The organism is Halobacillus halophilus (genome assembly GCF_020171985.1).
Lineage (GTDB): Bacteria > Bacillota > Bacilli > Bacillales > Halobacillaceae > Halobacillus > Halobacillus halophilus_A.
In genome coordinates this window covers 1-56,619 of the sequence record NZ_JAIVAL010000002.1, presented here as the reverse complement: position 1 = coordinate 56,619, position 56,619 = coordinate 1, and the positions used below count along the sequence as shown (strand labels likewise).

Genomic DNA, 56,619 nt, shown 5'->3' with positions numbered 1-56,619 from the left:
TATCACCCGATACGTATGGCCGTGAAGGTTCTTACATTTTCCTTCATAACAGTGAAGGTGGTGGGCAGCGTCGAATGTGAATTCTTTGCTGACCATCACGCGTTTTTTATGGTACTTCAATTCGTGACGTTTAATATCCTGATCAATTTTTTGTAAATTCTCTACGATAGTAAAACCATACATTATCGATTCACCTCTGTGCCTTGCTCCAGATAGGTTTCGAGTCCTTTTTGCCTTAGTTCACAGGCCGGACATTCACCGCATCCATCTCCGCGGACACCGTGATAGCAAGTTAAGGTTTTTTCACGAACATATTCGAAAGCATTGAGCTCATCAGCAAGTGCCCACGTTTGAGCTTTATCGAGCCACATAAGCGGTGTATGGACGACAAACTCATCATCCATTGATAGATTCAGCGTGACATTCAAAGACTTGATAAATACGTCACGACAGTCAGGATACCCGCTGAAGTCCGTTTCACATACCCCGGTCACGACATGCTTCGCCCCAATTTGTTTCGCTAAGATCGAAGCAAAAGACAAGAACAATAGATTTCGGCCTGGAACAAATGTAGAAGGAAGACCGCCGTCTTCTCCATCGGTTACCTCAATGTCATCACGCGTCAGCGCATTTGGAGCAAGCTGATTAAGCAGAGACATATCAAGCACATGATGCTTCACTTTAAGGTCTTCGGCTATTTCTTTGGCAACCTCGATTTCCTCGTTATGGCGCTGGTTATAATCAAACGTGACAACTTGGACTTCGTCATACTTTTTTAATGCCCAGAACAGGCATGTGGTACTATCCTGACCGCCGCTGAATACAACGACCGCTTTATTATTTTTTTCCATAAAAAAATTCCCCTTTCGCAAAGAAAAAGAGAATTCCACTCACCCAAAAACATAAAAAAACCATACCTAAGGCAAGGTATGATTCCATCCTTAGTTTTTTATAGAGGGTGTAGCTAGAACCTCTCCTGTTTATAAACAGACTTTATTAAATTACTTCGATCATTATAACACGGCTGAACCAAAAAAGGGAATATTGGCTTTTTACAATAGACTATCTAAGAATCCGTTGGCGAATATCTTAAAAAATGTATTCCACAATCGGACTGGGTATTATAAGGCTCTGATTCGAGATATTGTTGTATCTTGAGAGTCTCTGAAGGTTGTGCCGCTTTTCCAGTATTGCGTCACGAAGGGAGAGGCAGCCGGGAGGATATTTTAAAAGTCAAGCCTATGATTTAATAATCCCTTATATTATAATAGATATAGATTGTGAAATGTTTCACAATACTTATGCTGCTCTCTATCTAATAGTTTAATATGATGAGAATATTGAAAGGGTGGTTTTCTTGACTTTCTTAGAGATTTTAACAGCCTTGATGCCTGTACTTGCTGTATTTATCTTCCTTGTAATCTTCCGTCTTCCTGCGGTCACAGCTATGCCCATCAGTCTTGGAATCGTCGCTGTGCTGGCTTTTGTGATATGGAAGGTTCCTGCCATTCGAATTGCAGCCGCTTCCATGGAGGGGGCTATGATAGCCATTTCAATTATCTGGATTGTGTTTGGAGCGATTCTACTGCTGAATACATTACGTAACAGTGGAGCCATGGATTCAATTCGAAATGGTTTTTCTGGAATTACAGAGGACCGTCGCGTTCAGGTGATTATTATTGCCTGGCTATTCGGGTCTTTCTTAGAAGGAGCAGCAGGATTTGGAACACCAGCTGCGATTGCAGCCCCGTTGCTTCTAACGCTTGGCTTTCCTCCTTTAGCTGCTGTCGCGGTATCATTGATTGCAGATAGCAGTGCCGTGTCTTTTGGGGCGGTAGGCACGCCGTTGATCGTTGGTGTTGATCAGGGACTGAAGCAAGGAGATGCTGTCGCCGAGCAGGTACAAGCTAGTCTTGGAAACCAGCCGCTCGAAGGATTTATTCAAGAGGTTGCTCAGTCTGCCGTACTTATGGATCTATTTATCGGAAGTTTCATTCCGCTGATTCTGGTTATTATTCTTACAAAATTATTCGGTGAAAATCGTTCTTTCCGCGAAGGACTTGCTATATGGAAGTTTGCTATTTTTGCAGGCTTGAGCTTTACCATCCCTGCCTTCATGGTTGCTACTTTCCTTGGACCTGAATTCCCGTCTATCATAGGAGGGCTGGTTGGTCTTACTATTGTGGTTCCAGCTGCTAAGAAAGGGTTTCTGCTTCCAAAAGAACCCTGGACTTTTAAAGGAGAAGTACCTCTAAGCGAGACGGCTGCTTCTAAGGAGCGGACCATGCCACTTTATAAAGCCTGGCTTCCTTATGTGGCTGTGGCGGTATTACTCGTACTAACACGTGTTAATGTTCTGCCTTTTAAAGCCTGGCTTACATCTGTAGAAGTGAAATGGGAAAATATTCTGGGTACAAATTTATCCACTGCCTTTGAACCACTGTATCTGCCTGGGACGGTCTTTGTGCTGGCTGTCCTGCTTACGATCTTTTACCACCGCATGTCTAAAGAAGCGATTAAAAAAACCGTGCAGGTATCTGCAAGCTCTATGGTTGGCACGATTATTGCCTTACTTACCGCTGTGCCGATGGTAAGAATCTTCATCAATTCCGGTGTGAATGAAGCTGGTCTTCTGAGCATGCCGATGGAGCTCGCTAACCTTGTTGCGGAGGGAGTAGGAGGGGCATGGCCGCTTGTTGCCCCTATCATAGGGGCCCTGGGCTCATTTATCTCAGGGAGTGCTACCTTCAGTAATATGATGTTTTCCCTTTTCCAATTCAGTGTAGCAGATCAAATTGGAGCAAGCGGTCAGCAGGTTGTTGCTTTACAAGTCATCGGATCGAACGCAGGCAACATGATTTGTGTCGTGAACGTTGTAGCGGCAGCCTCCGTTGTCGGTCTGGTTGGGAAAGAAGGAGCGATTATTCGGATTACACTTCTTCCTATGCTGTTTTATGTGGCGATGGCTGGAATGATCGGGTTTATTTTTATAAGTTAATATGCATAAAAAGTGACTGTGCCCATGCAGTCGCTTTTTTTACGGTCAAATAGGGAGTGAAATGTATAGGCTATTTAACTAACTTTCTATAAATTTAAGTTTTTTTAGCATTTTCCTGTTGACTTCCACACTCACTTTTGTATAATTATAAACATCAAATAATAAAAATACATTCGCAGACGAAGAGAGTATGTATAAACGGAAGCAGCAGCGAGCCGGGGGTGGTGGAAGCCCGGTGGTTCATTTATACAGAAGCGCACTTCTGAGAAGATCGGTGAACAAGTAGCCGGTTCCGGGAGCACCCGTTATCAGTTTCGAGTTGGTCTATCTAATAGACAATGAGAGTGGCACCGCGGATGGTTAAAACCAGAATCCGTCTCTTACCAGAAATAAGAGGCGGATTTTTTTATGGAAAATAGACATGTTCTACAATTTTTTAGGAGGTATTTATTATGGCGAAACCAAAAGTAGTATTAGCGTATTCAGGTGGATTGGACACTTCGATCTCAGTAAAATGGATTCAGGAAAAATATGATTATGATGTGATTGCTGTTGGACTGGACGTTGGAGAAGGTAAGGATCTTGAAACCATCCGTCAGAAAGCGCTTGACGTGGGAGCCATTAAAGCAGTCATGATTAACGCGAAAGAAATTCTGGCTGAAGAATATCTAATGCCTGCCCTAAAAGCGAACGCCTTGTATGAAGGGAAATATCCTTTATCGTCCGCTCTGTCTCGTCCGTTAATTTCCAAGCTTCTCGTTGAAGTGGCTGAACAGGAAGGCGCAGTTGCTGTAGCTCATGGATGTACTGGAAAAGGAAACGATCAGGTGCGTTTTGAAGTTTCCATCCAGGCGCTGAATCCAGATCTTGAAGTAATTGCCCCTGTCCGTGAGTGGGGAATGACTCGGGACGAACAGATTAAATATGCTGAAGAAAAAGGAATTCCGGTGCCGGTTAACTTAGAAAATCCGTTCTCAATTGATGCCAACATCTGGGGGCGTGCCTGTGAAGCAGGTGTTCTCGAAGATCCATGGGCTGAAGCTCCGGAAGCGGCATACGAGTGGACGAATCCATTGGAGAAAACACCGGATCAGGCAGAAACCATCGAAATCGATTTTGTTGAAGGAAAGCCTGTCGGCCTGAATGGACAACAGATGGATCTTGTTCCACTGATTGAATATTTGAACGAACTGGGCGGCAAGCACGGGATCGGAAGAATCGACCATACTGAGAACCGTCTCGTTGGTATTAAATCAAGAGAAGTGTATGAGAACCCTGGTGCCATGATTCTGATTAATGCACACAAGGAACTTGAGTTCCTTACGCTCACAAGAGAAGTTTCTCAATATAAAACAAGTGTTGATCAGCAGCTCGCTAAAATTATTTATGATGGACTATGGTATTCACCACTTCAGCCGGCTCTGTCCGCTTTCGTCGACTCCACTCAGCAGGTGGTAACGGGTACGGTGAAGGTGAAGCTATTCAAAGGTCATCACAATGTAATCGGCAAAAAATCGCCGGTCAGTCTTTATAACGAAGAACTTTCCACGTACTCCAAAAATGATGCTTTCGACCATAACGCAGCGGTTGGATTTATCAAACTATGGGGACTTCCAACAAAAGTGCATGCGGATGTTCATAAAGGAAAGAAACTCCTTGATCAGGAACTGGTGACCGTCCATGAGTAAATTATGGGGAGGACGTTTTACCAAACCTACTAATAAACTGGTGGAAGAGTACACCTCTTCCATCGGTTTTGATCAAAAACTGGCATTGCAGGATATCCAGGGAAGCCTGGCTCATGTGGAGATGCTTGGGAAGTGTGACATTATAACGCAGGAAGAAGTGAAAGAGATTCAAGGTGGTTTACAGGCGGTTGAAAAGAAAATCCAGGCTGGAGATGTTAACTACTCTATAGCTGATGAAGATATTCACATGAATATCGAGAAAATGCTGATTGATGAAATCGGCCCGGTCGGGGGAAAACTTCACACCGGCAGAAGCCGTAATGATCAGGTAGCAACGGATATGCATCTGTACTTACGGGAAAAGACCAATGGATTACTTGAGCTTGTCGAGGCTGTGCAGACGGCGCTTGTGAATCAGGCGGAGTCCCATGTGGAGACCATTCTTCCAGGATACACTCACCTGCAGCGGGCGCAGCCAGTATCTTTCGGTCATCATCTTCTCGCCTACTTCTGGATGTTTGAGAGGGATAAAGAACGTCTCCAGGACAGCGTTAAACGCATTAATTGGTCACCACTTGGTGCGGCCGCTCTGGCTGGAACCCCTTATCCAATTGACAGACAGATGACAGCCGATGCGCTCGGTTTTGATAAACCTTATCCTAATTCTCTGGATGCAGTGAGTGACCGGGATTTTATCTTAGAGTTTTTATCTATTTCTTCTATTATGATCACCCATATTTCCCGGTTATCCGAAGAACTGATTTTATGGAGCAGCCAGGAATTTGATTTTATTGAACTAGATGATGAATTTTGCACAGGTTCAAGCATTATGCCTCAAAAAAAGAATCCTGATGTTCCCGAGCTGCTGCGTGGAAAAACCGGACGGATTTATGGAAATCTGATGGGTCTGCTTACGCTATTGAAAGGACTGCCGCTCGCGTATAACAAGGATATGCAGGAAGACAAAGAAGGTATGTTTGATACGGTGGATACGTTAGAAGGAGCTCTGTCTTTACTTGCCCCGATGCTTGATTCAATGGATGTAAAAGCTGACCATATGAAGAAGGCAGTTAAAGAAGATTACTCGAATGCTACAGATATCGCCGATTATCTGACCGTTAAAGGACTTCCGTTCCGTCAGGCTCATGAAGTGATTGGAAAAATTGTGCTTTATGCGATCGATCAAAACAAGTATCTGCTTGATCTGTCGATGAATGAATACAAGCAATTCTCAGAGCTGTTTGAAGAAGATATTTATGATAAATTGGCTCCTGAGCAAGTAGTGGCTGCAAGGGTTAGTGAAGGAGCTACCGGTTTTCAGCAAGTCTACAACCAACTTGATCTGGCAAAAGAGCACCTTTCTTAAAAAAGAAGGCGCTCTTTTTGTCGTTATTCCTCACGTAATAGCTAAACTAAGCGAGCGTCATAAGCGACTTATTAAACAAAAGGGCCGTTTAGTTGAAGACTCCGTTTCGAGATAAATGGGGTCCGTTACGTTAGATGGAGAAGGGGTGGTGGGGAAATAACTCGCTTTCCGGCCTGCACAACGCAGGGTCGTTCGACGTTCCCTTCCGCCCCTTTACGTTCATGGAGAGTTCTAAAATCTCTGCAAAACCTCCTTCTAATGAACAAGGATCATCATCATCCACCCTGATTTTTAATGGTTGTGGACGCGTATGGACAGCCTTTCAGGCCAATGAAGTATGCCTCCTGTCTCCTATAGCAGAGTTCGTTCACTTGATATCGTTGGGGTGGCGGAAGAAACGACGAGACTCCCGCGGGAGAAGGAGCTAGGCGAGACCCCACAGGGAGAGATAACGACTGAGGAGGCTCAGTGTAAAAAAGGAGGATCGACTAAAGTCGCCACGTCCTGTGGCAACGTCGATCGACCCTACGTCTTGTAGGGCCGCAGGAAAGCGAGTTGTTTCTGCAGCCATCCCTTCTCTATATGAAGTAACGAACCAAAAATATCTCGGAACCGAGTCTTCAAGTAACGGGAGATTTAGTTGAATAGTACCGGTAGGATAAGGGAGAAAACGTTTTAAAAGTGCTAGAAAGGATAATATATAAAGTAGAACACTTTTAGAAGGGGATTGAGACGATGACTAAACATGTAGAAGCTTATTTTAAAACGGAAAACGATGCAGAAAGCGCAAAATCATCTTTGCAGAAATATAATATTGAACAAGAAGCCGTTGAGCCTATCCCGGAAGAAGTGGATCTAACTCCAATCGTTCCTGCAAGTGGATCTGCGAATACTGGCGGGGGAACTTTTAACTTCACAGATGTAATCACTCCTAATAAAGATGATGATGCCATGGCTGATAAACGCCATCTTACTCATGTGCTCAATTTCAAAATTCCAGAAGAAAATTATGACGAAGCACTGAAAGTGATCGTTGAGCATGATGGGCATATGGAGCAGTCGAAGCTGTAAACGACAAATTTTAAACGATATCTCAACAAGACTCTCCCTTGCAGGAGGGTCTTTTTTAATCGATTTTCGCAGCTGTGGTAAGCTAGTCGTGCCTGACTGTCTGACATAAGATTCATTAACTAACTCGGCTTATTTAGAAGTAAACCAGCTCTTAACTGTTGATAAAAAACCGGAATTTTCAGCTTTATCTTCTGGTTTTTCATCCTTTTCCGGAACAAAGATATCTTCTATATCCACAGCATAATCGTACGTTAATACCGCACCAAGATCTGAGTCTGCATCCTGATTCATAACATTCGTGTAGGGGATGTTATATTTAGCTGCTAACTTCTTTTCTTCCTTCATAAATCTCGAAGCTACGTGGCCGTTTAGTAAAAGTTTGGTCTCTGGATGCTGCTGCATAGCTTTTTCTAATTCTTTGAGAGAAAGATCCTGCATCAGTTGTCCCTTTGTGAGCGCCAGGACTACGCGCTCCCGAATTGTACCTAAGAAACGTTTACGTTCAGAGGATCTGATTTGTTTTTTACCATATATGCCTTCTTGCAATTTATCTTCAATTTCTTTATTGCTCATGCTGCCACCTTCTTTCCTTATCATTACTATGTCCATTTTAAAACAAACTCTTTCCTCTCGCATCTGCAATGCCCTTAAACGTTGATATCTAAGCATAATGAAAAAGCGATGCCTCAATTGGCATCGCTTTTTTACATATACATACTGGCAAGAAAAATACCGATCGTTTCCTGGTAGATTTCATCGAACTGACTGAGAGGAAGGGGGTTAACACCTTCACCCAGTTCCACAGTAAAGCCAGGCTGCCGGAACACTTTTACAAACCAGTCTTTGTACCCCGCGTAGCTATCCACGTAACGGATGGGTTCATATCCACTAACACGGCCGAATTCATTAACGATCGTCATAGCTCGTGGCGGTTCTAGTCCTTCATAACCCCAGTAAATCACTTCGCCCTGAGTATGGAAGGCTAACATTTTTTCGAATAATCGTTCTCCTGCAAGTTCAGCCATGGCGATTGCTTCTGGCTCTGTTAATGGCTGGTAGCCAGGGAAATCCCTGAAGGCTGGTTCCTTTGGTTTTCTTGCTGCTTCCACCTCCCATTTAGCAGGGTATTGATTGTTTAAATCCACTCCCCGTATGTTCGCTTTCCACCCTGAGAAATCGGTACTCCCCTCGTTGATTCTAAGTGCTTCCTGGCCAAATTCTCCTTCAGGCGGGCCGTTTAGGACGAGGTTAACTCCATCCGGATCTACCATCGGCACAATCGATAAGGTGACTTGATCATAAAAAGGACTGACATCCAGACCGCGAATCGATTCTTTGTTCGTTAAAGCTAATAAATAATCATTTAAAAACTGCATGATGACCGCGGTAGTAATCCATTCGTTTCCATGAAAGGACCCATTCCAGTGAACGACTTTCGATCCTCGGCCAATTTGGAGTTCATCTAAATTCTTTCCCATTACGCTCTGGCCGATGGTTTCATTGCGAATGAAGGGATAAATTTCATTTAGTTCATTTAAGTGTCGAGTTAAAACCTGATAGTCGTAAGCTTGATTTCCATTCACTACCCGGTAGGTAACTTTTACAGGAATTCGTATAGATTGTCCGATTTGCAGCTGTCTCGGATTAACGGTGGGGTTTAGTAAAGCTAATGAGTCGACAGCTATACGTCTTTCGGTAGCAATTTTCCAAAATGTATCATTCGCTTGAATCTTATAAGAACTTACTTGGTACCCTGGGATTTTAATAATCTGTCCGATAACTAAGGCAGAAGGTTTCACTTGGGGATTGGAATCTATAATCAGTTTTAGCGGTACATTAAATAAATTAGAGTAGTACCAGAGCGTATCGCCGCTTCTCACGTTTATATCCATGGTAGGACCTCCTAAGCATGGTAATCTTTTTACTACTATATGGGGAGGAAGTGAGGTGCATGAGGCTATTTAGAAATTATCCTAAGAATTCGAGGGTGCCTGAGCACTAATTAAGCCTTTTGCCCCGTTATTAAAATTCCATGATTAACCACCAGGGGTCTGGTGGTACATATACCCAAGAGGGTTCTTTAATTTAAAAGGAGGTAGAAAAATGGAACAGACAGAAACGAATCAACAAGTACAAATGCCGAGAATTGGAGATGACGCCCCGGCTTTTAATGCGGCAACCAGTCAAGGAAACATCTCTTTGGAAGATTATAAAGGCAAGTGGCTTGTACTATTTTCTCATCCATCAGATTTTACCCCGGTATGCACCACAGAGTTTGTGGGTCTTCAGGAAATCTATCCTGAGTTAAAAGAAATGAACACAGAACTTCTTGGATTAAGTGTTGATAGTGTTCCATCCCACATTGCCTGGATTAGAAGTATCGAAGAAAACTTTAATACGAACATTGAATTTCCCGTAATTGCCGATCTTGATAAACAAGTAGCTATGAAATACGGCATGATTATGCCAGGCGAAAGTCAGGTCGAAACAAGCCGTGCTGTATTTGTCATTGACGATAAACAGAAGATCCGGTCGATCATTTATTATCCACTGACCACTGGAAGAAACATGCAGGAAATCCTTCGTCTTGTGAAAGCTCTTCAGACGACGGATGAACACGGAGTATCCACTCCTGCTGACTGGCAGGAAGGAGATAAAGCCGTAGTGTCCCCTCCAAAATCACAAGAAGAAGCAGCAAAACGGGCCGAGGAAGAAGGCATAGAATATATCGACTGGTATATTTCCAAAAAAGACGTATAATCTTGTGAGCAGGCTGTCCAAGCGGGCAGCCTGTTCTTTTTTGTGGCTTTGCTTTAAAGTAATGGAGCTTAACTGTAATATCAGGAAAGTAGTTTAATCGAGTCTTTTTAAAAGATAATTTCACTAAAAGGGCTCATAAATCATAGGTTTCAGGTACAATAATAGAAGAAGGTTATAATAGGAAGAAGTGATCGTAATGAATCAAACATTTGAACAACTAGGTGTACGGAAAGATTTTATTAATAAATTGACGCAAGAAGGTATTGGCGCTCCCACTCCTATCCAGCAGGAAGCGATTCCCGCTTTAATGGATGGACGCGATGTAATTGCCCAGGCGCAGACAGGAACAGGGAAAACCTTTGCGTTTTTACTACCGATTTTACAGAACATCCGGGTAGAAGACGCATCTGTACAGGCAGTGATTGTCACGCCTACACGGGAACTGGCGCTTCAGATTACAGAAGAAGTACGAAAGTTGAAAACTGAGGAGATGCATGTGCTGGCTGTTTATGGTGGTCAGGACGTAGCCAAACAGGCTCATAAGCTTAATGGACAAGCCCATATTGTCATTGCAACACCAGGGAGAATGCTTGACCATTTACGGAGGGGAACGATTTCTCTTGAAGCAGTGAAATACATGGTTCTGGATGAAGCGGATCAGATGCTTGAAGCAGGATTTCTGCCAGATGTGCAGGATATCTTAAGCCAGACACCTGAAGCTAAACAAACCATGTTATTCTCAGCGACCATCACTACTCAGGTCAATCAGCTGGGCAAGAAAATTCTTAAGGATCCCAGAAGAATTACTGTGCAGGAAAAGACCGTAACGTTAGAAGGAATTAAACAGCTGGTCTATGAAACAACAGATCGTGCCAAACAAGATACATTAATTGAAATTATGCAGGAACACCGCCCATTCCTCGCTTTGATATTCTGCCGGACGAAACGTAGAGCAAGGAAGTTGAACGATGCCTTGTTGAGTCATGGGTTTGAAGCAGATGAGCTTCATGGCGATTTATCACAGGCGAAACGGGAGAAAGTCATGAAGCGGTTCCGTGATGCTAAGATTCAATATTTAGTAGCAACCGATGTAGCCGCCCGCGGTCTTGATGTTGAAGGGATCACGCACGTGTTCAATTACGACATCCCGCAGGATCCTGAAAGTTATATTCACCGGATTGGCCGCACTGGAAGAGCTGGAGGGAAGGGGCTTGCCATTACGTTCGCTGCTCCAAAGGACCGCCAGGCGCTGCAATCGATTGAAAAAAGTATTAAACAGAAAATAGAACGCCGTTCTCTTGCCAATTTATCCCCAGGCAAGGAAAAAGAATCTAAATCACAACCACCAAAGAAAAAAACAAAACGCTCTCAAAGACGAAGATAGCAGGAGATCCGCTCTTTCCACAGGAGGAGCGGATCTTTTTTTGTTAAAAATAGGTCTTAAGACTATTCCGTTGAGCATCCCTCTGAAATATGATACATTAAACATGTAATTCCGAGTTTGTTGATAGGGATTATAAAGATTAAGGGGATGGAAGTAAGATGGGCGTAGAATTTGTCGACCTATTTAACCAATGGGCGAGTTCATATGATGATACAGTGTCTGGAAATGATCCAGAATACAAAGAGGTTTTTGAAGGTTATGAGGATATGCTGGAACTTCTGGCCGGTCTCTCCATTTCTCCGGTTATGGAATTCGGTGTAGGGACAGCTAATTTAACTCGTAAAATGATCGGACAGAATAAAGTTGTAATTGGAATTGAACCATCATCCGAAATGCGGAGGATTGCCAACTTAAAGTGTCCGCAAGCAGCCATTTATGATGGAGATTTTCTTAATTACCCTCAGCTGATTACACCCATTCAGTCCATTGTCAGTTCTTTTGCCTTTCACCATTTAACAACCAGTGAAAAAATAGAAGCCATTCAGAAATTTAATGATAAACTGGAAAGCAAAGGCCAGATAATTTTTATCGATACTCTTTTTAAGGATGAAGCTCATAAACAAGCATTAATTCATAATGCGGAAAAATCCGGTCACTTGAATCTGGCGCAGGATTTGCAGGAAGAGTATTATGGGTATCTCGATGAACTTAAGGAAATGTTTTCCAAACAGGGATTTGAGGTATCATTTAAACAAATGAATAAATACGCCTGGTTAATTCAGGCAAAAAAAGGAGAATGATTTATGACACAGATGAACGTAGAAAGCTTTAACCTGGATCATACGAAAGTGAAAGCTCCTTATATCCGCCTTGTCGGTGTAACCGAAGGAGATAAAGGTGACAAGATCTACAAGTACGATATCCGTGTAAAGCAGCCTAACAAGGAACATATGGATATGCCGGCTCTTCATTCCCTTGAACACCTGATGGCTGAAAACAGCCGTAATCATCACGACCGTATTATCGATATCGGTCCAATGGGCTGCCAGACAGGATTTTATCTTGCTGTACTAAATGATGACAGCTATGAAAATATCCTTCAGGTTGTAGAAAATACGCTGAATGACGTACTGGAAGCTAAAGAAGTTCCGGCCTGCAATGAAGTACAATGCGGGTTTGCGGCGAGTCACAGTTTAGAAGGTGCACAAGAACTTGCCCGTGAACTGCTTAACAAACGTGATGAATGGACGGAAGTTTTTTAATAAACGAAGGGTGAGAGTTTGATGAGTTATGTCAGAAATATTCAATCGTTAATCGGCCACACACCGATGATCGAGCTTACTCACTCGGACATCCCGAATCAAGCCCGTATTTTTGCTAAGCTTGAATTCATGAACCCAGGCGGTAGTATAAAAGACCGTCTGGGTTTAAAACTGATTGAGGACGCCTTGAATAAAGGAATGCTTAAACCGGGAGGCACGATTATTGAAGCCACCGCAGGTAACACAGGTATAGGAGTTGCCCTTGCCGCTGTAGGAAAGGGATACCGTGTGGTGTTTGTCACCCCTCAAAAGTTCAGTCTGGAGAAACAGACCCTTATGAGAGCGCTCGGCGCAGAAGTGATTAATACACCTACTGAAGAAGGGATGAGGGGAGCCATCAAAAAAGCGGATGAATTGGTGGACGAAATTCCTGGTTCATTTAACCTGCAGCAATTTAATAATCAAGCAAATCCGGATGCATACTACGAAACGTTAGGTCCTGAGATCTACACAGATTTGAATGGAGAAATAGACATTTTCCTTGCTGGTGCTGGAACAGGTGGGACTTTTATGGGTACTTCCCGCTATTTAAAAGAGCAGAATCCAGCGATCAAGACAGTAATTGTCGAACCAGAAGGCTCTGTCATTAATGGAGGGAAGGCCGGTCCGCATGATACAGAAGGGATTGGCATGGAATTCTTGCCCTTTTATATGGACACCTCTTATTTTGATGCCATTCATACAATTCCGGATTCCATTGCCTTTCAACGTGTAAAGGAACTGGCATTAAATGAAGGGCTGCTTGTAGCGAGTTCATCCGGAGCAGCTTTTGAAGCGGCTCTGCGTGAAGCGAAACAAGCGGAACCTGGTGCCAGAATTGTAACGGTCTTTCCGGATAGCAGTGAACGATACTTAAGCCAAGGTATATATGAGGAGTGAAGTTATGAGAAAGAAAACGCAATTAATTCACGGTGGTATTACAGGAGATGAAAAAACCGGTGCAGTTTCTGTACCGATTTATCAAGTCAGTACCTATGCGCAGGATGGTGTAGGAAAGCATCGGGGATATGAATATTCCCGTACCGGCAATCCGACTCGTTTTGCCCTTGAAGAATTAATTAAAGAAATTGAGGGCGGCTATGCCGGATTTGCCTTTGGGTCTGGAATGGCGGCCATTACCGCTGTGCTCATGACCTTTAAGCAGGGAGATCATATTATCTTTACGGATGATGTGTATGGAGGAACGTACCGCCTCGTTTCCCAGGTCATTACCCGCTTTGGTCTTGAAGCAAGCTTTGTAGATACTAGTGATCCCAAAAATATTGAAGCAGCGATGACTGAGCGCACGAAAGCGTTATATGTGGAGACGCCGACGAATCCTTTGTTAAAAATAACGGATCTTAAGAAAACTTCTGAGCTTGCTAAAGCTCATAATTTAACCTTCATCGTGGATAACACATTCAGCACGCCTTACTGGCAGAACCCAATTGATTTTGGAGCAGACATCGTTCTGCACAGTGCAACGAAATACCTGGGCGGACATAGTGACGTAGTCGCCGGGCTGGTTGTGGTGAACTCAGCACAATTAGCGGAAGAGGTTCACTTCGTATTAAATTCCTCTGGTGGTATTCTCGGACCACAGGATGCCTGGCTGCTTATGCGTGGTATTAAAACATTAGGCGTCCGTATGGAAGAAATTGAAGAAAACACTCGTGCATTTGTGGAGTTTTTACAAGGACTTCCAGAGGTGACGAACATTTATTATCCAGGTCTTACAGAGCATGTTGGTCATGACATTCATCAGAATCAGGCACGCGGAAACGGCGGAATGATCTCTTTTGACGTAGGAAGCGGGGAAAAAGCAGACAAAGTACTGCAGAATGTCCGCTACTTCACCCTTGCGGAAAGTCTTGGAGCAGTTGAAAGCTTAATTTCCGTACCGGCTAAAATGACCCATGCTTCTATTCCGGAAGTACGCCGGGGTGAGCTTGGTATAACCGAGGGGCTTGTCCGTGTATCCATCGGTCTTGAAGATATTGAAGATTTAAAAGAAGATTTTCTTGAAGCTTTACGTAAATAACTTGGAAAAGCGCATTCCTTTGGGGATGCGCTTTTTTTAAAGTATTAGGATGAGATTAAAGCAGAATGGTTCGAGTAACAAGCTCCGTAATGAGTTGACGACGAACTGAGGCAGCTGTTCCCTTTCCATGACCCAGAGTCGTTCAGTACCCAATAACACAAGCGGGTACTTGAAAAATCTACAAGGGATTTTACCAGTACACTCTTCGTATAGAGACCAGTTCGTAAGCCACACTAAGAAGGACTATGAAGCAGGAGTGGAAAGTATGGATTACGAACACTATAGAAAACAATTAGAAGAAAGACAGATGGAAATAGAGACCCGTTTATTAGAGAAGAACTCATTGGGAATAGAGCGCGGCTTTGCCAGTGATATGGCTTCAGGTGAGCTTTCCCAGTATGATAACCATCCGGCGGATTCTGGAAGCGAATTGTATGAAAGAGAAAAAGATATTGCTCTTTTAGGACATTTAAAAGAGGAGCTCTCGGATATTGAGTACTCCCTTAATCAAATGAAAGCAGGAAAATACGGCATCTGTGAAAAAACAGGGAAGCTGATTCCAAAAGAACGATTGGAAGCACTTCCGACTGCACGCACTGTTTCTCAAGCTTCACCTAATCAGGAAATGTCCAAAGATCGTCCCGTTGAAGAAGAGGTTCTTGGAGATCTGGAGGCGAATTACGGAAGGGAAGCCGATGATCCTGAATATAATGAGCAGAATGCTTATGAACAGGTGGCTTCCTTTAACCAGAGCAGCATGACTTACGATGGTTCATCTTTAATGGACAATGAGGATGGAATTGGATATGTAGAAGAATTTGAGCCTTTTGTATCTACTGATATGCATGGATACACGGGATCTGATCGTGTAACGTTTGAACGCAATGTTCATTATGATAAGTACATGGATGATATGGATGAAGCGGAAGCAGAACGATCAGAGGATTAAGAAAAGGAGGAAAGGCCCCATTGCCTTTCCTCCTTTTATACGCATATTTAGTAGCCGACTTCGATGGAAGTATTGACCAAGTACATTTGATCGTTTTTATCGTCCTTATCTTCAAGCACAATGCCGCTCGTGGTTTTCATGCCGCCATCCATAACTTCAATCGTTACTTCACCATATGGGATTGCCTTCTTAACTTCCTCATGATCCAGCTGATCATGATCGCAAGGCAGAGCAAGTTTCACATTCGTTTTCATATTATCAAGCGATTTTTCGGGCAGAGCCTCACGTATTCCTGGCATAGAATTTGTGTGGATAGCATTCTTAATCGCACGTACGGCGGCTTTAGTAATGTTTTGACCATGAACGTCAATTCCCATTCCTGTTTGAACGAATAACATTTGATCCATGATTGATACCACCTTTCTTATAAAGTGTTTATCACATATACATAATTTGAAACCTTTTCCAATTAATTTGTTTTTAAAATTAGGATGGATAAAGGGCATCCAGCTGAATTAAAAAAACATTCATGAATTTTCCAAATCAAGTTGACACACTATTTCGAATATCTGTATAATCTAATACTATAATTAAAACATAGTAAGTTTATAGGAATTATTGTGTTAGGGGGCCGCCATGTTTCTACAGATCAATGATGTGAGTAAAACGTTTGACGATAAAAACCAGGGAAGCTTTGAAGTATTTTCTGGAATCGATTTAAATATAGAACAAAATCAGTTCGTATCCCTGCTTGGTCCTTCCGGCTGCGGAAAGTCCACCCTTCTTTCCATGGTGGCAGGTTTAGAGAGTGTGTCAGAAGGATCGATTGTATTAGAGGGTCATGAAATCAAAAAGGCAGGAACGGACAGGGGCATGATTTTTCAGCAGGCCTCTCTTTTTCCATGGCTCAATGTCAAAGAGAATGTGATGTTCCCTTTGAAGAGCACGGGGTCTAAAAAAGATGCAGAAGAGAAGGCGGATCGTTTTCTGCAAATGGTTCATTTGAGCCGATTTAAAGATCATTATACACATGAACTGTCTGGAGGCATGCAGCAGCGTGTGGCTATTGCAAGAGCTCTTGCGATGGACCCGAAAGTACTGCTGATGGATGAACCGTTCGGAGCGCTTGATGAGCAGACCCGTCACATTCTTCATGAAGAATTGATGAAAATCTGGGAAGAAACAAAGAAGACCATTCTTTTTGTGACTCACAGTATTCAAGAAGCAATTAAGCTGTCTGACCGGGTAATCGTTATGGGAACACGACCAGGTAAGATCATAGCTGATTTCAATATTGACCTGCCAAGACCAAGGAGACGTGATGATCCTCAAGTCATTGAGCTTGAGAAAAAGGTGATGGGTCTCCTGGAAGTTGAAATTAATAAAGTCCTGAAGGAAGAGCTTAGTTATGAAAGTCATTATTAAAAGAGTTCTATTTTTACTCGCTGTTATAGGAATTTGGCAATTAGTCTATTCATTAGGCGTTTATGAGAAAATCGTCTTTCCCGGCCCCTTACAGGTAGGGCAGGCGCTGATCACAGGGTTCACGACTGGAGATTTTCTAAATGCTCTGGGAGCAAGTTTCAGGCACTTATTCAGCGGTCTTTCCCTCGCTATCCTGTTTGGAACCATCCTTGGCGTGATCCTTGGTAAATCGAAGCAAGCCGATGAAACAGCGGGAATGTATTTGATTGCTTTGCAAAGTATCCCAAGTATTGTTTGGGTGCCGCTTGCGATCATGCTGTTCGGCTTTTCCGAGTTCGCTGTTGTTTTCGTCGTGGTATTGGGCGGAACGTTTGTCATGGCGCTGAATGTCCGTTCTGCAATTCATAGTGTTCCTCCACAGCTGGTAAGAGCAGCGAGAACGATGGGAACCAATGGACTTTCCCTCTTTTTCCGAGTGGAAATTCCATCAAGTATTCCTTATTTCATGTCCGGTCTGAGGCTGGCCTGGGCCTTCAGTTGGCGTGCCTTAATGGCCGGAGAATTATTAAGTAATGGTCCGGGGCTTGGCTATTCATTGCGCTATGCCCAGGATTATGCCCGAATGGATCAAGTTATAGGAATTATTATCATCATTGGCGTTATTGGAGCTGTCGTTGATCAGCTTGTCTTTTCAAAATTAGAGAAAAATGTAATGAAACGCTGGGGTTTATTAAAAACATAGAATGGAGAGGGGTAAAGAAATATGAAGAAATTATTTTCAGTTTTCACGTTACTAACATTAAGTCTGATCCTTGCTGCATGCGGTGGAGGGGAATCATCTAATGCAAGCGGAGAAGGTGATGGCAATGGCAATAAAGAAATCACCATAGGCTACTTCCCGAATATTAATCACGTAGCTGGTATGGTTGCCGAAGAAAAAGATTTATACTCAGAAACACTTCCTGATGGAACAAAAGTGAACTATCAATACTTCCCGGACGGTTCAGCTTTTATGACGGCTCTTGAAACCGGCGATATCCAGGGTGGCCTTGTGGGACCTGGCCCTGCGATGAACCACTTTACAAGCGGCGCTAAAATCAATGTTGTAGCAGCTGGTTCAACCGGAGGTACAGTTATTATGGCTAGAAACGGTGCAGATATTACCACGCCGGAAGATATGCCTGGAAAGACGTTTATCTCTCCTCGTGTAGGATGTACACATGACGTTCAATTCGAAACGATGATGAAAGAAGAGTATGGCATCACTTCCAGCCGTATTGATGGTCAAATGAAGCACGTAACAGGTAAACCGGCCACGTATGCGAGCTTATTTGAAAGCGGCAAAGTCGATGTAGCAACGGTACCGGAACCGTGGGCTTCTTCCATTGAAGAAGAAGGCACTGGAAAAGTTCTTGTAGATACACCAAATGTAGCCTTTGGAGAAACTCTTCCTGCAGCAGTGTTTGTAACTTCTCAAGATCTTGTTAAGAATAACCCGGATATGGTCGATAATCTTGTAGAAGCTCATAAAGAAGCTACGACATTTATTCAAGACAATCCAGATGAAGCGAAATCAATTGCCATTAAAAAAATCAAAGAAATTACCGACCAGGAGTTATCTCAGTCTGTAATAGACAATGCGTGGGAACGTATCGACTTCACGTATGAAGTAGAAGAAAAAACACTTCAGGACTTTGCTAATTCATCCTATGAACTTGGTTTCCTTGAAGAGAAACCAAATCTGGAAGGGCTAGTCGACACAAGTTTTCTTGATTAATGAATCATAAATAAGACCGGAATCCAAGTGGATTCCGGTCTTTTATATGGCTGAAATTGGATCTATCAATTGTATGAAACCGTTAACATGGTAAAATAAACGGTAAATGAACGTTACCGGGAGCGTGAAAGTATGCTTGAAATGTTGGAAAATTATCGGGATGGAATATTAGAGACTATTTTCGGCAATATAAATCACTGTATCGTAGTAGTGGATGACCAGGGAATGGTCTCCTATCTAAATGAGAGTTATGGTGAATTTCTGGAAGTGGATAAAGAGAGCGTGATAGGAAAACACGTGACTGAGGTTATTGAAAATAGTCGTATGCACATTGTGGTAGAAACAGGAGAAGAAGAAATGGCGGATATGCAATTTATTCGCGGCAACTATATGATTGCTCATCGTATTCCGCTTCGTGCTGATGGAAAAATAGTAGGCGCTCTTGGCATGGTTCTGTTTCGAGATACTGAAGACTGGAAGAAGCTGAACAGTCATATCAGAGATCTTTTTCTTGAACTGGAATCGTACCGGAGCCAGATGAAGAAGCTCAATGGAGTCGATTATTCACTTCACGATATGGTTACCAGTTCACCCGAAATGGATAATCTGAAAAATAAGATTAAAAAAGTAGCGCCAGGGGACGTATCGGTTTTACTTCGGGGCGAGAGCGGAACAGGAAAGGAATTAATTGCACACAGCATTCATCATTTAAGCGATCGCCATCGGGAACCTTTCGTTAAAGTAAACTGTGCAGCTATTCCTGACCATCTAATCGAATCAGAATTATTTGGATATCAGGATGGCGCTTTTACAGGTGCTAAAAAAGGTGGGAAGGCCGGAAAGTTTAAGCTTGCTAATGGAGGAACTCTTTTTCTCGATGAAATTGGCGATATGCCGCTCCAGGCACAGGTTAAAATTCTCCGAGCGCTGCAAGAAGGAGAAATTGAATCTCTGGGATCCACCACTCCGCAAAAAATCGATGTCCGTATTATTGCAGCTACTCATCAGCCACTAGAAGAAATGATTGCCGAGCAGCGGTTCCGCGAGGATTTATTTTATAGAATTAATGTGGTTCCTATTTATATTCCTCCTCTTCGAGATCGTCAGGATGATATTCGTTTGCTTGCTAAATTTCTTCTCGAAAAAGTAACGAAGCGGACGGGAAAGAGAGTGATTGATTTTGAGTCGGAAGTGTACGAGAGTTTCCAACAGTACGAGTGGCCAGGAAACGTTCGTGAACTTGAGAATGTGATTGAAGCTGCGGTGTATTTGACGAATGAGGAATCGATCGGCGTTCAGGAGTTACCGGAACGCCTGAAAATGAATCATTCACAATTTGATGATAATAAAAGTTTGAAAGAGATTATGAAAGCCACTGAAAAGCAGACGATTGAAAGAACACTAAAACAGGTGCATGGAGACAAGGAAAAAGCAGCGTCTCTGCTTCACATTGGAAAGTCGAGTCTCTATGAAAAGGTAAAAAAATATGAATTATAAACCATTCCATATTTCTGGAAAGCCATTCCGGAATCCTGGAATGGTTCTTTTTTTATGCGATGAAAGGGTTTACATGAATCATTAGTAAACGTCTCTCTTGTAAGAATTCCAAATATTTGGAATGGTGTCTGGTTTTTAGGGTGGTAAAAGACGATTTTATGAACATTTTCGACAAGTTTTAAAGTTGGCACGATCCTTGCTTGTATTTAGGGGGAAGGGAGCTGGAAGATATGAAAAAAATATATTCGTCATTTGAAGAAGCTGTAGATCAGATTAAGGATCATTCGACCATCATGGTTGGCGGATTTGGGTTAGTAGGCATACCGGAGAATTTAATAATGGCCTTAGTAGAGAAGAATGTTAAACATTTAACCGTCATTTCGAATAATTGCGGAGTAGATGATTGGGGGCTCGGTTTACTCCTGAAAAATAAACAAATTGATAAAATGATCGGTTCGTATGTAGGAGAAAATAAAGAATTTGAACGTCAGGTGCTAGAAGGAGAATTGGAAGTAGAGCTTACACCTCAAGGGACTCTGGCAGAGAGAATTCGTGCAGGAGGAGCTGGTATCCCGGCATTCTATACCCCAGCAGGAGTGGGAACTCCGATTGCGGAAGGGAAGGAAGTACGTACGTTTCAAGGAAAAGAGTATATGCTGGTGACCGGTCTGACCGCTGATTTTACATTAGTGCGCGCAGCGAAAGGAGACCGTTTCGGAAACTTAGTCTATAACAAAACGGCCCGTAATTTTAATCCGGAAATGGCTACAGCAGGTGAAATTACAATTGCTGAGGTTGAAGAACTTGTAGAGACTGGGGAGCTGGATGCCGAACACATTCACACTCCGGGAATTTATGTTCAGGGATTAATACAAGGACAGCAGGAAAAACGAATTGAACGTCTGACATTACGTCAAGAAGCCTAAAAGTTAAAAGGAGGAGTTATTTTGGATAAAGCAACAGTAAGAGAACGAATCGCCCGACGAGCTGAACAGGAAATTGAAAGCGGTTTCTATGTAAACCTGGGGATTGGCATGCCTACGATGGTCGCAAATTATATTCAGCCGAAAAAAGAGGTGGTGCTTCATTCTGAAAACGGTCTGGTCGGCATTGGCCGCTCACCCTATGAAGAAGAAGTAGATCCGGACCTGATCAATGCCGGCAAAGAAACGGTCACAGCTTCGAAAGGGGCGGCTTATTGCAGCAGTGCTGAATCCTTTGCCATGATTCGCGGTGAACATCTTGATTTAGCGATTCTTGGTGGAATGGAAGTTTCGGAAGATGGTAACTTAGCGAACTGGATGATACCAGGAAAGATGATTAAAGGTATGGGAGGAGCTATGGATATTGTCCATGGAGCTAGAAAAGTTGTCATCATTATGGATCATGTGAACAAATATGGCGAGCCGAAGATATTAAAGCAGTGTAAGCTTCCTCTGACCGGTAAAGGCATTGTGAACCGTATTATCACAGATCGAGCCGTGATCGATGTAACAGATGAAGGATTGAGTTTAGTGGAGGTAGCGGAAGGGTGGACTGTGGATGACGTAGTGGCATCGACAGAACCAACACTGAAGCTCAGTGAGCGTTTATCATCAGCTGCATTTTAATTTTTTCTTAAAGGGGACTATTCACAATGGTAAAAAATAAAGTTGTATTTATCACAGGAGCCGCAAGCGGTATCGGCTATGAAATTGGAATGGAATTTGCAAAGAATGGAGCAAAGGTCGCTTTGAGTGACATTAACGAAAAGAAGGTAATGGAAGCAGCGGCTGAAGTGACCGAAGCAGGTTATGAGTCCATCGGGCTGGAGTGCGATGTGACGAAAGAAACGGAGCTTCAGGAAGCAATTGATAAAACTGTGGAGCAATACGGACGATTAGATGTGCTGATCAACAATGCAGGATTACAGCATGTCGCCTCTATAGAAGAATTTCCAACCGAAAAGTTTGAATTCATTACAAAAGTGATGCTGGTCGCTCCGTTTATGGCAACCAAGCATGTATTCCCTATTATGAAAAAACAAGGGTTCGGTCGGATCATCAATATGGCTTCTATCAATGGTCTAATAGGATTTGCAGGCAAGTCAGCTTACAATAGCTCCAAACATGGGGTTATCGGCCTGACGAAAGTAACGGCGCTCGAAGGTGCAGAACATGGAATTACGGTCAACGCAGTCTGTCCAGGTTACGTAGATACGCCGCTTGTACGCAATCAGCTGCAAGATTTAGCAACTAATCGAGGGGTGTCCCTGGAAAAGGTTCTGGAAGAAGTGATTTACCCGCTCGTTCCGCAGAAACGTTTGCTTTCGGTTCAGGAAGTATCCGATTACACATTGTTTTTGGCTAGTGATAAATCAAAAGGTGTAACCGGCCAGGCTGTGGTTATAGATGGCGGTTACACCGCTCAATAATGAAATGGAAGGTGTGAAAAATATGGAGAATGTTTATATTTTAGAAGGTGCTAGAACACCATTTGGAAGCTTTGGAGGTATCTTGAAAGATGTAGATCCGACTGATTTAGGAGTTACTGTCAGTAAAGAGGCTATCAAACGAAGCGGAATCACTCAAGAAGATATTGACTTCACAGTAATGGGGAATGTCATTCATTCAGCTAACAATGCGCCTTACTTAGCAAGACATATGGCCTTAAAAACAGGTATTCCCATTCAAAGTCCGGCTTTCGCCGTAAATCGACTGTGCGGATCGGGCATGCAGTCGGTTATTTCAGCAACTCAGTCCATCCTTTTAGGTGAAGGTTCAGCTGCGCTTGCGGGCGGCACGGAAAGTATGAGCTTAGCACCACATGCGCTGCGGGGCAGCCGTTTTGGGACGAAACTTGGAACTCCTAAAGTAGATGACATGCTCTGGTCTGCTTTAACCGATGAGTATATCGGAGGAGGCATGGGAGTGACCGCTGAAAATCTTGCAGAGAAGCACAACATTTCCAGGGAACAGCAGGATGAATACGCAGCGGAGAGTCATAAACGTGCAGCAGAGGCACGCAACTGTGGTAGATTTTCCGATGAAATTGTACCCGTAGAAGTTCGATCTAAAAAATCTACCGAGATGGTGGATACGGATGAACATATTAGGGAGGATACCAAGCCGGAAATCCTGGCTAAATTAAAACCGGCTTTCAGAAAAAATGGTACCGTTACCGGTGGAAATGCAAGCGGGATCAATGATGGAGCTGGTGCAGTTGTAGTTGCTGGTGAAAAGTTTGTAGAGGAGAAAAATCTGAAACCCGCTGCACGAATTGTTTCCTGGAGTGTAGCTGGAGTTGAACCGGAGTACATGGGGATTGGCCCTGTGCCAGCTATAAATCAGGCACTGAAGAAGGCTGGCCTCACGCTTGATGATATGGCAGTGGTGGAAGTAAACGAAGCATTTGCAGCCCAATACCTTTCAGTAGAGAAAGAATTAGGTTTGGATCGCAGTCGAGTAAACGTAAACGGAGGAGCGATTGCCCTTGGACACCCGATTGGTGCCAGCGGCACGCGTGTCCTATACAGTTTAATTAAAGAATTACAGCTAAGAAATGAAAGATATGGTGTCGCCTCTTTATGTATAGGCGGTGGCCAGGGCATCGCCATGGTGGTTGAAGCCCAATAAAATACAGATATTAGGGAATGAGGAATCTTTATGTTAGGAATTTTTCTAGGTCTCGTTGTATTAATGGTTCTTGCCTATGTGGGATGGTCTATTATCTGGGTAGCTCCAATCGCAGCGGGTATCGTGGCACTCACAGGGGGACTGGATTTACTGGAAGCTTATACGGACACCTATATGGGTGGATTTGTTAACTTTGCCAAAGCATGGTTTCCAGTGTTTATGCTTGGAGCTATCTTCGGCAAATTGATGGAAGACACGGGAATGGCTCGTTCTGTTGCAGTTGCCTTAACCAAAGTAATTGGAACGAAGCGTGCCATCCTTGGAGTGCTGGCCTCAGCAGCTGTTTTAACCTATGGAGGCGTCAGCTTATTTGTTGTCGTCTTTGCTGTGTATCCTCTCGCTTTGTCTTTATTCCGTGAGGCAAATATCAGCAGAAAATTAATTCCAGCTACTGTAGCTCTTGGTGCGTTCACTTTCACCATGACAGCTATTCCAGGAAGTCCGCAAATACAAAACTTGATCCCGATGGATTATTTTAATACAGATCCGACGGCGGCTCCGGTGATGGGGATTATAGCGGCCATTATTATGGCTGGAGGCGGATACTTCTATCTGAGATGGCAGGAGAAGAAATTGACGGACAAAGGTGATGTATTTACTGAACCAAAAGATAAAAAAATAGTGGATGTAGAAGAACAGAGTAATCCTAATTTTTTATTATCGTTATTACCTTTACTTACGGTATTGATTACATTGAACGTTTTTAAATGGGATGTTGTAACCGCTCTCATTACAGGAATTGTGTTAATCATGCTTCTGAATATAACGAAGTTTAAAGGATTTGTTACTTCTATTAATGCGGGAGCAAGCGGTTCAGTTATTGCCATCATTAATACGAGTGCAGCTGTTGGATTCGGGACAGTCGTAAGAGAAGTGCCTGGATTTGAACGATTGACTCAAATCCTTATGGGCGTGAAAGGAAATCCGCTGATTTCTGAAGCCGTTGCAGTAAACGTTCTTGCCGGTGCAACTGGCTCAGCTTCAGGGGGCATGGGAATTGCGCTTGAAGCACTTGGTTCGAAGTACTATGAAATTGCTATGGATACAGGCATTAGTCCAGAAGCTTTTCACCGGATTGCTTCGTTATCATCAGGCGGACTCGATGCACTCCCGCACAACGGAGCCGTCCTCACGTTGTTTGCTATTACGGGCATGACACATAAAGACAGTTATAAAGATATTTTTGTTGTGGCTGTACTCATACCAATTATTTCGGTAGCGGTGGTCATTCTTCTGGCTTCTATAGGGATTCTGTAAAAAAATGCATAAAAAACGGAGCATTAAGCTCCGTTTGTCAGGCTGCCGAAAAAAGTTCGGCAGCTTTTTATAATTTATTGGGGAATGGGAAATGAATACTTACTGTCTCAGCTTACTTGCTCAACAGGATGAAACACATGCATCATCCATTTACCTATATCCACAAATCCAAGCCGTTTATAAATACTTCCAGCCTCTGGATTATCATAAAAGAGACACAGCATTTTTCCTTCTGTTAATAACTCACGGCAGAGCTTAGTCATACATAAACTTGCGTATCCTTGTTTCTTATGGGCAGGATGGGTGCAGACTCCGACTACCATGGCTGACATGGAATTCTCGGCCGTTGTAGAAGCGCAGGAGAGAATGTCGTGGCCATTTTTAATAAAATAAGTTCGGGCAGAACCGTTTTGAAGACCTCTTTTCATGCTGTCCTCCCGGCTATTGTCCAACTCAAATTCAGGGATGAGACTGTGAAGCCGAGTGATTAAGGGAATATCCTCTACTTTGGCACGTTGAACACTTTCTGTAACTGCCTTTTCATCCAAATAAGCTATGGTCTCACACTTGGCATAGTATAATGTTCTCGTTTTTGGTGATGGATGTTGTATGTGAGAAAGGATCCGGCTTGTAATAGCCTCCAGTCCGGATAACTGCATAAAGTCAGGGTCTCCATTGATGATCTCAGCAAATCCAGGGGCATCGAATTCTCCTTCTGCATAGCAGATGTAGTTATTATGGTATTTTAATAAAATGGCGATTAATTGCTGATTTTCATCAAATTCGCCCCATAATTTCTGAAAATCCTGTTCATATCCAAAATTCTCAATATCTCCAATAATAAATAAGTTTTCCGCAGGTCTTTTTGCTAATAACTGCTGACAGGCCTGATCATCAGCTTCATGCAGTCTTCGTACCAATTTGAATCCCCTCCTTTATGTAAATTGTTATTTATTGTACCAAAATTTCCTAAAAAAACAATATTATTATCTAAACAGACCTATGTACTTTAAAAAAATTCTATAGCCGCTGTAATTTTTTCTTATTGGGTCAAACTAAAGAGAACAGGAGGGATTAGCTTGAAACAGGTTTGGATAATTATTATGGCAGCTATGTTTATCGTAAGTTTTTCAAGCATAGGGGAAGCGAAAAGTCACTATAAAATTAAACATAAAGATCAAATTACGCATGAGTGGGAAATACACCTTGATTATCCGTTATTTGATCAACTGGAGGATAAGGATTTACAGCGGGAAGTCAATACAAAGATTGTTCAAAAACTGGAAGATACTTTTCGGGATGTAAAAAGGGGAGCGAGCGACCTGATGGGGATGCCTGTTCTTTACTATGAAGAAACAGGAGTATATAGAGAGAAGGACCTTTATTCGGTTGTCATGACCTCACATATTTCGCGTGGAGAACAATACAACTCCACAGTTACTTCGGTTAACTTTGAAAACAAGGACCATGGCAAAGTTGTACCGCTTAATGAACTGGTCGACATGGAGAAGTTAAATGAACGCGTTCAAAAAGTCATTGCTCAGGAACCCGATACCTATACCAAAGAAAAATTCACCAAAGTAAGAAATAATACGGCTTTTTACGTCGCAGATGATCAGTTGTATTTGATATTTAATAAATATGAAATAGCGGCTGGCGTGCATGGTACACCTGAGATTCAAATTCCTTTAAATGGGATAGCGTTGGAGCAAGCTGATGAAACGAACGCTCCGTTCCCTTCCTTTACACTAAATAATCCACAAACTATACAAGCAGAAAACAGCTGATCAACAAACTTATCCACTTTATCAACATGGGTGTGGGTATTTTTATCCACAAGATGAGAACGAGGAAATAAAAAAGCATAAGCGCTGCTTATGCTTCTAACATTTCCTCATTTTGTTCTTGTTCTCCGTAGTAATGGAACATATATTGTTCTTTCGTAATGACAAATAAGTCATAAATGTCTTCTTTCTTATTCACCCAGGAATGGATATCAGGGTAGGACTCGTTTCCTAAAGTTACATAAGGAATTTTAAGAGCAGCTTTCATGGATCTTACGTTGGTTCTTCTAATCTTCATGAAGATAGCTTCTATGCCCAGTTGAAAGAACACTTCTTCAAAGAAAGCTTCTTTAGCTATCTGGTTGTAGCCTTTTCCAAAATAAGGCCTGCCGAGCCATGTGGCAAGAAAGCCCATCTGCGAATCAATATCAAATAGGTTGATGGTTCCAATCGGCTGTCCCCATTCATCAAGGATGGTACGTGAAATTAATTCACCCCGATCTTCTGCTTCAATGGTTTGCTTCGTCAAAAAGTAAAACTCGTCACTCGACGAAGCTTTATGACGGACATAAGGGAAAACTTCTGGGTGGCTCATCAATTCAAAAAGGACCGGGGCGTCATGTAAATCACGTTTTTTTAGCATAAAAAATCCCTCCTTGATTAAAGGAGGGTGATCTAAACCGCGCGGGAAAATAACGCTGAATAGTAGGCTCAGACCACCCTCGAATTTTTATCAATTGCTCACAAAAATTCGGGGTGGGAATCGAACCCACTAGAACCAGGATATCCCCCTGGTGGCGCACCATTTGCCTTCCCTAGCTAATACAGCATCATCTAAATTTATAATAATCGATTTCCTCAAAAAAGTGAATAAAAATTTTGTAAAATCCATATTAATTTTTTGACTATGAGATGGTCTATTTATGAACTGGACAGAGTGGTATAAACCGCCAGTCTCTCCGTGTATTCCTGCGCTTCATCATCGTAAGGGCCGGTACAGGTAATCAGGTTTAAAGCCTTCTTATTTGTAGGGCCGAACAATTCACGAATAGGAGAATTGTCCAAAGGATGAGCCACAACTCTCTGAACCGTATACGTCAGCTTCTCTCCGTCTTTTCCTTCTACATAGATTGAATCTCCCGCTTTAAGTTCTTTTAAATCATAAAAGACAGCAGGACCGTTCCGCCCATCCACGTGACCAGCTATAACAGAATTTCCGGTAGCTCCCGGCTTCGTACCAGGCTCGAACCAGCCTACTTCTGTCACGCTGTTAGGGACAGCCATTCCGCCTTGCTCCGTGTATCCCTGGGGGGCAACAGGAGCATCCACATCAATGGAAGGAATAGTTAAACGTACAGGAACAATTCCTTCTGCTGCGTCCGACGGAGCCATCACTGCCGGATCATAATTTTTTTCAATAGGAGCCGATTGCAAAACATCCTCCGATTGGGTACTTACTTTCTGATCGATGGTTTCCGCTTGTGTTGTAGTTGGTTCAGGTGAATTAGAAAGAACCCTGGTTTCCTCAGAGGGTTCATCTTTAAGCAGTTGAAAGCTTACGACAAATACGAGGAAACCCAGGGTTATAGGATATACAACTCTTCTCATAATTAGGCTTCAGATCGTTTGCGGAAAACGATGAATCCAGCACCCATAGCCAATACTCCGAATGCAGCAGCAAGCATCATAGCATTAGAACCAGAATCAGCTGTTCCGCCAAATCCTGTTTCTGGCATTTCAGAAGGCATGGCAGCGGAATCTTGAAGGAGTAGAACTTCAGGACTGTCGGCAGTGCCAACTGCAAAAGCACTATACACTTTACCAGCTTCTACTGTTGTTCCAGATAGGTCGATCAGTTGGGTTCCATCTGTTGTACGTACTTCGAGGTCGTATGTTCCAGGTTCTAATTCTTTATAATCAGTTACCATTGGGAATTCAGCTCCGGCAAATAAAGCATCGCCACCAATCGGCCCGACATCAACAGCTGGAGCTCCAGGAATGAAGTGACCTACGCGGACTTTAGCCATTCCTTCTGTTGCTTCCATAGAATCTTCAATAGCTTTTAATTCAAGACTTTCTAAATTATTGATAGCAGCAGCTGTATAAGCTTTACCAGCTTCTACCGTTACATTTGCAGAAATAACAGCGTCCTGGTCACCTTTTGTACCAGCTGCATAAATTTCTACCGTATGTTCTCCCGCAGGAAGTTCCATGTAATCGGTCGCAGCTTTAAATTCGGCGCCTTCTACAACAGCGTTTCCATCTACATAGACGTCAACAGCAGGGGCATCAGGGGAAGCGTGAAGGACACGAACCATAGCCATATCTCCATGATTATCGGCGAATACGGCAGGTGCAAATACTCCCAAAACTAAGACGAAAGCAGCTAAAGAGGATAGTAGTTTTTTCATTTTTCCACTCCTTAAGATTTTTTTATATAAAATTGCCGATTAGCGGCAATTTATATCGAAGAGGGTGTGGTGATATTTATCAAAACTTGTACAATTGTTATACATACATCATATACACCATTTTGCTAATTTTCAAACTAATTGACGTTCTCAATGTGTTTTACTGAAAAGTTTCTATTAAATCTCCGTGTTAATTATTAAACATAAGCTTCCGTCTTACAGTAAACGGAGCCATTGCAGCGAACATAAAAAAACACCGGTATAATCTACCGGTGTTAGCATTTACTGCTATTCTTGAAAATATACCATTTTTCCATCAATCATGGTCCAGACAGGCTGGGATAGATATTCAAAAGGATGGCCGCTCCATAAAACTAAATCAGCGTCCTTGCCTTTTTCTATAGAACCAACACGGTCATCCACTCCCAGGTTCTTAGCAGGGGTGATCGTAATTCCCCTTAGAGCATCCTCAATTTCCATTCCTTCACGAGCAGCAAGAGCTGCGCATATATTCAAGTATTGGATAGGTGTATAAGGGTGGTCGGTAGTAATCGATACTTTTATGCCGTGATCGTGCAATATCTTGTAAGTCTGCCACGTCTTGTTACGCAGTTCGATTTTAGAGGCACGCGTGAAAGTAGGACCTACCGAGACCTGTAAATCTCTAAAGGCAAGCTGGTCTGCGATCAAGTGACCTTCTGTACAATGTTCAATTCTGAGGTCAAGATTGAATTCTTCAGCGAAACGGACGGCTGTCATAATATCATCCGCGCGGTGCGCGTGGATGCGGACTGGGATTTCTCTATTCAGAGCTTGGAGAATGGGCTTGACTCTTAGGTCAGGTTCCGGTTCTTTCATAGCCGCATAAAACGTTTCACGGAGTTTCCCCATTATTCCAAGACGTGTAATCGAGGCATTTTTTGACTGAGAGTGAATCCTCTTCGGGTTTTCGCCGAGCGCCAGCTTTAAACCAGCTATTTCTTTAAGGATCATCCCGTTTATCGTATGCCCGACCGTTTTGATGACCGCTGTCGTACCTCCGATCATATTCGCGCTTCCTGGCATAATATGGGCAGTGGTTACGCCGGCCTTACGAGCAGAGAAGAAGGCAGGATCTAAAGGATGTGCGCCGTCAATCGCCCGCAAATGAGGAGTGATTGCTTCAATGGTTTCATTGGCATCACTGCCTGCCCACCCTGTTCCTTCGTCATACAACCCTAAATGGGTATGAACATCTATGAACCCTGGATATAAGTCCATCCCTTTTCCATCAATATATTCGGCTTGTTCTGGCAGAGGAATATCCTTGCCGTAGTCATAAATTTTTCCATCCACAATGTGCAACTTTCCATCTTTAATGGAAGGGGACGTGACAGGATGGATGGTAACATTCGTAATAACGGTATTCATTCAACATACAGCCTTTCAAATAGTATTACTAGTTATTATACTGGAATTTATTAGTTTAGGGCACAAAAAGAACGAAGCTTTTTCAAACTTCGTCTTTTTGGTCTGCTTATTGTTGCACAATGGACTGAAGGGCGGGCTTTAAATCAGGGTATTTAAAGGTGTATCCATGAGCAAGCGCTTTTTTAGGAATAACCGACTGACCGTCTAATAGTAATATACTCATTTCACCGAGGGCAGCTTTAAGAGCGAAAGAGGGGGCAGTCATCCAGTGAGGGCGATTCATCACTTCACCAAGGGTCTTTCCGAAATCTTTATTTCTTGAAGGGTTCGGAGCCGTGCCGTTCACAGGACCTTGTAGATCAGAATTGTGAATAGCGAAATCAATCAGTCCGGAAACGTCATCCACATGAATCCATGACATCCACTGTTCACCTGTGCCGACATTACCGCCGACCATTAGTTTGTAAGGGATCATCATTTTAGGTAAAGCACCTTCCTCACCCAGGACAATACCAAAGCGTACATAAACGGTTCGCACACCTTTTTCTTTAGCTTGAGAAGCGCGTTCTTCCCATTCGGTAACGACATTAGCCAGGAAGTCATTTCCCGGTGTTGTCGTTTCTTCCGTGAAGGTTTTTGTTTTAGACCGTCCATAGTAACCAACGGCTGAGGCGTTCACAAGTACTTGAGGTTTTTCAGGAAGCTGGTCAATCAAATCAAGTACGCCTTCTGTCGCTTGAATACGGCTGTCGAGAATAGAACGTTTTCTTTCCTCTGTCCAGCGCCCGCTGTTCAGGGATTCTCCCGCTAAATTTACGATGGCATCGATCTTAGGCAGATGTTTTTCGGGATGATGCTCATCTTTTAACCAGCCTACATGGGTGATTTGACTTGTATCCTGATGCTTCTCAGGACTACGGGTCAATATGTAAACGTTGTGTCCTTGTTGAGCCAAGTGATTCGCTAAGTGACTGCCTACAAAACCTGTTCCACCGGTAACGGCTACGTTCATAAATAATTCCTCCTTCAAATACTTTCGTTCCCATTATTTTACTAAATGGTTTCCGTAAAAGCGATTCTTTTTCGCTGAACGGTTCATGCAAATCATGCTAAACTATGAAGAAAAGGGAGAGTTAGAATGGCGAAACTTACAAAGATTACGACTCAAAAGAAAAATAAAGGACGCTACAATATCTTTTTAGATCATGGTCAGGGAGAGGCTTACGGATTCAGTGTCAGTGAAGAAATTCTGATCCAATATCGCCTTCAAAAGAATATGGAACTGGATGAATCAACCATTCAAACGATGATTCAAACAGACACGATCCATAAATCCTATACCCTTGCCATCAACTATTTAAGCTATCGAATGCGTTCAGAGAAGGAAATCAGAGATTATTTAGATGACAAAGAAGTAGATGAGGAGCACATCGATGAGATTGTCTCCAGACTATATAAGGAAAAACTGCTCGATGATCAGGAGTTTGCAAATTCACTGGTGAGGACGCGTGTAATGACCTCAAGCAAGGGGCCGCTTCTTGTGAAAAAGGAATTGATTGAAAAAGGGGTCCAGGCCTCTCAGGCAGATGCTGCTCTTGAACACTATCCTTTCGACGAGCAATATAATAAAGCTATGAAATTCGCAGAAAAGAAGTTAAAAAGCGATAAGAAGAAATCTGCTCGCCAGCAAATTCAAAATGTCCAGCAGACCCTAATGCAAAAAGGCTTTAGCGGAGATGTTGTAAAAGAGGTATTATCTGACCTCCCGGAGGAAGAAAGTGAAGATGAGCAGTGGGAAGCGGTCGTTTACCAGGGAGAGAAGTTACTGCGGAAATTTGCCCACAAAACAGAAGGATATGAATTAAAACAAAAGATCAAGACAGGTTTATACCGTAAAGGATTCTCGTTTGACTTAATTGAACGATTTCTAGATGAATATGTAGAAGAGTAATTAGACTAATTCATTACTGGTTTGGAAGAACCTCATTCTATGAGAGGATTATGTCAGTTCATTAAGGAAGGGGAAAAGTAGAAGGAAATACTGTGCTCTCAGGAATGCGGTTAATAGTATCTAGTCTGGGATTATGACTCTTATAATATATGGTGGCCATGGAGGTCGCCTTTTTATTTTCTATCATGGAAGATGGAATTGTAGAAGGTGTGTGGACCGATTGTCGGCAGTAAGGAGAGTGGTTACATAAACATCAATTGGAAAGAAATTTTTAAGGAACTCATATTTTTTTGGAAGGATCTAGATACAGGTAAATTTAGGTGGATAGGTTTCATAACAGAACTGCCTCTTTTAATCTGCACGGTTTATTTTACAATTTACTTAATCATCTGGATGATCGGTTTGTTGTAAACTAACTAATTATTTACCGTTCGTTTTATAAACTCTAAATTCCTCTTAGCCAAAGGTGATTTATTGGTACTATTATAAATCACGCCAATTTAAATAAATTAATCAACAATAGGGCCGATTAGTTAAAGACTCAGTTTCGAGATAATTTGGTTCCGTTACTCTATGTGGAAGAGTGCTGGTGGGGAAATAACTCGTCTTGTTCCATCACCCAGACACTCGAGACATAAGCCGTTCATCAACGGACGGAAAGACCGCCGTCCTTTTGATGCTCGGCTTATGCTGGTCGTGTCTTTCAGGGTGATGCCACATTTGAACACTTTCCTATGGCCCTACACGACGTAGGGTCGATCGACGTTGCCACAGGACGTGGCGACTTTAGTCGATCCTCCTTTTTTACACCGAGCTTCCTCGCTCGTTTCACTCGCTGCGGGATCTCACCTAGTTCCTTCTCTCATGGGAGTCTCGCCATTTCCCCACCAGCCCAGCCGAGTGAGAATAACGTACGCTTTTTTAGGAAAGATAGTACTCCTGCTTATCGGTCTCAAATGCTTTTATGGCAGGCTATTCCACCCCGTCATACCATAAAATAGCCTCATGATCACATATTTTTTTCTCTTCAATCCGTCGATGTCTTACATGGTTTCGAGTATCTGATTCGGCGTGGTCCGGAGGGGGATGATGTAGACTCCTGTGGGATGAAAATGACAGGGGAGACCCCGGAAGGCGAAGCCTGAGGAGGCTCCGCGCATACCCACGGAAAGCGAAATCATCCCCCAAAGGACTGTCCTCTCAACCTAAATATCTCGAAACTGAGCCTTCAACAAACGGGAGCTTTTCTATAATAATTAATTTTAGAAAATTAAGCGAGGGCATGAGAAAAAAGTACTTGATTAACTTAAAAATAAATTTCGTGTATACTATTGAATAGTGATAAAAGTACTATAATAATGCGGAGGCGACCTATGATATATAAGCGATATACATACCAGATAAGACCTGAACAATATGAACCTTGTACCCGCTTTTTTCACGAATACATACTCCCCGCTCAATTAGGACATGGAGCACGTCTGGTCGGGAGGTATGTCACAATGACGCGCGACGAAATTACTTCTATATGGGAGTATGATTCCTATGAAGCCTACGATAGGATCACAGAAAATGTGTATGCCTCCGACCTTTACCATATGGCCGCTCAAAGACAACAAGAAATAACCCCCCTTTTTGATCAGGTCAAGGAAGACTTTATTGAAAGTACTGGAGATTACCATTTCACTAAGCATATTGTTTCAGTTTCTGCTTATATCACCAATGAAAAAGGTGAACTGCTGCTTGTAAAAAATGAACACCGCAATGATACGTATGAAATGCCAGGTGGAAGGATGGAGAAAGGTGAAAGTCTGGAAGAAGCCATTCGAAGAGAAATCTATGAAGAAACGGGAGTCCGTGCTCACATAGACGGGATCACAGGCGTTTACCACAACATGAGCCAGGGAATCGTGTGCATTGTTTTTAAAGGAAGGTATGTGAGTGGGCATTTAAAAATCTGTCCAGGAGAGACGGAAGAGGTTATGTTTCAGGATTTATCAGAGGTAGAGTTAACCGATCTAGTAACAAGAGATCAATTTATTACCAGGATTAATGATGCCAGGGATAGCCGTGGAACTACGGTTGAAAGTTACTATGTCCGGCCGTATGAACTCCTTCACCGAATGGAAAGATAATAAAAGCTGCTGACGAATAAAGCGTCAGCAGCTTTTAATCTTATAATAATCCTTTTTTCTCTAAATCTTCAATGGCTTCATGCACGTGGTCTACAATCGTATTAGCTTTGTCCTGCACCTCCGGATGAGCCGTGGACATCACGTAATTGTGCGGAGTAAGTTCAAACATGGCTAAGTCATTAAATGAATCTCCAACGCAGGCGACTTCGTGAGGCTGGATTCCCAGTTCTGAGATTAATGAATGCAGCCCGCTGCCTTTATTGATGGACTTTGGCATAATATCCACACAAGTCTCATGGGAGATAAAGCTGTCTGTTCTTTCACCAAAAGCTTTGTCGATTCTCTTGTAGGCTGCGATCACATCGTCTTCTTTTCCGTGCAAAGTAATTTTCGACGGAGCAATAGTTGTACCGAATTGATCAGCCATTTGAGGTTCCACAATAATGTCGTGAAACAACTGTTCAGAAATCTTATCAATCCATTCACTGTGTTCCTTCGTAAAAGTCTTATCAGAAGTTGAAACGGTCTTTATCATAGGCTCTTGTTCAATGTGATCCATAACCTTTCTGGCCAGATCACCTTCGAACGTTTTTGAATGAATGTGTTCATCTGATTCATTAAAAACAAATGCACCATTTTGACTAATGCGGTGTCCGGGCACCTTAAGACGGCTCAGCACCTCTTTTATCTCATGGTCCATGCGTCCAGATGCAACTGTTAGAGGGGTTCCTTGTTCGACCATTCTTCTCAGCGCATCTATATCTTCGTTTTTAATATAGTGGTCCATTCCGAGCAATGTCCCATCAAGATCACTGACAAACAGTTTAATCATGGATGAGGCTCCTTTCCTTTATCCTACCTGTAATACTTTTTTACACCCTAATGATTGTACATGACGTAAGCGCTTTTAGACAAAGGAAAATATCTGATCGATCGTAATCTTGTAAAATAAACGTAAGAAATATAGGATAGAGAAACAACCACTTGAAACCGTTTTATTAATAAATTGAAAAAGTTGGAATTTAAGGAGGGAGGATAGGATGGAGCGAGACGTGGTCATTAAGAAAGTCTTAAACAATAATGTGATTATTGCAGAACACCCTTCCTATGAGGAAGTCGTGTTGATTGGAAAAGGGATTGGATTTAATCGAAAGAAGGATGATTCAGTTTCCTTCAGCAAAGCAGATAAGACCTTTCTTTTAAGTAACGAAAAGGAAAAGCAGCAATATGTTGATCTGGTTCCGCACATCGATGAAGAACTTATCGATTTTACCAATGACATCCTGTTTCACATTGAACAAAGGATGGGGGAGGAGCTGAATCAGCACATCCACGTGGCTCTAACGGACCACTTAGCTTTTGCCATTAATCGGGCCAAGAAAAACATGCAGTTTTCGAACCCTTTCCTGCAGGAGATTGAATCGCTTTATCCTAAGGAGTACCAGATTGCTATGGAAGTCGTAACCATGATTTATGACAAACTAGGTATACAATTTCCGGAAGGCGAGATTGGATTTATTGCTCTTCATATCCATAGTGCGGTCACGGATAAAACGCTGCGGGAGATTAATCGTCATAATCAGTTGATCAACCAGTTAGTTCAGCTGGTCGAAGATACGATGAAGGTAACGATTGATAAGAAAAGTATTGATTACCACCGCCTGGTACAGCATTTGCACCGGGCAATTGATCGCGTTCACCAGGGAGAAAGTGTGGGGGAAGAAATTCGGCTCACAAACATGTTGAAAGAAGAATACCCTGTGTGCTATAATTTAGCTTGGAAATTGATAAAAGTGATGCAAAAGTGGCTTAAGAAGCCAGTAGATGAATCAGAAGCAATATATCTGACGATTCATTTACAACGTTTAACCCATAAATCCTAACGTTACGTGTTACTGACACGATCAGGCATGAGTATCGGAAGATTTCGCGGTTATCATAAGGGTGAAGTGTACCCAAATGGTAGCTGGTTAATCTTCTATACTCATGCCTTTTTTAGTGCTCTTTTGGAATGAGCCGCGTCTTATGCGACGCTTTCATTTTTCAAATTAAATGTAACCGTTTTATCTGTTGGGAAGCGAAGCCAGTTTTGGATCACAATTTATAATTAAGGAGGAAATCACATGTTCAAAAATGCTTTTGGAACGTTGCAAAAAGTAGGTAAAGCCCTTATGACGCCTGTAGCTTTGCTTCCGGCTGCCGGGATTCTGCTTGCTTTTGGTACAAGCTTTGCTCAGGATAGCTTTGTTGAAAAAGTACCTTATTTTGGCACCCCTTGGGTCCAAACCTTGTTAGAGGTTATGGCCGAAGCAGGTGGTGTAGTCTTTGATAACTTACCCCTCTTATTCGCGGTAGGGGTTGCGATTGGATTAGCTAAGGGTGACGGGGTCGCCGGGTTAGCCGCTATTATTGGTTATTTAATTATGAACGTCGTTATGGGTGTGCTCGGGAACGTGGACGCCGATATGACCTCAGACCCTGCGTATGCCGAGGTCCTCGGTATTCCTACTTTACAGACCGGGGTATTCGGGGGAATCATTGTCGGGATACTCGCCGCCTTCCTGTATAATAAGTACTTTAATATTGAATTACCGCAGTTCTTAGGATTCTTTGCAGGAAAGCGATTTGTTCCAATCATCACAGCTTTTACGTCTTTATTCTTAGGTATCATTATGCTTTGGGTATGGCCTTTTGCACAGGCTGGATTAAATGGTTTGTCCCACTTAATGCTTGAAGGAAACCAGACCATTTCTGCTTTCTTCTTTGGCTTAATTGAAAGATCATTAATTCCGTTTGGCCTGCACCACATTTTCTATTCACCGTTCTGGTTTGAGTTTGGAAGCTATACCAATGCAGCCGGCGAAATTGTTCGCGGCGACCAGACGATTTTCTTTGAACAGCTGAAAGATGGAGTAGATTTCACGGCAGGAACATTTATGGTTGGTAAGTTCCCGTTTATGATGTTCGGGCTTCCAGCTGCAGCGCTCGCGATTTACCACACGGCGAAACCGGGACGTAAGAAAGTTGTCGGAGGTATTATGGCTTCTGCTGCATTAACTTCTTTCTTAACAGGAATTACAGAGCCGATCGAATTCTCATTCTTGTTCGTAGCTCCTGTCTTATTCGGTATTCACGCTGTATTCGCCGGCCTTTCTTTCATGACTATGGAAATCTTAGGAGTGAAAATCGGTCAGACTTTCTCAGGCGGACTAATTGACTTTATCCTATTTGGAGTTCTTCCAAACCGTACCGACTGGTGGTGGGTCATCATCGTTGGACTGATCTTCTCTGTGATTTACTACTTTGGCTTCCGCTGGGCGATTCTGAAGTTTAACTTAGCTACGCCGGGCCGCGAAGATGAAGCGGATGACGAAGAAGATCAAGGCGAAGTAGGAGATCTGCCATATGAAATCCTGCAAGCTATGGGTGGACAGGAAAATATTTCTCACTTAGACGCTTGTATTACACGACTACGCGTTTCCGTAAACGATAAAGAAAATGTAAATAAAAACAGACTTAAGAAACTTGGCGCTTCAGGGGTTATGGAAGTAGGAAACAATATTCAAGCGATCTTCGGCCCTGTTTCCGATACGCTACGAGGACAGATGCAAGATATTATTGATGGCAAAACGCCTCGTTCCCGTGAAGATGTTGCCGAAATTGTAAACGAGGAAAAAGCAGCTCAAGCCCCTGTATCAAAAGGAGACCTTAACTTTGTCAGCCCGATAAAAGGGAAAGTTATGCCGATTACAGATGTACCTGACCAAGTGTTCTCTGGTAAGATGATGGGGGATGGCTTTGCAATTGACCCGCAAGATGGTAAGATAGTTTCGCCGGTAAACGGTAAGATCCTTAATATTTTCCCTACTAAACATGCGATTGGGTTAGAAGCCGAGAATGGAATGGAGATTCTTGTTCATATCGGAATTGACACCGTAAGCTTAAAAGGGGAAGGCTTTACTGCACTGATTTCCGAAGGCGATGAAGTGAAACAAGGCCAGGCGATAATGGAAGTAGATTTAGATTACATTAGAAAGCATGCTGCATCTGCTATTACGCCGATTGTATTCACCAATTTAGCCGAAGGACAAGAAGTACGTGTTAAAGCCTCTGGAGAAGTGCAGCATAACGATCCGGATATTATTGAGATTACAAAATAAATATTTATAAAAAGGAGATAACGTCATGAAGGAACATTCTATGAAAATAACTGCAGCTGACGGCGTACACGCTCGTCCAGCAACAGCACTTGTACAAGTAGCTGGAAAGTATCAATCCGAAGTGAACCTTGAATACAAAGGGAAATCCGTCAACATGAAATCCATTATGGGTGTAATGTCATTAGGTATTCCAAACGGTGCAGAGATTAAATTTACTGCTGAGGGATCTGATGAAGACGAAGCGGTAGAAGCCGTTGCAGCTAAAGCGAAAGAAGAAGGTCTTGGCGAGTAAGACTTAATAAAGGAAGAAGCTGGTCCATTGGGCCAGCTTCTTTTTTGATTCTGAATCTTACTTTAAAAGTTGGATAGTTAAGAATTAATCTCAGGGGGGACATGCGGCGCAATTTTGGTACCGCACGGCCCGATTGAGGCATCGCATGGCACAATTAAGTCGACTGACGGCCCAATCGAAGTTTTTTACTCCCCATTATAACCGTGACTTAACACTGCAATATACAAGCAAATAAAAAACCCCGCAAAATGCGAGGTAGTTACGAATTTTACTTGTCGATCACAATTTCTTTCCGTCCATCATCTTCGTTATAAATTTGTTCAGCTACACCTTCAGGTCCCTTTAGCTGATCAGGATTGGAGACGTGAGTGGACTCTTCCCAGAAAGGTGTATTCATGCCGCCCATAAAGACGGAAGTGGCGGTCAAAGACTCTTCTTCCCATTCTTTTTGAAGGCTTTCTGTAAATCCTTTTACGGCAAATTTACTGGCACAATAGACACTTTCATTTTTCTTCCCGCGCAGCCCGGCAGTAGAAATGATGTTCAAGACTCGTCCGTTTGTTTCTTTCAGTTTAGGATAGGCAGCCTGAGTCATTAACATGGTTCCACGGACATTTGTCGTCCACATGTCATCCATTTGCTGTTTCGTGTACGTAGGAAGTTCGCCGAATATTCCAAGTCCGGCATTATTGATCAGTACATCTAAATCTTCGACCTGACGTAAGGCCTCTGAAATAGAGGCTGGTTCCGCCACATCACAGACGATAGCCTCTGCCTGTCCTCCTTTTTCTTCAATTTCGCTCTGTACGACTAATAACTTCTTCTCTGTGCGCCCGGTAACGATAACTCTGTATCCGGCAGCTCCGTACTGGTGGGCCAATGCCCTGCCTAGCCCTGATCCGGCGCCGGTAATGAATACGGTACTCATGAATCTCTCTCCTTGATTATCTTTTGTATATCATTATTCATTGTGAAGAAAGCCTGATAAAATGTAAAGAAAGGCGTAACATCCTTTTAGTATGTAAGGTTTTGAGGAGGAATAGAATGGAACGTCGATATAGTGATATGACTCAGGAAGAATTAAGGCAGGAAATTGCTGACTTAACGGAGAAAGCCCAGAAAGCTGAACAATTCGGAATGGTTAATGAGTTTGCGGTTCATGAGCGTAAAATCATCATGGCTAAATCATATATGATTAATCCGGGAGACTTTGGACCGGGAGAACTTTATGAAATCGAAGGTGATCCTGAGAATACTTTTTATATTCAATATATGAACGGAGTATTTGCATGGGGATACCGCCGTAACCAGGACGGCATTAAAGTAACGGAAGAATCAGAAGAGGCTCTTCCAATATCCATGCTGGGGCAAAAAATAGAGAATTAAAAAACAGCGCGCGAAGGATCGCGCGCTGTTTTTTTACATGCGTTTTTTAGCTTGCACTTCGGTAATGATATCAGACTGCGTTTGTTCTGTTTCGCCATTGACTTTATTACTTAAGTGTTTAACGCCTCTATGAGCGTAGAAAGGCGAAGCACTTGGTTTAAAGTTTTTCTTACCCACGGCGATTCCTCCCGATCTGGTTAACGTCACGTTCTCTGGACTTAGCCGCCCGCTCTTGCGGCTGGTTATTAATGGTTCCATTTGGACGTAAAGCGAGCATATCGCTTTGATCATCCGGCGAGTGTGTCATTTTTACATTCGGAAAGTTTTTAGACTTATTACGCATTGGATACCCTCCTGTTGTCCCTTTGTGGGGGACAATTATAGTATGTGCAGGTGTTCAGTAAGTATGTGATACAATGAGGTTGCAATCCTTGGTAAAGTTGAGGTGAATCACACAATGAATGAAATATTTGAGCGATTAGCTGACCAGCTCTATTATAAAAACGGTCATATGACAATAGAAGAAGCAAGAACCTGGGTGGAGTTATTATGGGAAGACTTTGATTCCACAAGAGCGAAGGCCGGGTACGATTATCAAGGCAAGCAAGTGACTGAACAGATTGTCACCCGCTGGATTGAAAATTATGGCCCCAAGCTACATGAATATGTCGCTACAAATCCGAAATACCAGGCACTGTTTGAGAAGAAAAAACGCATGCATTGATAAAGAAAAGAGCCGTGCTGTTTGATAAGCACGGCTCTTACGTTGGTTTTTATCCTTTAGATTCAGGAATCGGACTAACCTTATCCTGAAGCTTTTCTTCCGTAAACACCCAGCCGGTGTAGGAGTTTAATATCTTTAAGTCGTCTCCATGTTCATCATCAATCTGGGCAAGGGCGACGAATGGGTAGCGGCCTTTGGAACGGTAACGTAAGTCAATGAAGCGTACCTCTGTGTACTCATCAAAATAGGTGATTTCATAGCGGTACACAGGAGAAAAGGATAAAAACGCTTTGATATTATGATCTGTTAAAGCCTTTTGCACCACAGGATCCTCATAATCAATCGGTTTATTAACGAATTTATCCAGTATGGTGATATGGCCGTTCTCTGCACGTCCTACATAATAATTTGTAGGTGTCGTGATGGCAATTCTCCAAATGTTCTGCTGGATGGTCGGAGATGTAGCAATTTGTTCAACCTGATCGAAATTTTCATTAATTAATCGAACCATTTCCCTTTTATCAAAATATCGTTTGACATAGTAAACGGCGATGACAAAATAGATCAGGAGCCACATCAACCCTGGATCGGCACCCAGATTCCAGGCTACGATGCCGGCAAGGTGCAGAATGAAAATATACGGGTCAAATGTATTGATAAATCCATAAGCCACCCACCTTTTGGTAAAGGGCCGATAAGCCTGAGTTCCATATGCATTGAAAATATCCACGAATACGTGCAAGATAACAGCTAGGAAAGTCCATAGCCATAGATGCAGAAAACTCACTTCAGGGGTAAATAAATAGATGAGGCTCGGAATACTGAGTCCCCACAAAAGGACCGCGGGAACGGAGTGGGTAATTCCTCTATGGTGTCTGATATAGGTCGCATTATCTTTTAACTTCAATACAGTATCACAATCGGGGGCTTGAGAACCGACCAAGGTCCCGATCAATACGGCGTTGAATAAGGCAGGGTCGGATTGGACGACTGGATCAAGTGTAGCGATCCCTCCGAGTGCCACACCCATGACCACGTGTGTGCCGGTGTCCATGCTGATTCCTCCTTTGGGCCAGCCATTCTACTAGTAGTTTATCACGAAGGAAGTTGATCCATGAAAAATTTAGAGAGAGTCCAGCAAATTATTCAAAATTTCGATCGAGAATTATTTAGACAGAGTCTTATTCAATGGTTTAAGAATGAACAGCGGGTATTACCCTGGAGAGAAAACCAGGATCCTTACCGTGTGTGGGTATCAGAAATTATGCTCCAACAAACCCGTGTTGATACGGTCATTCCGTATTTTAATAACTTTTTAACGAAATTCCCAACGCTAGAAGCCCTGGCAGAGGCAGACGAACAGGAAGTGCTCAAGGCGTGGGAGGGCTTAGGTTACTATTCCCGTGCTAGAAATCTGCAAAACGCAGTAAAAGAAGTTGTGGAGGAGTATCAAGGAGTGGTTCCTTCAGAACCGGAGGAAATCGCAAAGTTAAAAGGTGTCGGTCCTTATACCAAAGGAGCGATATTAAGTATTGCCTATGACAAACCTATTCCAGCTGTAGATGGAAATGTCATGCGGGTACTATCCCGGATTTTACATGTGGAAGAAGATATTGCGAAGCCAAGCACAAAAAAACTATTTGAAGAACTCATAACAGAACTGATTTCCCATGAGGACCCTTCTTCATTTAATCAGGGTCTAATGGAGCTTGGGGCATTAGTATGTACACCGAAAAATCCGTCTTGCCTGCTTTGTCCAATTCAGGAGCAGTGCCGAGCTTTTGAACAGGGGATTGAAGAGGAGCTGCCGGTTAAATCCTCAAAGAAAAAACAAAAGAAAGCCCCTTATATGCTGCTATTGATTCAAAATGAGAAAGGGGAGGTCCTCATTGAGCAAAGACCTTCAAGTGGTCTCCTCGCTTCATTGTGGCAGTATCCCATGGTACCGCTTGGGGATGTAGACCGTGAAGCAGCTCCACATTGGTTTTACGGAGAATACGGTTTAACAATCGAGTTAAAAGAAGTGAAACAAACGATCAAGCATGTATTTTCTCATTTAATTTGGGAAATGGAAGTCGTAACAGCGGAAATCACTGGTGGTGAACTTGACCACGAGCGAGCCCGCTTTGTTACCCTGGATGAAAGGAACGACTATCCATTCCCAGTTTCTCACCAAAAAGCTCACAAATCTATTAACCCATAAATGTAGAAGCGTCGCTTGTCCAAACAGCTTCCCGCTGTTTAAGACCTCCGCGGCGCTTTATTTCTTCATTGATTTCCCTCAATATGGTTACGCCCTCAGAATTTAGGTACGGAGCGGTTTGAGATAAGGCATAATGGAAATATCCAAGCTCACCATCCTGCCAATCCTGCTTTGGTTCCATGGATAAACGCGTAAAATCTCTTCCTTCATACAATTGAAATCCCTCCTCAATTTACTGTATGTTGATTTGGTTGAACCATACCCGTTAATAAAAGGAATCTGGTTCTTTAGAACTATTAAAGAGCGTTTCTTCACGAACTTGTAATGAAAATGTAATATAAGTCTGTCATCATAGTAGTCCCAAAGGTTTACGGAAAATTGTCGTGTTATGTTTCATTTTAGGACTATTTACTTTTTTGTCTAATTTGTGAATAATTAGTTTCAGAAAGCAGATAGAAAATTACATATGAACAGAGGGATGAGGAATGGATAAGAAAAGGTGGACAGCAGCGGTATGCGGCAGTTTAGCAGGGGCCGTACTTTGGGGGACAGCTGTATTTGCAGATGAAACTCACCAAGTAGAAGCAGGAGATACATTGTGGAGAATAAGCCAAAAGTATGAGGCGTCCGTTACAGAGCTTAAATCATGGAATGGTCTTTCATCCAATGTCATTTATGTGGGGCAGCAATTAGTTGTGGATAAGACGAATAACTCAACCATAGAAGACTCAGGTTCTCCATCATCTACAAACGTTCGTACATATACGGTAAAAAGCGGCGATTCATTATGGGCGATTGCGAATAGGCACGGGATGTCTGTATCAGCATTAATGAATTTAAATCATCTTTCGAGCGCTACGATTTACCCCAATCAAAAAATAAAGGTAAACTCCTCACCTGAAGATTCGGTTTCTTCATCCAATTTGACCACCCCACAACCGGTATCCTCTTTTTCAAGTACAAGTTTGATCAAGGAGGCTAAGAAATATTTAGGGACTCCTTATAAGTGGGGAGGAGAGTCACCTTCAGGATTTGATTGCAGCGGTTTTCTGCAGTACGTTTTTGCTAAAGAAGGGATTGGTATTCCGAGAACAGTAGCTTCTATTTATGCTCACTCCAGCTTAGAATCCGTGAGCCATTCTTATCGTCAGCCAGGAGACCTTGTTTTTTTTGAAACGTACAAACCAGGAGCTTCTCACGCTGGAATATATATTGGAAATAACCAATTTATTCATAGTGGATCTACATATGGCATATCCATTGCCACTCTTACCAGTAATTATTGGTCTTCCCGATATATTGAAACAAAAAGAGTCATGAACTAACACCTTGGCACTAAAGGCGTTTCTCCTTGAAGAAGCGTCTTTTTTCATGGGAAAGAAAAAAATAATTTATTTTTAGAATGAAAACAGAGAGAAGTGTACACAATAATCTTTGCGGAGGTGATAAACATGGCTAAGCAACCAAAACAAAACAAAACAGCTGCTGGTACAGACAAAAATCACGTTAAACAACAGAACCAACAAGCTGCTCAACAAAATCAGAACCAACAATATGGTGCTGAATTTGCATCTCAAACAGATGCTCAACAAGTGCGTGAGCAAAACCAACAATCTCAGGCTAAGAAAAAATAACCTGATTGATGGTTAAGGCTTGTCCAGGCTGTTTTATTAGCCTGTATCAATCCCCCGAACAAGAGAAGCCGCCAATTGGCGGCTTCTTTTTTACGTAAATTTTTAAGAGCTTAATTATTTTCATTCCTTTCCAATTGTAGTTATAATAGACAGAAGGCATGATCGGACTACAAAAGGGAAGGGGGATCAACATGCCCGGCCCAGAAGCAGGAAAGCGGATTGAAATTCAAAGTTACAAGCATAATGGATATCTCCATCGCGTTTGGGAAAGTACTACGGTTCTAAAGGGAACCCGCCATGTTATTATCGGTGCAAACGATCGGACCACTGTCACCGAAAGTGACGGACGGAGATGGACGACACGTGAACCCGCGATCTGCTACTTTCACTCTAAATACTGGTTTAACATTATCGGTATGCTGAGAAATGATGGAGTATACTATTATTGCAATATCAGTTCTCCCTTTATATATGAGGATGAAATGATTAAATACATTGATTACGATTTAGACATTAAAGTGTTTCCGGATATGACCTATAAACTTCTCGATGAGGATGAATATGAAATCCATAAACGCAGAATGAATTATCCTCATGTGCTGGACCGTATATTGTATAACAACGTAGATATACTTATTCGCTGGATCCGCCAGAGGAAAGGGCCGTTTTCACCGGAATTTATTGATCAATGGTATGAACGCTATTTAACGTATAGGTAACGTCAGATGCGCACTTCCAGATAAGTGCGCATCCTTGTTGTTTTTAAGGTAAGGAAAGGAAAGAAGGTGTTCGTTTGGACAGTATTAAACGCTATTTAAAGTTTGTAAAGCCCTATAAGGGAAAGATTATTCTCACTGTCCTTATAGGCGTCGTAAAGTTCTCGATTCCATTATTAATGCCGTTAATTACGAAATATGTAATTGATGATATTATCAACGCGGATTCGCTTGCTCAATCTGAAAAAATTGATCAGCTATTATGGCTGATGGGCGGGGCCTTTTTCGTGTTTATGATCATACGCCCGCCTATTGAATATATTCGTCAATATATGGCTCAGTGGATCGGAAGCAACATCCTTTATGATGTAAGGGAAAAGCTGTTTGATCATATTCAACGGCTCAGCCTGCGATTTTATTCAAAAACAAAGACAGGCGAAATTATATCGCGTGTGATTCATGACGTGGAACAGACCAAAACATTCGTCATTACCGGCCTAATGAATATTTGGCTCGATATGTTTACAATTGTTATTGCAATTATAATTATGCTCACGATGAATGTTTGGCTTACTCTTGTTTCGATTGCTCTTTTTCCGTTATACGGTTTTGCGGTCAAGTATTTCTATGCCAGACTCCGCCACTTAACCCGTGACCGTTCTCAGGCACTTGCTCAAGTTCAGGGCCACCTGCACGAACGCGTTCAGGGGATTCCGGTGACACGAAGCTTTGCGCTCGAGAATTATGAGCAGGATCAATTCGATGTGCAGAATAAAAACTTTCTTGATAAAGCCATTACGCACACGAACTGGAATGCTTACACGTATTCGGTTACCAACACCATTACGGACCTGGCCCCGCTGCTTGTTATTGCTTTTGCGGGCTATCAGGTTATAACGGGTTCACTAACGATTGGTACCATGGTTGCTTTCACTGGCTATATGGAACGAGTTTACAGTCCGCTCCGCCGCCTTGTTAACTCTGCGACGGTTCTTACTCAATCGATTGCCTCTATGGACCGTGTATTTGAACTCGTGGACGAAAAATACGATATCGTGGATAAGCCAGGGGCTAAGAGACTGGAGAAAGTAAATGGTGACGTTTCAGTTGAAAATGTTTCCTTCAGATACGACGAAGGTGAACCGCTTGTGCTGAATAACGTCAGCTTAGATGTAAAACAAGGAGAAACGGTTGCCTTTGTCGGAATGAGTGGTGGAGGCAAGTCCACCCTGATCAGCCTGATCCCCCGTTTTTATGATGTTACGGAAGGAAGAATCATGATCGATGGCATGGATATTCGTGATGTAGAGGCCCGATCCTTGCGGGATAAAGTTGGGATGGTGCTGCAGGATAACATTCTCTTTAGTGAATCCATCTCCATGAACATCCGTATGGGTAATCCTGACGCTACGGATGAGGAAGTGGTGGAAGCGGCTAAAGCAGCGAATGCTCATGAATTCATCTCGAATCTCTCCAGTGGGTACGATACACTGGTTGGAGAGCGCGGTGTCAAATTATCCGGCGGCCAGAAACAACGAGTAGCTATCGCTCGTATTTTCTTGAAAAATCCACCGCTGCTCGTACTGGATGAAGCGACATCAGCCCTCGATCTGGAAAGCGAAAGTCTTATACAGGGTGCTTTAGAACGCCTCGCTTCAGATCGTACTACCTTTATCGTGGCTCACCGCCTGTCGACCATCACGCATGCGGATCGAATTGTGTTAATTGAAAATGGTGAAATTGTAGAAGTAGGGTCTCACCGTGAATTAATGGATAAACGCGGAAACTACTACAATCTATATCAAATGCAGGAACTGGATGATAAACCAGGTTCTAAGGAATATTTACAAACTTAAAAGATACCATTGAAAAAAGGGCTGAATCCTGCAGGATTCAGCCCTTTTTATATGATTTTTGATTGTACTGGTGACGGTACTTTGAAATAATGACACTATTACTTAATAAAGGACACGTTATTTTGAGGGGAGAGGAAGGTATGAGCATCGAAAATATTCTTATAGGAGTAGGGTTGGTTTTCTTTTTCATATTGATAGTTGCCATCTCAGCAGGGAAAAAGTAACGCATGGCGGTATGTTGATTACATAAAGCTCTCTTAATAATTTTAGTAATCTTCAACTAACAGGCCGATTACTGTAATACTCAGTTTCTATATATTGTGTGGAGAAAAGGGCTCCAGGGAACGGCTCGCTTTCCGGCCCTGCACGACGCAGGGTCGATCGACCCTACGTCTTGTAGGGCCGCAGGAAAGCGAGTTGTTTCTGCAGCCACCCCTTCTCTATATGAAGTAACGAACTAAAATCATCTCGAAATTCAGTCTTCCATTAACGGGAGCTTTACTTTAAACCAACTTAGAGAGATTTAAGGGAAGTTACATAAAAAAGCTCAGAGGGCAATCCTCTGAGCTCTGCGTATAGCGCGAATGTCTTTATTTATCTGTGGTTTGAATGTAATCGTTCTGGTGGTGGCTTTGGTAACTTTTTAGTAACCTTTTCAACTTCTCAAGCTGATAGTGATATTCCATCAACTGGGAAGCTAAAGGAAGAAAGACCAGCTTGTCAGGATTATTGGTCTTCTCATACACATGCATCAGCCGTTCCACCAGGAGAGGAATGTTGGGCTCCTCAATTTGACGCAGTCCTTGTTTATGGGTGCGTTTAATCCTGCCTTTCAAGCTGAGAACCAGCTTTTCATGAGCATTAATCAGCTTGTCCAATTCATGCACAAGGGCATCCTGGAAATCCTCCGGAATCTGCTCAATTTTATGATCCAGTCTGTAGAAAGCCTTCAATACATCGAAAGATTTCTTCGTGGTCGTAATCAATTGACGGAAAAGCACCAGTTTTCTTCCTTTTGAAAAACGTCTGCCTTTAAGATAAGTTCGCTCTTCGGAATAAAGAAGATACGTATGGTCGGTCCAGCGTAGATCATCCTGGATACGTACGATTTCATATTTTAAGGCTGGTTCATCTGACAACTGCCGGGTGGTAACTCGGAGCCATTGAAGAATATCCGTCGTAGCGAGATCGATTTTCTTGAATAGCCGTGTTTCATACCTCGGCGGCAGAAACACCAGATTCACGATAAATGCAGCTAAGATTCCTAAGATCATGGAAGAAAAACGAGAAGTTGCAAAGAACATAAATGTCTGATCGGTAGAGTCCATCAGGGCAATGACAGCCACAACCGCGAGCGCCACCGTGTTTTCATTCATTTTTAAAGTAGTCGTAAAACCGATGACGAGTATGATCGCAAACCCAACGACAAAGGGATCGTTCCCAAGGGTGAATACGGCGATTACTGCGATAAGGGCTCCAATGGTATTTCCCTGGAGCTGTTCGATTATGGATTGGTAAGATCGATAAATGGATGGCTGGATGGAAAAGACAACGGCAATAGCTGCAAGCAATGGGGAAATAAATCCAAAAAGATTCCCAATATATAGAGCTATAGCTACAGCAAGGCCTGTCTTCATCATACGTGCGCCGAGTTTCATAGCTAACATCTTCCTTCAATTAAAATAAACAATGGATTTATTATAACGCATTTTATGTAGAATCGTACCCATATTTATTCCAAAATTATGTGAAAAAAGAATGGCAGCAAAAGAAGAAGCTAATGCGGATAACCGCATTAGCTTTAAAGGGGGCTCTAGTTCTCACCAGAACCATGAAAAGGGAAAGAAATGAAACAAAGATCATAATTCATTAGAGTTTTCAGAATTATAAATCTATTCTATCACGACAATTTAGAATTTTCAATTAATTCTAACAGTTTTATATAAAAAAATTCCGGAGAAATGAATCTCCGGAACTGAATATTTACTCTTTACTCATAATTTGGAAAGTGCGATCGACTGCTTGAAGGGTCTTGTCAATATCCTCATCCGTGTGGGCTGTGGTTAGAAACCAGGCTTCATATTTAGATGGAGCCAGGTTGATACCTTCTGCGAGCATAAGTTTGAAGAAACGGGCGAAACGATCGCCGTCTGTGTTCTCGGCCTGCTCGTAGTTTGTCACCTTTTCCTCTGTGAAGTAAACGGTTAAAGCTCCTTTTAGTCGATTGATCGTTAGCGTGATGCCGTAATGGCTGGCGCTTTCTAGGATACCTTTCTCCAGCTTTTCACCAAGACGGTCCATTTCTTCATAGACCCCTTCTTGCTGGAGGACTTCCAGGCACGCAATTCCTGCAGACATCGATGCGGGATTGCCGGCCATGGTTCCGGCCTGGTAAGCAGGACCCAGAGGGGCAACCTGTTCCATAATATCTGCACGCCCTCCGTAAGCTCCGATCGGAAGACCGCCGCCAATAATTTTACCCATGGCTGTCATATCCGGTTCAATGTCGAGAAGCTGCTGGGCACTTCCATACGTAAAACGGAAAGCTGTAATGACCTCATCGTAAATAACTAGAGAGCCTGCTTCGTGAGCGAGTTCATTTACTTCCTGGAGGAACCCGGGTTTAGGTTCCACAATACCGAAGTTTCCGACGATAGGCTCAACGAGCACGCCGGCAATCTCATCACCATACCGGGCGATAGCTTCTTTAAAAGGCTCAATATCATTGAAAGGAACGGTGATGATATCCTGGGCAATCGAAGCGGGCACCCCGGCTGAGTCAGGTGTGCCGAGTGTGGACGGTCCTGAGCCGGCAGCGACCAGTACAAGATCAGAGTGGCCATGATAACAGCCGGCGAACTTGATAATTTTATTTCGTCCCGTATAGGCACGGGCCACACGAATGGTGGTCATGACCGCCTCGGTCCCTGAATTAACAAAGCGGACTTTTTCCAGGGAAGGAATGGCTTCCTTGAGCATTTTCGCAAACCGGTTTTCAAGTACGGTCGGTGTACCGTATAGCACCCCGTTTTGGGCAGCCTTCGTAATTGCCTCCGTTATGTGAGGGTGGGCGTGTCCCGTAATAATTGGACCGTAGGCACCTAAGTAGTCAATATACTGATTACCATCTACATCGTAAAAGTGTGAACCTTCACCCCGGTCCATATAGACAGGGGTGCCGCCGCCAACCCCTTTGTATGCGCGGGACGGAGAGTTTACACCCCCTACGATATGTTCAGTAGCTTCTGTGTATAATTGTTCGGATGTTTTTATATTCATAGTTACCTCCTTACTGACATTCAGTATTCATTGTAGCACGGACACCCGCAATGTAGGGATGGGCTGCACAAAAAATACCCTCCCCATTATAGGGAGGGTATTTTAAGGATGTTTTAATGATTAACCGCCGCTCGTGTGCGTAAGGAAAAAAGCACCTCGCTAATCACTTATGGTGGTTATTCGGTGCTTTTTACTGGAATGATTTTAGTATACGAACGCTGCACCAACGATTACTAGAAGGATGAAAAGCACAACAATCAGCGCAAAGCCTCCGCCATATCCGTAACCCATTCACAATTCCCCCTTTCCGCTGTTTACTGTATCTTATGCTCGCATGGAGAAGAGGGGTGTGCATTCGCCCGGTCTCTGAAATAAACAAAAACATCCCCCTAAAATATCCCACCTCAGGTCATCCATAATCTGGATGACCTGAGGTGGGGGTAATAGGAGGAATTGAGATAAACTGGCAGGCGGCATAATTGATGGTTTGTGGACATAGGTAAACAGTAGAGTACTGCTTGTCTCTTCCGGGGAGGAGTGCGTCATGATTATTATCGCGATTACTACAATGAGCCTGATATTGATTGCTGGCAGTCTGCGTCAAATATTCGCTTCACTCGAATTCGAACATAAGATTTTTTCATTTCAACTGTTTGTCTCCATATTGCTTCTTTACACCATCGTGATGATTGGATTTGCTATTATTTATGTTTCTCTGATTGAACATGGGGTAATGGTGTACCATGAGGCTGGTCAGTCTGAGCCTTTGCATTGGAAGGAAGAGATTGCAAGAAGCATGTACTTCAGTGGAGCAACCTTATTCACAGTAGGATACGGAGAAATGGTTCCTGTGGGTGCAGGGCGCTGGATTGCTATTTTTGAAGCCATGATCGGGTATTCACTGCCGGCTGCTCTCGTTGCCAAGGTATGGCAGCATTACAAGATTGAACATTGAATTGGAAGTTTATATTCGTATAGGGTAGGCTAGATATATAATTATTTTTAGGAGGGTTACGTATGACAATTGAAAAAGGAAAACAAGCACCTGATTTTACATTGCCAGCTAACAATGGAGAAAACGTATCATTATCCGACTATAAAGGAAAGAACGTCGTACTGTACTTTTACCCGAAAGATATGACTCCAGGCTGCACGAATGAAGCCTGCGATTTCCGTGATCATCACGAAAGCTTCGCGGATCTGGATGCTGTTATTCTAGGCGTTAGCCCGGACCCTGTAGAGTCTCATAAGAAATTTATCGATAAGCATGATCTCCCATTCTTACTACTTGCGGATGAGGATCATCAAGTAGCGGAAGATTACGGCGCATGGGTTCTTAAGAAGAAATCAGGAGAAGAATATTACGGCATAGAGCGTTCTACTTTCATTATCGATAAAGAAGGTAATCTTGCCGAAGAGTTCCGCAAAGTTAAAGTAGAAGGACATGTAGAATCTGCGCTAAGTTACATTCGCGAGAATCTTCAATAGATACCAGGAAAGCCATAGCCGGAAAACCGGTTATGGCTTTTTCTTAAGAAGCTTTAATTTTGAGTTGGTCTGGAAAAACAATTACTATAGAAGAAAGAGAGGAAAGGGAGTGAGAGGATGAAGGTTGTTTCAGCGATTAAAAGGGTCCCTGAAGATATACAAACCAGACTGAAAGAGAACTTTAAAGAAGTGGAATTTCTATTCTGTCACGGAATCGAAGAAGCAGAAAGCTATTTAAAGGAAGCGGATGTATTTATTACATACGGGGAAGATTTGAATCCGGAACGTATTAAGCAGGCCCGCCACTTAAAGTGGGTTATGGTTTTATCTGCCGGTCTTGATAAGATGCCTTTCGAGGAAATTCAGCAAAGAGGGATCCTTGTAACCAATGTGAGGGGAATTCACGCCGAACCGATGGCTGAGTACGCGATCTCGATGCTTCTTCAGGTCTCAAGAAATGCGAAAGCCTATGCGGAATTAGAAAAAAATCACGAATGGAACCGTAGAATGGTCAATCAGGAAATTAGCGGCCGGACCATGGTGGTACTAGGGACGGGAGCTATCGCACAGGGAGTGGCTAGGCTCGCTAAGGCTTTCCGCATGAAAACCATTGGGGTTTCGAAATCCGGAAATCCTAAGCCTCACTTCGATGAAACGTATAAAGTAGAAGAGCTTCACCAGGTGCTCGACCAGGGTGAATTCGTTGTGGCTGTGCTGCCAAGTACGAAGGATACACAGTACTTATTGGATTTGGATCACTTTAAAGCCATGCCTGACCACGCCATCTTCCTAAACATGGGGAGAGGTGATCTGGTTCAATCGGACGTCATTCTGCAGGCTGTTCAGAATTCTTATATTGCGCATGCTGTACTCGACGTGTTTGAAGAGGAGCCACTGCCAGAGGATCATCCATTCTGGGAAGAAGAAAAAGTGACAATCACTCCTCATACTTCGGGTCAGTCTCCTGGGTACGTTCCGCGTGGTTTTGATATATTTGAAGAGAACTTGCAGACGTTCTTAAATGAAGAGGGCGAAATGAAAAACAAAATTGATCCTAAACGGGGGTATTAAAACATGCGTATTTATACAAGATCAGGGGATAAAGGACAGACATCTTTAATCTACGGCAATCGAGTAGCCAAGAATGATATACGAGTCGAGGCTTATGGAACCTGTGATGAAGCGAACTCCACGATCGGTCTAGCCCTCAGCCACCTGACGAAAGAAGACTGGGCGGATAAAGATTCATTTCTTGAGGCGATGCAGCGCATCCAGACTATCCTGTTTCACGTAGGAGCGGAGCTTGCTACTCCAAAAGGAAAAGAAGTGAAATGGCAGGTAAAGAAAGAACATATAGAAGAATTAGAACAACAGATTGATAAGTGGGACGAGGACTTGACTCCATTGAAGAATTTTATTCTCCCATCTGGTCATTCAGCTTCTGCTGGTTTGCACTTAGCCCGTACAGTTGTGAGAAGAGCAGAGCGTTCTGCGGTCGCATTAGAGGATGAATTGGTCAATCCGCTGGTCGTTTCGTATTTGAATCGCCTGTCCGATCTGCTTTTCGTAGCGGCAAGGTACGTTAATCAGCAGCTTGGCGGTAAAGAAACTCCTCTTGATCCAGACGTGTAATTTAATTTGCCGGGGGAGGAGGCTTTTTATTGACATTAGATTTACAGACAGGTTACACTAATTATAAGGATTCTAATTTAATAATATTATAAATCAAGAATCAGTTTATGAAAGCGAGGTGCATGGCTGTGTCTGATCATCGATTGCAAGAAGCGGTGGATACACTGAAAGGTTCAGGTGTGCGAATCACTCCACAGCGTCATGCGGTGCTTGAATACCTGCTGAATTCTATGACTCACCCAACAGCTGATGAAATTTATAAAGCGTTAGAAAGTAAATTTCCGAATATGAGTGTAGCGACGGTTTACAATAACCTCCGCGTATTTAAGGAAATCGGGCTTGTACGTGAACTTACGTACGGAGATTCATCAAGCCGTTTTGACTGTAATACTTCGGATCACTATCATGCGATCTGTGATTCATGCGGCAAAATTGTTGACTTCCACTACCCAAGTCTCAATGAAGTTGAATCATTAGCTGAACAGGTGACTGGATTTGATGTAAGTCATCATCGCATGGAAGTGTATGGAACGTGCTCTGAATGTAAAGCTAATAATACGCACTAAAACTGGAAGCCACGAGCTTCCGGTTTTTTTATGTAAAAAAAGAATCCGCTGCTTAGAGCGGATTCTTTCATTAGGTTTGCTGCTGAGTTTTATTCTTTTTATATCGTTTAGAATTATACTTCTCATCAAACTCTTCGCCCTCTAACGATTTATCCATGGTCAGCGGCTGGTTGCAGTGCATGCAGGCATCTACTCGTCCAAGCATTTTGGTAGGCTTCTCACAGGATGGACATATAATCTGAATGGTTCTGGTGGAAAGCATGCCAATCCAGAAATAAACGAGCGTACTCAGACCAACAAAGCCCATACCCAGAATCATAAATAGAGCCATAAGCCAAGTGGTTTCTTTGAAGATCAATCCTATATACATGACGCCAATTCCGCCGAAAATTAACCAAAAAGCAAAGGAACGTATCTTATTAATTTTACTGCTGTATCTTAATGCCACGCAGGTTCCCTCCTTACTATCTACAAGGTAGTATAGCATATTTCCTTCATTGATTATATTTAGAAAAAAGGAATTCGCCAAAAAGTATCGAATAAACAAAACAAGCTGATATAGAATGTGGGGGACCAGAATGAAAGACGTACTACGCCCGATTTATCAAGAAAGAGCAAGCCAGAGCAATACATTAGGGATCTTAATTTTAGAGAAAATGAAACCGATCAGTCCAGTGACGGACAATTTTGATGTTATTTTGTTCATTATTGTAAAGGATGCAAAGGAACTGTGGTATGTAAAGCATTACGAATTTGAAAATAAATCCGCAGCTATGCACACGGTAGATGAAAAACTTTTGCATCACTGGATTGATACAAGCTCCTATCGCCGTGCCGTAGAATGGGTAATTAACGGCACCGTTATTTTTGAAAAAAATGAATATATAACCGAGTTAAAAGAACAGCTCAGGACGTTCCCACAGGAGAAGAGAGATCTGAAAAAGGTTATTGAGTTCGCTAAGTTAATCCGCAGCTATAGCGAGGCCAAAGATCTTTACGAATCCGAGCACTATCTGGATTCCTTCAGCCGGATGGTTCATTCGCTTCATTATTTAGCCCGCCTTTCCATTATAGAGAAAGGATTTCATCCTGAAGTAACGGTGTGGAATCAAGTGAAGAGGATTGAACCTGAAATCTACAAGCTGTATCAGGAGTTAATTGAAAGTGGCGAACCTACAGATAAAAGAATCCATCTAATGATTATTGCAGTGGAACATTCCATTAGTAAGCGTGCCGAGTCCAGTACGCAGCATTTATTAAGTCTTATGAAAGAACAGGAAGAACCTTGGTCATTTGGAGAGTTAAAAGTCCATCCCGAGATACAGGAATATATATTGGATTTATCTTCAATGATCGAATACTTAGTGGAAAAGAATATTATTGAAGTCGTTTTACAAGAAACAAAAGGAGATCATATCTTTCACCGAACCTATAAACCTTCATAAATGGCTGCAAACTGCACGTGTCATCCCTTTCTTTGCTGGTTTTAATAAAGAAAGGGAATTTTTTTGTTTAAAGTTATTGACGGTTAATGACGTACCATGCTATATTATTACTTGTCGCATTAAGACAGCACGGCAAACCGGCAACGGCAAGCCAAAAATCATTTAAAAAAAGTTGTTGACTTAAACGAGTCACAATGATATGATTATTAAGTCGCTGTTTTGAAGTGGCAAACAAAAACTTTTGATCTTTGAAAACTGAACGAACCAACCAGTACGTCAAGATATTCTTTCAATATAGAAGGAATTCAAACAAGCACATTCGGTGTGCAAAGAGCTAATCAATCTCAACTTTTATGGAG

The 56,619-nt window shown here is 42.7% G+C and carries 60 protein-coding genes, 1 riboswitch and 1 other annotated feature (1 of these 62 only partly in view); of the genes, 39 read left to right on the top strand and 21 right to left on the bottom strand.

Translation table 11 applies throughout. The annotated features are described in order from the left end of the window. Together queD and queC are read right to left on the bottom strand one after the other, a co-directional pair. Positions 1-183: the 5' end (the start) of a 6-carboxytetrahydropterin synthase QueD gene (queD, locus tag LCM11_RS04930; RefSeq protein ID WP_224893137.1), read on the bottom strand. The gene continues 285 nt to the left of window position 1, outside the view; only the first 183 of its 468 coding nucleotides appear in the window; its start codon is at positions 181-183; the stop codon falls past the left edge of the window. Next, positions 183-851 (bottom strand): 7-cyano-7-deazaguanine synthase QueC, encoded by a 669-nt coding sequence (gene queC / locus LCM11_RS04925; protein WP_224893136.1) that lies wholly within the window; start codon positions 849-851, stop codon positions 183-185. Before queC ends, queD begins: the two co-directional genes overlap by 1 nt. Before the next feature lie 84 nt (positions 852-935). Further along, positions 936-980, bottom strand: a riboswitch (PreQ1 riboswitch). 377 nt (positions 981-1,357) lie between these two features. Here queC and LCM11_RS04920 point away from each other — a divergent pair. From LCM11_RS04920 to LCM11_RS04905, 4 genes are all read left to right on the top strand, one after another. Further along, positions 1,358-2,998, top strand: a complete 1,641-nt coding sequence (locus LCM11_RS04920; RefSeq protein WP_224893135.1) for an L-lactate permease — start codon at positions 1,358-1,360, stop codon at positions 2,996-2,998. A 167-nt stretch (positions 2,999-3,165) separates the two neighbouring features. Then, positions 3,166-3,382: a binding site (T-box leader), on the top strand. A gap of 68 nt (positions 3,383-3,450) precedes the next feature. After that, positions 3,451-4,686 (top strand): argininosuccinate synthase, encoded by a 1,236-nt coding sequence (locus tag LCM11_RS04915; protein ID WP_224893134.1) that lies wholly within the window; start codon positions 3,451-3,453, stop codon positions 4,684-4,686. Beyond that, positions 4,679-6,052 carry an argininosuccinate lyase gene (gene argH, locus LCM11_RS04910; protein ID WP_224893133.1) on the top strand — a complete coding sequence of 458 codons (1,374 nt, stop codon included), beginning with the start codon at positions 4,679-4,681 and terminating at the stop codon, positions 6,050-6,052. The genes LCM11_RS04915 and argH overlap by 8 nt, the downstream gene beginning before the upstream one ends. 735 nt (positions 6,053-6,787) lie before the next feature. Beyond that, entirely contained in the window at positions 6,788-7,123 is a 336-nt protein-coding gene (locus LCM11_RS04905; RefSeq protein ID WP_224893132.1) for a hypothetical protein, read from the top strand. A 129-nt stretch (positions 7,124-7,252) separates the two neighbouring features. Here the strand turns inward: LCM11_RS04905 and LCM11_RS04900 are convergent, their stop codons facing one another. Then, the gene (locus LCM11_RS04900; RefSeq protein ID WP_224893131.1) at positions 7,253-7,696 is read right to left on the bottom strand and encodes a YueI family protein; all 444 of its coding nucleotides are present in this window, start codon (positions 7,694-7,696) and stop codon (positions 7,253-7,255) included. 131 nt (positions 7,697-7,827) lie between these two features. Next, the gene (locus LCM11_RS04895; RefSeq protein WP_224893130.1) at positions 7,828-9,015 is read right to left on the bottom strand and encodes a M14 family metallopeptidase; all 1,188 of its coding nucleotides are present in this window, start codon (positions 9,013-9,015) and stop codon (positions 7,828-7,830) included. Positions 9,016-9,226: 211 nt separating this feature from the next. Between LCM11_RS04895 and LCM11_RS04890 the strand changes: the two genes are divergently transcribed. From LCM11_RS04890 to LCM11_RS04860, 7 genes are all read left to right on the top strand, one after another. Beyond that, positions 9,227-9,883, top strand: a complete 657-nt coding sequence (locus tag LCM11_RS04890) for a peroxiredoxin (RefSeq protein ID WP_224893129.1) — start codon at positions 9,227-9,229, stop codon at positions 9,881-9,883. Positions 9,884-10,079: 196 nt separating this feature from the next. After that, positions 10,080-11,267: a DEAD/DEAH box helicase gene (locus LCM11_RS04885; protein WP_224893128.1), complete on the top strand. Its 1,188-nt coding sequence runs from the start codon at positions 10,080-10,082 to the stop codon at positions 11,265-11,267. Positions 11,268-11,425: 158 nt separating this feature from the next. Beyond that, positions 11,426-12,067, top strand: a complete 642-nt coding sequence (locus LCM11_RS04880) for a class I SAM-dependent methyltransferase (RefSeq protein WP_224893127.1) — start codon at positions 11,426-11,428, stop codon at positions 12,065-12,067. 3 nt (positions 12,068-12,070) lie between these two features. Next, positions 12,071-12,529, top strand: a complete 459-nt coding sequence (locus LCM11_RS04875; protein ID WP_224893126.1) for an S-ribosylhomocysteine lyase — start codon at positions 12,071-12,073, stop codon at positions 12,527-12,529. Positions 12,530-12,550: 21 nt separating this feature from the next. Next, complete coding sequence (locus tag LCM11_RS04870) at positions 12,551-13,468, top strand: PLP-dependent cysteine synthase family protein (protein ID WP_224893125.1); 918 nt, start codon at positions 12,551-12,553, stop codon at positions 13,466-13,468. Between the two features lie 4 nt (positions 13,469-13,472). After that, a complete protein-coding gene (locus tag LCM11_RS04865; protein ID WP_224893124.1) occupies positions 13,473-14,609 on the top strand; it encodes a bifunctional cystathionine gamma-lyase/homocysteine desulfhydrase in 1,137 nt (378 codons plus the stop codon). A gap of 265 nt (positions 14,610-14,874) precedes the next feature. Further along, the gene (locus LCM11_RS04860) at positions 14,875-15,558 is read left to right on the top strand and encodes a TraR/DksA C4-type zinc finger protein (RefSeq protein ID WP_224893123.1); all 684 of its coding nucleotides are present in this window, start codon (positions 14,875-14,877) and stop codon (positions 15,556-15,558) included. 47 nt (positions 15,559-15,605) lie between these two features. Here LCM11_RS04860 and LCM11_RS04855 read toward each other — a convergent pair whose 3' ends face one another. After that, positions 15,606-15,965, bottom strand: coding sequence for a Lin0512 family protein (locus LCM11_RS04855; RefSeq protein WP_224893122.1), 360 nt, complete (start codon positions 15,963-15,965; stop codon positions 15,606-15,608). A 229-nt stretch (positions 15,966-16,194) separates the two neighbouring features. Here LCM11_RS04855 and LCM11_RS04850 point away from each other — a divergent pair, with 229 nt between their 5' ends. The 9 genes from LCM11_RS04850 to LCM11_RS04810 all read left to right on the top strand — a co-directional run bounded on the left by LCM11_RS04850 (position 16,195) and on the right by LCM11_RS04810 (position 25,188). After that, the gene (locus LCM11_RS04850; RefSeq protein WP_224893121.1) at positions 16,195-16,983 is read left to right on the top strand and encodes an ABC transporter ATP-binding protein; all 789 of its coding nucleotides are present in this window, start codon (positions 16,195-16,197) and stop codon (positions 16,981-16,983) included. Next, positions 16,967-17,725: an ABC transporter permease gene (locus LCM11_RS04845; RefSeq protein WP_224893120.1), complete on the top strand. Its 759-nt coding sequence runs from the start codon at positions 16,967-16,969 to the stop codon at positions 17,723-17,725. The genes LCM11_RS04850 and LCM11_RS04845 overlap by 17 nt, the downstream gene beginning before the upstream one ends. Before the next feature lie 21 nt (positions 17,726-17,746). Then, positions 17,747-18,760: an aliphatic sulfonate ABC transporter substrate-binding protein gene (locus tag LCM11_RS04840; RefSeq protein ID WP_224893119.1), complete on the top strand. Its 1,014-nt coding sequence runs from the start codon at positions 17,747-17,749 to the stop codon at positions 18,758-18,760. A 132-nt stretch (positions 18,761-18,892) separates the two neighbouring features. Continuing rightward, positions 18,893-20,257: a sigma-54 interaction domain-containing protein gene (locus LCM11_RS04835; protein ID WP_224893118.1), complete on the top strand. Its 1,365-nt coding sequence runs from the start codon at positions 18,893-18,895 to the stop codon at positions 20,255-20,257. Between the two features lie 230 nt (positions 20,258-20,487). Continuing rightward, positions 20,488-21,183 carry a CoA transferase subunit A gene (locus tag LCM11_RS04830; protein ID WP_224893117.1) on the top strand — a complete coding sequence of 232 codons (696 nt, stop codon included), beginning with the start codon at positions 20,488-20,490 and terminating at the stop codon, positions 21,181-21,183. 21 nt (positions 21,184-21,204) lie between these two features. Then, the gene (locus LCM11_RS04825; RefSeq protein ID WP_224893116.1) at positions 21,205-21,867 is read left to right on the top strand and encodes a 3-oxoacid CoA-transferase subunit B; all 663 of its coding nucleotides are present in this window, start codon (positions 21,205-21,207) and stop codon (positions 21,865-21,867) included. A 26-nt stretch (positions 21,868-21,893) separates the two neighbouring features. Then, entirely contained in the window at positions 21,894-22,670 is a 777-nt protein-coding gene (locus tag LCM11_RS04820; protein ID WP_224893115.1) for a 3-hydroxybutyrate dehydrogenase, read from the top strand. A gap of 22 nt (positions 22,671-22,692) precedes the next feature. Further along, entirely contained in the window at positions 22,693-23,871 is a 1,179-nt protein-coding gene (locus LCM11_RS04815; protein ID WP_224893484.1) for a thiolase family protein, read from the top strand. Positions 23,872-23,901: 30 nt separating this feature from the next. Continuing rightward, positions 23,902-25,188 (top strand): GntP family permease, encoded by a 1,287-nt coding sequence (locus tag LCM11_RS04810; RefSeq protein WP_014642298.1) that lies wholly within the window; start codon positions 23,902-23,904, stop codon positions 25,186-25,188. 107 nt (positions 25,189-25,295) lie between these two features. Here LCM11_RS04810 and LCM11_RS04805 read toward each other — a convergent pair whose 3' ends face one another. Further along, entirely contained in the window at positions 25,296-26,108 is an 813-nt protein-coding gene (locus LCM11_RS04805) for a GNAT family N-acetyltransferase (protein WP_224893114.1), read from the bottom strand. Between the two features lie 159 nt (positions 26,109-26,267). Here LCM11_RS04805 and LCM11_RS04800 point away from each other — a divergent pair, with 159 nt between their 5' ends. After that, on the top strand, positions 26,268-26,975 hold the full coding sequence (locus tag LCM11_RS04800; protein ID WP_224893113.1) for an RsiV family protein: 708 nt from the start codon (positions 26,268-26,270) through the stop codon (positions 26,973-26,975). Positions 26,976-27,063: 88 nt separating this feature from the next. On the opposite strand, the gene LCM11_RS04795 is transcribed toward LCM11_RS04800, so the two are convergent. The 5 genes from LCM11_RS04795 to LCM11_RS04775 form a co-directional block, all read right to left on the bottom strand. Continuing rightward, positions 27,064-27,615, bottom strand: a complete 552-nt coding sequence (locus LCM11_RS04795) for a GNAT family N-acetyltransferase (protein ID WP_224893112.1) — start codon at positions 27,613-27,615, stop codon at positions 27,064-27,066. A 278-nt stretch (positions 27,616-27,893) separates the two neighbouring features. After that, positions 27,894-28,580, bottom strand: a complete 687-nt coding sequence (locus LCM11_RS04790) for a class F sortase (protein ID WP_224893111.1) — start codon at positions 28,578-28,580, stop codon at positions 27,894-27,896. Between the two features lie 2 nt (positions 28,581-28,582). Next, on the bottom strand, positions 28,583-29,383 hold the full coding sequence (locus LCM11_RS04785; protein ID WP_224893110.1) for a DUF4397 domain-containing protein: 801 nt from the start codon (positions 29,381-29,383) through the stop codon (positions 28,583-28,585). Between the two features lie 288 nt (positions 29,384-29,671). After that, the gene (locus LCM11_RS04780; RefSeq protein WP_224893109.1) at positions 29,672-30,793 is read right to left on the bottom strand and encodes an amidohydrolase; all 1,122 of its coding nucleotides are present in this window, start codon (positions 30,791-30,793) and stop codon (positions 29,672-29,674) included. 106 nt (positions 30,794-30,899) lie between these two features. Further along, entirely contained in the window at positions 30,900-31,805 is a 906-nt protein-coding gene (locus LCM11_RS04775; RefSeq protein WP_224893108.1) for a TIGR01777 family oxidoreductase, read from the bottom strand. A 126-nt stretch (positions 31,806-31,931) separates the two neighbouring features. Between LCM11_RS04775 and recX the strand changes: the two genes are divergently transcribed. Continuing rightward, positions 31,932-32,744: a recombination regulator RecX gene (recX, locus tag LCM11_RS04770; protein ID WP_224893107.1), complete on the top strand. Its 813-nt coding sequence runs from the start codon at positions 31,932-31,934 to the stop codon at positions 32,742-32,744. Positions 32,745-34,246: 1,502 nt separating this feature from the next. Then, positions 34,247-34,879, top strand: a complete 633-nt coding sequence (locus tag LCM11_RS04765; RefSeq protein WP_224893106.1) for an NUDIX hydrolase — start codon at positions 34,247-34,249, stop codon at positions 34,877-34,879. A 40-nt stretch (positions 34,880-34,919) separates the two neighbouring features. Here the strand turns inward: LCM11_RS04765 and LCM11_RS04760 are convergent, their stop codons facing one another. After that, a complete protein-coding gene (locus tag LCM11_RS04760) occupies positions 34,920-35,711 on the bottom strand; it encodes an HAD family hydrolase (RefSeq protein WP_224893105.1) in 792 nt (263 codons plus the stop codon). Between the two features lie 208 nt (positions 35,712-35,919). On the opposite strand from LCM11_RS04760, the gene glcT reads away from it, so the two are divergent. The 3 genes from glcT (at position 35,920) to LCM11_RS04745 (ending at position 39,331) form a co-directional block, all read left to right on the top strand. Next, complete coding sequence (gene glcT, locus LCM11_RS04755) at positions 35,920-36,762, top strand: glucose PTS transporter transcription antiterminator GlcT (RefSeq protein ID WP_224893104.1); 843 nt, start codon at positions 35,920-35,922, stop codon at positions 36,760-36,762. Positions 36,763-37,002: 240 nt separating this feature from the next. Next, positions 37,003-39,039 (top strand): glucose-specific PTS transporter subunit IIBC, encoded by a 2,037-nt coding sequence (ptsG, locus tag LCM11_RS04750; protein WP_224893103.1) that lies wholly within the window; start codon positions 37,003-37,005, stop codon positions 39,037-39,039. Positions 39,040-39,064: 25 nt separating this feature from the next. After that, complete coding sequence (locus tag LCM11_RS04745) at positions 39,065-39,331, top strand: phosphocarrier protein HPr (RefSeq protein WP_014642312.1); 267 nt, start codon at positions 39,065-39,067, stop codon at positions 39,329-39,331. Positions 39,332-39,599: 268 nt separating this feature from the next. On the opposite strand, the gene LCM11_RS04740 is transcribed toward LCM11_RS04745, so the two are convergent. Next, entirely contained in the window at positions 39,600-40,259 is a 660-nt protein-coding gene (locus LCM11_RS04740; protein WP_224893102.1) for an SDR family NAD(P)-dependent oxidoreductase, read from the bottom strand. Positions 40,260-40,375: 116 nt separating this feature from the next. Here LCM11_RS04740 and LCM11_RS04735 point away from each other — a divergent pair, with 116 nt between their 5' ends. After that, the gene (locus LCM11_RS04735) at positions 40,376-40,717 is read left to right on the top strand and encodes a YfhH family protein (RefSeq protein ID WP_224893101.1); all 342 of its coding nucleotides are present in this window, start codon (positions 40,376-40,378) and stop codon (positions 40,715-40,717) included. Between the two features lie 33 nt (positions 40,718-40,750). On the opposite strand, the gene LCM11_RS20495 is transcribed toward LCM11_RS04735, so the two are convergent. Together LCM11_RS20495 and sspK are read right to left on the bottom strand one after the other, a co-directional pair. After that, complete coding sequence (locus tag LCM11_RS20495; protein ID WP_224893100.1) at positions 40,751-40,894, bottom strand: YpzG family protein; 144 nt, start codon at positions 40,892-40,894, stop codon at positions 40,751-40,753. Further along, a complete protein-coding gene (gene sspK / locus LCM11_RS04725; protein WP_087946046.1) occupies positions 40,887-41,060 on the bottom strand; it encodes a small acid-soluble spore protein K in 174 nt (57 codons plus the stop codon). The genes LCM11_RS20495 and sspK overlap by 8 nt, the downstream gene beginning before the upstream one ends. 114 nt (positions 41,061-41,174) lie before the next feature. Between sspK and LCM11_RS04720 the strand changes: the two genes are divergently transcribed. Beyond that, the gene (locus LCM11_RS04720) at positions 41,175-41,441 is read left to right on the top strand and encodes a YfhJ family protein (RefSeq protein WP_224893099.1); all 267 of its coding nucleotides are present in this window, start codon (positions 41,175-41,177) and stop codon (positions 41,439-41,441) included. A 49-nt stretch (positions 41,442-41,490) separates the two neighbouring features. Here LCM11_RS04720 and LCM11_RS04715 read toward each other — a convergent pair whose 3' ends face one another. Then, positions 41,491-42,495, bottom strand: coding sequence for a metal-dependent hydrolase (locus LCM11_RS04715; protein ID WP_224893098.1), 1,005 nt, complete (start codon positions 42,493-42,495; stop codon positions 41,491-41,493). A gap of 60 nt (positions 42,496-42,555) precedes the next feature. On the opposite strand from LCM11_RS04715, the gene mutY reads away from it, so the two are divergent. Further along, the gene (gene mutY, locus LCM11_RS04710; protein WP_224893097.1) at positions 42,556-43,644 is read left to right on the top strand and encodes an A/G-specific adenine glycosylase; all 1,089 of its coding nucleotides are present in this window, start codon (positions 42,556-42,558) and stop codon (positions 43,642-43,644) included. Here mutY and LCM11_RS04705 read toward each other — a convergent pair. Further along, on the bottom strand, positions 43,634-43,858 hold the full coding sequence (locus LCM11_RS04705; protein ID WP_224893096.1) for a cytosolic protein: 225 nt from the start codon (positions 43,856-43,858) through the stop codon (positions 43,634-43,636). The genes mutY and LCM11_RS04705 overlap by 11 nt on opposite strands. A 271-nt stretch (positions 43,859-44,129) precedes the next feature. On the opposite strand from LCM11_RS04705, the gene LCM11_RS04700 reads away from it, so the two are divergent. From LCM11_RS04700 to LCM11_RS04685, 4 genes are all read left to right on the top strand, one after another. After that, entirely contained in the window at positions 44,130-44,969 is an 840-nt protein-coding gene (locus LCM11_RS04700; protein WP_224893095.1) for a LysM peptidoglycan-binding domain-containing protein, read from the top strand. 126 nt (positions 44,970-45,095) lie between these two features. Next, complete coding sequence (locus LCM11_RS04695; RefSeq protein ID WP_089753224.1) at positions 45,096-45,278, top strand: gamma-type small acid-soluble spore protein; 183 nt, start codon at positions 45,096-45,098, stop codon at positions 45,276-45,278. A gap of 191 nt (positions 45,279-45,469) precedes the next feature. Then, positions 45,470-45,997 (top strand): DUF402 domain-containing protein, encoded by a 528-nt coding sequence (locus LCM11_RS04690; protein ID WP_014642322.1) that lies wholly within the window; start codon positions 45,470-45,472, stop codon positions 45,995-45,997. 74 nt (positions 45,998-46,071) lie between these two features. After that, the gene (locus LCM11_RS04685) at positions 46,072-47,850 is read left to right on the top strand and encodes an ABC transporter ATP-binding protein (protein ID WP_224893094.1); all 1,779 of its coding nucleotides are present in this window, start codon (positions 46,072-46,074) and stop codon (positions 47,848-47,850) included. Between the two features lie 590 nt (positions 47,851-48,440). Here LCM11_RS04685 and LCM11_RS04680 read toward each other — a convergent pair. The 3 genes from LCM11_RS04680 to LCM11_RS04670 form a co-directional block, all read right to left on the bottom strand. Continuing rightward, complete coding sequence (locus LCM11_RS04680) at positions 48,441-49,508, bottom strand: FUSC family protein (RefSeq protein WP_224893093.1); 1,068 nt, start codon at positions 49,506-49,508, stop codon at positions 48,441-48,443. Between the two features lie 325 nt (positions 49,509-49,833). After that, positions 49,834-51,129, bottom strand: coding sequence for a glutamate-1-semialdehyde 2,1-aminomutase (locus tag LCM11_RS04675; RefSeq protein ID WP_224893092.1), 1,296 nt, complete (start codon positions 51,127-51,129; stop codon positions 49,834-49,836). 204 nt (positions 51,130-51,333) lie between these two features. Continuing rightward, positions 51,334-51,420 (bottom strand): YjcZ family sporulation protein, encoded by an 87-nt coding sequence (locus LCM11_RS04670; protein WP_224893483.1) that lies wholly within the window; start codon positions 51,418-51,420, stop codon positions 51,334-51,336. Positions 51,421-51,673: 253 nt separating this feature from the next. On the opposite strand from LCM11_RS04670, the gene LCM11_RS04665 reads away from it, so the two are divergent. The 5 genes from LCM11_RS04665 to perR all read left to right on the top strand — a co-directional run bounded on the left by LCM11_RS04665 (position 51,674) and on the right by perR (position 54,815). Further along, complete coding sequence (locus LCM11_RS04665; RefSeq protein WP_224893091.1) at positions 51,674-52,084, top strand: potassium channel family protein; 411 nt, start codon at positions 51,674-51,676, stop codon at positions 52,082-52,084. A 62-nt stretch (positions 52,085-52,146) separates the two neighbouring features. Continuing rightward, positions 52,147-52,617 (top strand): thioredoxin-dependent thiol peroxidase, encoded by a 471-nt coding sequence (bcp, locus tag LCM11_RS04660; RefSeq protein WP_224893090.1) that lies wholly within the window; start codon positions 52,147-52,149, stop codon positions 52,615-52,617. 117 nt (positions 52,618-52,734) lie between these two features. Further along, positions 52,735-53,688, top strand: coding sequence for a D-2-hydroxyacid dehydrogenase (locus LCM11_RS04655; protein WP_224893089.1), 954 nt, complete (start codon positions 52,735-52,737; stop codon positions 53,686-53,688). A gap of 3 nt (positions 53,689-53,691) precedes the next feature. Next, positions 53,692-54,249 (top strand): cob(I)yrinic acid a,c-diamide adenosyltransferase, encoded by a 558-nt coding sequence (locus LCM11_RS04650; RefSeq protein WP_224893088.1) that lies wholly within the window; start codon positions 53,692-53,694, stop codon positions 54,247-54,249. Between the two features lie 122 nt (positions 54,250-54,371). Beyond that, positions 54,372-54,815 carry a peroxide-responsive transcriptional repressor PerR gene (perR, locus tag LCM11_RS04645; protein ID WP_224893482.1) on the top strand — a complete coding sequence of 148 codons (444 nt, stop codon included), beginning with the start codon at positions 54,372-54,374 and terminating at the stop codon, positions 54,813-54,815. 70 nt (positions 54,816-54,885) lie between these two features. On the opposite strand, the gene LCM11_RS04640 is transcribed toward perR, so the two are convergent. Beyond that, a complete protein-coding gene (locus tag LCM11_RS04640) occupies positions 54,886-55,263 on the bottom strand; it encodes a YgzB family protein (protein WP_224893087.1) in 378 nt (125 codons plus the stop codon). A 130-nt stretch (positions 55,264-55,393) separates the two neighbouring features. On the opposite strand from LCM11_RS04640, the gene LCM11_RS04635 reads away from it, so the two are divergent. Further along, entirely contained in the window at positions 55,394-56,260 is an 867-nt protein-coding gene (locus tag LCM11_RS04635) for a nucleotidyltransferase-like protein (protein WP_224893086.1), read from the top strand. The last annotated feature ends 359 nt before the right edge of the window (positions 56,261-56,619 follow it).

What these genes read in the sequence shown, in the direction of transcription:
- queC (WP_224893136.1), bottom strand. Translation starts at nt 851, where the DNA reads ATGGAAAAAAATAATAAAGCGGTCGTTGTATTCAGCGGCGGTCAGGAT.
- LCM11_RS04915 (WP_224893134.1), top strand. Translation starts at nt 3,451, where the DNA reads ATGGCGAAACCAAAAGTAGTATTAGCGTATTCAGGTGGATTGGACACT.
- argH (WP_224893133.1), top strand. Translation starts at nt 4,679, where the DNA reads ATGAGTAAATTATGGGGAGGACGTTTTACCAAACCTACTAATAAACTG.
- LCM11_RS04905 (WP_224893132.1), top strand. Translation starts at nt 6,788, where the DNA reads ATGACTAAACATGTAGAAGCTTATTTTAAAACGGAAAACGATGCAGAA.
- LCM11_RS04900 (WP_224893131.1), bottom strand. Translation starts at nt 7,696, where the DNA reads ATGAGCAATAAAGAAATTGAAGATAAATTGCAAGAAGGCATATATGGT.
- LCM11_RS04895 (WP_224893130.1), bottom strand. Translation starts at nt 9,015, where the DNA reads ATGGATATAAACGTGAGAAGCGGCGATACGCTCTGGTACTACTCTAAT.
- LCM11_RS04890 (WP_224893129.1), top strand. Translation starts at nt 9,227, where the DNA reads ATGGAACAGACAGAAACGAATCAACAAGTACAAATGCCGAGAATTGGA.
- LCM11_RS04885 (WP_224893128.1), top strand. Translation starts at nt 10,080, where the DNA reads ATGAATCAAACATTTGAACAACTAGGTGTACGGAAAGATTTTATTAAT.
- LCM11_RS04880 (WP_224893127.1), top strand. Translation starts at nt 11,426, where the DNA reads ATGGGCGTAGAATTTGTCGACCTATTTAACCAATGGGCGAGTTCATAT.
- LCM11_RS04875 (WP_224893126.1), top strand. Translation starts at nt 12,071, where the DNA reads ATGACACAGATGAACGTAGAAAGCTTTAACCTGGATCATACGAAAGTG.
- LCM11_RS04870 (WP_224893125.1), top strand. Translation starts at nt 12,551, where the DNA reads ATGAGTTATGTCAGAAATATTCAATCGTTAATCGGCCACACACCGATG.
- LCM11_RS04865 (WP_224893124.1), top strand. Translation starts at nt 13,473, where the DNA reads ATGAGAAAGAAAACGCAATTAATTCACGGTGGTATTACAGGAGATGAA.
- LCM11_RS04860 (WP_224893123.1), top strand. Translation starts at nt 14,875, where the DNA reads ATGGATTACGAACACTATAGAAAACAATTAGAAGAAAGACAGATGGAA.
- LCM11_RS04855 (WP_224893122.1), bottom strand. Translation starts at nt 15,965, where the DNA reads ATGGATCAAATGTTATTCGTTCAAACAGGAATGGGAATTGACGTTCAT.
- LCM11_RS04850 (WP_224893121.1), top strand. Translation starts at nt 16,195, where the DNA reads ATGTTTCTACAGATCAATGATGTGAGTAAAACGTTTGACGATAAAAAC.
- LCM11_RS04845 (WP_224893120.1), top strand. Translation starts at nt 16,967, where the DNA reads ATGAAAGTCATTATTAAAAGAGTTCTATTTTTACTCGCTGTTATAGGA.
- LCM11_RS04840 (WP_224893119.1), top strand. Translation starts at nt 17,747, where the DNA reads ATGAAGAAATTATTTTCAGTTTTCACGTTACTAACATTAAGTCTGATC.
- LCM11_RS04835 (WP_224893118.1), top strand. Translation starts at nt 18,893, where the DNA reads ATGCTTGAAATGTTGGAAAATTATCGGGATGGAATATTAGAGACTATT.
- LCM11_RS04830 (WP_224893117.1), top strand. Translation starts at nt 20,488, where the DNA reads ATGAAAAAAATATATTCGTCATTTGAAGAAGCTGTAGATCAGATTAAG.
- LCM11_RS04820 (WP_224893115.1), top strand. Translation starts at nt 21,894, where the DNA reads ATGGTAAAAAATAAAGTTGTATTTATCACAGGAGCCGCAAGCGGTATC.
- LCM11_RS04815 (WP_224893484.1), top strand. Translation starts at nt 22,693, where the DNA reads ATGGAGAATGTTTATATTTTAGAAGGTGCTAGAACACCATTTGGAAGC.
- LCM11_RS04810 (WP_014642298.1), top strand. Translation starts at nt 23,902, where the DNA reads ATGTTAGGAATTTTTCTAGGTCTCGTTGTATTAATGGTTCTTGCCTAT.
- LCM11_RS04795 (WP_224893112.1), bottom strand. Translation starts at nt 27,615, where the DNA reads ATGCTAAAAAAACGTGATTTACATGACGCCCCGGTCCTTTTTGAATTG.
- LCM11_RS04790 (WP_224893111.1), bottom strand. Translation starts at nt 28,580, where the DNA reads ATGAGAAGAGTTGTATATCCTATAACCCTGGGTTTCCTCGTATTTGTC.
- LCM11_RS04785 (WP_224893110.1), bottom strand. Translation starts at nt 29,383, where the DNA reads ATGAAAAAACTACTATCCTCTTTAGCTGCTTTCGTCTTAGTTTTGGGA.
- LCM11_RS04780 (WP_224893109.1), bottom strand. Translation starts at nt 30,793, where the DNA reads ATGAATACCGTTATTACGAATGTTACCATCCATCCTGTCACGTCCCCT.
- LCM11_RS04775 (WP_224893108.1), bottom strand. Translation starts at nt 31,805, where the DNA reads ATGAACGTAGCCGTTACCGGTGGAACAGGTTTTGTAGGCAGTCACTTA.
- recX (WP_224893107.1), top strand. Translation starts at nt 31,932, where the DNA reads ATGGCGAAACTTACAAAGATTACGACTCAAAAGAAAAATAAAGGACGC.
- LCM11_RS04765 (WP_224893106.1), top strand. Translation starts at nt 34,247, where the DNA reads ATGACGCGCGACGAAATTACTTCTATATGGGAGTATGATTCCTATGAA.
- LCM11_RS04760 (WP_224893105.1), bottom strand. Translation starts at nt 35,711, where the DNA reads ATGATTAAACTGTTTGTCAGTGATCTTGATGGGACATTGCTCGGAATG.
- glcT (WP_224893104.1), top strand. Translation starts at nt 35,920, where the DNA reads ATGGAGCGAGACGTGGTCATTAAGAAAGTCTTAAACAATAATGTGATT.
- ptsG (WP_224893103.1), top strand. Translation starts at nt 37,003, where the DNA reads ATGTTCAAAAATGCTTTTGGAACGTTGCAAAAAGTAGGTAAAGCCCTT.
- LCM11_RS04745 (WP_014642312.1), top strand. Translation starts at nt 39,065, where the DNA reads ATGAAGGAACATTCTATGAAAATAACTGCAGCTGACGGCGTACACGCT.
- LCM11_RS04740 (WP_224893102.1), bottom strand. Translation starts at nt 40,259, where the DNA reads ATGAGTACCGTATTCATTACCGGCGCCGGATCAGGGCTAGGCAGGGCA.
- LCM11_RS04735 (WP_224893101.1), top strand. Translation starts at nt 40,376, where the DNA reads ATGGAACGTCGATATAGTGATATGACTCAGGAAGAATTAAGGCAGGAA.
- sspK (WP_087946046.1), bottom strand. Translation starts at nt 41,060, where the DNA reads ATGCGTAATAAGTCTAAAAACTTTCCGAATGTAAAAATGACACACTCG.
- LCM11_RS04720 (WP_224893099.1), top strand. Translation starts at nt 41,175, where the DNA reads ATGAATGAAATATTTGAGCGATTAGCTGACCAGCTCTATTATAAAAAC.
- LCM11_RS04715 (WP_224893098.1), bottom strand. Translation starts at nt 42,495, where the DNA reads ATGGACACCGGCACACACGTGGTCATGGGTGTGGCACTCGGAGGGATC.
- mutY (WP_224893097.1), top strand. Translation starts at nt 42,556, where the DNA reads ATGAAAAATTTAGAGAGAGTCCAGCAAATTATTCAAAATTTCGATCGA.
- LCM11_RS04700 (WP_224893095.1), top strand. Translation starts at nt 44,130, where the DNA reads ATGGATAAGAAAAGGTGGACAGCAGCGGTATGCGGCAGTTTAGCAGGG.
- LCM11_RS04695 (WP_089753224.1), top strand. Translation starts at nt 45,096, where the DNA reads ATGGCTAAGCAACCAAAACAAAACAAAACAGCTGCTGGTACAGACAAA.
- LCM11_RS04690 (WP_014642322.1), top strand. Translation starts at nt 45,470, where the DNA reads ATGCCCGGCCCAGAAGCAGGAAAGCGGATTGAAATTCAAAGTTACAAG.
- LCM11_RS04680 (WP_224893093.1), bottom strand. Translation starts at nt 49,508, where the DNA reads ATGAAACTCGGCGCACGTATGATGAAGACAGGCCTTGCTGTAGCTATA.
- LCM11_RS04675 (WP_224893092.1), bottom strand. Translation starts at nt 51,129, where the DNA reads ATGAATATAAAAACATCCGAACAATTATACACAGAAGCTACTGAACAT.
- LCM11_RS04670 (WP_224893483.1), bottom strand. Translation starts at nt 51,420, where the DNA reads ATGGGTTACGGATATGGCGGAGGCTTTGCGCTGATTGTTGTGCTTTTC.
- LCM11_RS04665 (WP_224893091.1), top strand. Translation starts at nt 51,674, where the DNA reads ATGATTATTATCGCGATTACTACAATGAGCCTGATATTGATTGCTGGC.
- bcp (WP_224893090.1), top strand. Translation starts at nt 52,147, where the DNA reads ATGACAATTGAAAAAGGAAAACAAGCACCTGATTTTACATTGCCAGCT.
- LCM11_RS04655 (WP_224893089.1), top strand. Translation starts at nt 52,735, where the DNA reads ATGAAGGTTGTTTCAGCGATTAAAAGGGTCCCTGAAGATATACAAACC.
- LCM11_RS04650 (WP_224893088.1), top strand. Translation starts at nt 53,692, where the DNA reads ATGCGTATTTATACAAGATCAGGGGATAAAGGACAGACATCTTTAATC.
- perR (WP_224893482.1), top strand. Translation starts at nt 54,372, where the DNA reads ATGGCTGTGTCTGATCATCGATTGCAAGAAGCGGTGGATACACTGAAA.
- LCM11_RS04635 (WP_224893086.1), top strand. Translation starts at nt 55,394, where the DNA reads ATGAAAGACGTACTACGCCCGATTTATCAAGAAAGAGCAAGCCAGAGC.